The organism is Marinobacter sp., from assembly GCF_052091845.1.
Classification (GTDB): Bacteria; Pseudomonadota; Gammaproteobacteria; order Pseudomonadales; family Oleiphilaceae; genus Marinobacter.
Genome location: NZ_JBQDCO010000018.1, coordinates 1 through 56208, shown reverse-complemented (window position 1 = coordinate 56208; position 56208 = coordinate 1). Strand labels below are relative to the sequence as shown.

The window sequence follows — 56208 nt, the reverse complement described above, 5'->3', positions numbered from 1 at the left end:
ACCGTTGGCAAGCTGTATGAATACGTGAATCTGTATAGCCAGGGTTATAACCTGGGCACAAACACCTTCTTCATGTTCTATTTCTTCCTCACCTTCTTTCACTTCATGCACGTGATCCTGGGGCAGATTATTCTGGCTACGTTAGCCGTAAAAATCGGCAATGGAGACTACGACGGTTCCGATATGAATGGCATGGAGTCTGGTGCCTCTTACTGGCACATGGTGGATCTGGCGTGGCTGGTGCTGTTCCCAATAATTTACGTGCTGGCCTAGGGAGAGCTAACAATGTTGACGGTCTATTTTGCCCTGATGATTTGCACAGCCTTGCCGGTAATTGCACTAAAGGCCGGTGTAGGGCCAGAGTTTCTGGCCTGGCTGGTTTTTGGGATGGTGATTGTGAAGTCCCTATTGTTGGTGGATCACTTTATGGAAATGAAAAACGCGCCACGTGGATGGCGCTTGGCAGCTCATGCATGGGCGCCTGTGGTAATCATTGCTGTTGCCGGGTTCCATACCATCACATAATCACTATAAGTTGTATAAGCACCAGCGCAGAAGGCCTTCTGCGCTGGTTTTACGCTCAACTTATCAGGCTAGAGCCACTTGGCCGGAAAGTAAGGCATCTTCTCCGACATAGCTTGGGCCAGGGAAACCATGCCCCAAAGTACAAACCCGGTGTGCAAGGCAATGGCCCAAACCAAAGAAAATGTTCCGAAATGCCCCACGTCGCCGAAGAACATCCAGCCGATGGCAACACCCGAACTGATCAGGGTAAAACCAATCAGCGACATAAACAGGGCTGCTCGGGTATGGGCCCGCCGCAGTTCGTTAACCTCTGAACTGCGGATAAACAACCAGAGCAATACCACAAAACCAATCACCGGCGTTGCCAGCAGGTTCAACAAATACCAGATTGTTGGAACAACCGCTCCACTAGCGGGTTTCGTTCGGGCGCCCGAATACTGCATATACCACCTCCATCAATGAAATAACGGTTGCTTCGTCGTCTGAGAGCGGCTCGATCATGCCCGCATGGCAGGCGGCTGGCGCTGGCAAACCGGCACGGATCAGCAGAGCCGTGTGAATCAGTAGCCGCGTGGACGCCGCTTCTTCCAGGTCATGGTCTTTAAGGTTGCGCAGCGCTGTCGCCAGGCTTACCAGCTGCTTCGCAAGATCGCGGTCGCAGCCAGATTCCTCCACTACGATAGTTTGCTCTGCCTCTTCAGAAGGGTAATCAAATCTCAGCGACACAAATCGTTGCCGCGTGCTTGGCTTCATGCCCTTGAGCAGGCTTTGATAACCCGGGTTATAAGAGACAACCAGCATAAAGCCGGGCGCTGCAGCCAACAGTTCACCAGTGCGCTCTATCGGCAACTCCCGGCGATCGTCCGCAAGCGGGTGCAACACCACAGTTGTATCTTTGCGGGCTTCAACCACTTCATCAAGGTAGCAAATACCACCTTCGCGAACCGCGCGGGTGAGCGGGCCATCCTGCCAGTAAGTACCGTCGGGGCCGATCAGGTGTCGTCCAACAAGATCGGCGGCCGTCAAATCGTCGTGGCAGGCGACGGTATAGATGGGTCGATTCAGCTTCTCAGCCATATAACGCACAAACCGTGTTTTACCACAGCCTGTGGGGCCCTTGATCAAAACAGGCAGGCCGTTATCAGCGGCAGCCTGGAACATCTCTACTTCATTACCAACCGGCTGGTAAAACGTCATTTTCAGAAACCCTTGGTGCTTGATGCTTGATAATTTGACTTACATTCATAGCCGAGCCTGTGTAAAAGCGGCGAACGAACACTCGCCATCTCCAACATTCATAATTAATATTTCATATATTGGTTTAAACGAAACACCTTCACAACGACCCTTTAGTTGTACCCCTGACTTGGTAGACACCTGCCTCTAATGAACAAGCCTGTTAATGATTTAGATCATTTTTGGTTCGATTTTCTGTTACCATTACCCGTACATCATCTAAATTTATCATCAACGGTGCCATGACTCGCAACTATAGACCCGACGTGTCGTCCTCCCCTTGCATGCTGGGAGAAAACAACCCAGACATCACCCTGCCGGAGCCAGCGCCGCAATCCATGGCACTGCTCAACGGGCTGAGTCGTGTATTCGGTATAAGACTGAGTGATAAACAGGACACGCCAGACACCCGGTTTTTAAACGACCTGACGAAGCTGTTTCACCAACGCCGAGTAGACGTAGAAGCCCAGATGGAGAAACACGACACCCCCTGGGCCAACGTGTATCTGATTCAATATGGCATAGTGCGATTGTTTCGGGAGTCGCCCAGCGGCAAGGTTGCAGTGCATCACTTCTTTACCGAAGGGGACATGGTCTGGCCGGTGTTTGGCCGTAGCCGCACTGTGCGCAACACCCTGTGCCTCACCAGTGTTACACCCGCCACCGTGTGGGTTGCCGATTTTGCCGAATTCCGCGCCGCCATTCAGTCCCACGGTGAGGGTCTCTGGCCCAGGTTCGCAATGGCTCTGACCGAGGAGCTGGCGGAATTGGCCAGCATGCGGGAATTCCGCAAGCACACCATGTCGGCAAGAGAGCGCTATCAACTACTGCTTGAAGAGTATCCGGAATTGGTCAAGCGTGTACCAGACAACCAGCTTGCCTCTTGGCTTGGCGTGGTGCCGGCAACGTTTTCACGCCTGAAAACCGGCTCCATATCGCCGCCCGGAGCTTAAAACGCCCAAACCATCGCCATAAGCACACCCCAAGCCAATAGCGACGCCGCCATTACCGTGTAGGTGGCCGACATGGTAAGCACATCGTCAGGACTGCGATGGCACAGGGCTCTAAGGCCCTGATACACAAGAGTGCAGGAAAACACCATCGCGGCCATCACCGCTATTACGCTGACGGCCACCGCAGGTATGAGCAAGGCCAGCGACGACAACCAAAGCGGCAAAGGCGCAATTGCGGCGAGCAGATACGCGTTGTTGTAACTGATCTCCAGTTTATGGCTTTCTACCACTGCGTGGATCAGCCAGCCCATCACAAAGAACGTCAGCAACTCTGCCAGAAAAAGGATCGTGGTGATAAAGCGCCATTCCTTACCGCCAAACCCGGCAATAAACTCATCGCCGTAATGGGTTCCCGCGTAGTAAAGCAACACAGGTGGCAAAAGCGACATGGGCACCACAATACACCATGCAAGCACGGGTATAGACAAATCCCTGCGCTGAAGTTCACCCCAGCCTCCATTGCTGGAAAATGGAAGTTTAAGCAAGCTGGCGACGTTCATGGTAGTTCTCCTTGCTCTCAGGCTGGCGCATTTGCCACACATGACAGTTTTTGCAATATTGTGGCGGCTATTATCTACTATTTTTAGGCGCCTTACGCCAAACCGTCAATCAACAGGGATGATCTTGAGCAAGTTAAACACCAAGCGCGCGCCCAAGCCCCAAGCTTTCTGGCTGTTTTTTCCTGCTGCAAGCCTGCTTGCAGCCATTGCGGTTCCACTATCCGTTTGGGCTGTATGGTCCGGCACAGGCTGGCCGGCGGGCTTGCTGGACGCCGGACACGGCCATGAACTGATTTTCGGTTTTGCACTGGCCTTAGTGGCCGGTTACACGCTCGGCCCTCAACCGAAAACCCTCCTCTATCCACTTTTTGGCCTTTGGCTGGCAGCACGTTTAAGCTGGATATTCCTGCCACACAGCCTTTTGGCACAGCTTCTGGGCCCGGCCTTTGCTCTGCTGCTTGCCTGGCATGTAGTGCCTCGCTTCAACGCGGCCAAAAAATGGCGAAACCGCATGATTGCGCCATTAATTTTACTGCTGTGCCTGCTTACTCTGGCATTCTGGTTTTCTACCGCGCTAAATATACCCTATGCATTTTGGTTACCAGGGCCCTATAAACTGATGCACGCGGCTATCACAGGGCTGCTGTTACTGATGACATTCATGGGCGGAAGACTCATTGCTCCTGCAGTTGCCGGCACGCTGGAAAAGAAAGGTATTGCGTTAGAGGCGCGCGTTCAGCCACGCATTGAGGGCATGCTGATTATTGCGTTAGGAGGTGCCATTTTTCTGATGGCATTCCCGGTAGCAGACTGGATAACAGGCAGCCTGCTATTGGCCGCCTCTGGTCTTATCACCCTGCGTACCCTGCGCTGGAAACTCTGGCTATGCCCAGAACGGCCGGATTTACTGGTACTGGCCGCGGGCTACCTCTGGCTGGCCGTTGGCGCACTGGCTACCAGCCTGGCACTGCTAAGGGGCACTGCAGTGGCCCCCGCGTTGCACCTGATCACTATAGGCGCGCTGGGCACTTTATCCACTAGCGTAATGCTTCGCCTGGCCTGGCAACGAAGCCACCGCAAGTCGCCTGCTGCCGTGGAGGTTTTCCCCATTGCGGCGTTGCTTTCTGCTGCTGCCATCAGCCGGTTTATGGCAGGCGACGCACCTTTCAGCGCGCCGATACTTTTGTGGCTCTCCGCCAGCTTTTGGGCGCTGGCCTATCTGTGGCTAACCGTTAGGCTCCGCATTCTTGCCAAACACGCGAAAAACCGCAGGAAATGAATGGCTACCTCTCCTGCGCCAACCGCGACAATGATTACCCCTTTAGTAATAGCCCAAACGCATCTCTTTGAATAATAAAGCTTTAATTGCCCGCCGACCCCCTTAAAACAAGCGCTCATAATAGCTCCCTATCTGCTTAGCCTTTTCCTTGATAAATATCATGAATACACAGGGACCACACTTTGCACAATGGTAACGAGAAGCCCAGATACCCCGCCCAATGCGGCATTGGGGGCACGCAAACCTAGGGAGCATTGTTATGGCCAAGACCAACGCCGATATCGAACACTGGGATGTCGAGAATGAAGAGTTCTGGGAGCAAGAAGGTAAACACATTGCTTCCCGCAACCTTTGGATATCCATCCCCAGCTTGCTAATAGGTTTTGCCGTATGGCTAATGTGGGGAATGATCACTACCCAAATGCAAAACCTGGGTTTTTCATTCTCCATAGAGCAGTTGTTCAGTCTCTCCGCAATCGCCGGTTTGTCTGGCGCAACCTTACGAATTCCCGCTTCGTTCATGATCAAAATCGCCGGCGGCCGTAACACCATATTTTTGACTACCGCATTGTTGATGATCCCGGCGGCAGGCACCGGCATCGCGCTGATGAACCCGGATACACCATTTATCGTGTTCCAGGCTCTGGCACTTCTGTCCGGTATCGGTGGCGGCAACTTCGCATGCTCCATGAGTAACATCAGCTCTTTCTATCCCAAGAGCAAACAGGGCTATGGCCTGGGAATGAATGCTGGCCTGGGTAACTTCGGCGTAACGACCATGCAAATCCTGATTCCCCTGGTGATGACCGTAGGGGTGTTCGGCTTTCTTGCAGGCGATTCCATGCAACTGCAAAGCCCAAGCGGCACACTGATCGGTCGTATCGAAGCGGGCACTGAAACCTGGATCCAGAACGCCGGCTTTATCTGGTTGTTATTCCTGATTCCCTTGGCATTCGCCGGTTGGTTCAGGATGAACAACCTGAAAGTGGTTACCCCCAATCCGGGCAACCCGGCTTCAGCATTCGGTAAGATTCTCGGGCTTTACGGCGTGGGTATCCTGACCTCTGTGCTGGGGGTCTGGGCGCTTAGCGTTATGAACATGTGGCTGGCCCTGCCACTGACAATCATCCTGACCGTGGTTCTGTTGCGCCTGATACCCGGTGACATCAAACCCAACATCAAAAACCAGTTCGCCATCTTCAGCAACAAGCACACCTGGTCCATGACGGTGTTGTACATCCTGACTTTTGGCTCGTTCATTGGCTTTTCGGCAGCGCTGCCCCTGTCTATCAGCATCATTTTCGGCAACATGATGGAAGTAGCGGCCGACGGCACTGTTACTCGCGTGGTGAACCCGGATGCCCCCAGCGCCCTCACCTGGGCCTGGATGGGTGCCTTTGTTGGCGCACTCATACGCCCCGTAGGCGGCTGGATCTCTGACAAAATGGGCGGCTCCATCGTTACCCAGATCATTTCTGTGATCATGGTGGTGGCGTCGGTGGCCACCGGTTACGTGATGATGCTGGCCTACAACTCCACTGATCCGAACAGCTACTTCGCCCTGTTCCTGATTCTGTTCATCGTGATGTTCGCAGCCAGCGGCATCGGCAACGGCTCTACTTTCCGCAGCATTGGTTACATTTTTAACCAACAGCAAAAAGGACCAGTGCTTGGCTGGACCAGCGCCATCGCCGCCTATGGCGCTTTCATTGCGCCCAAGCTGCTGGGCCAGCAAATTCAGGCTGGTACTCCGGAAGTGGCTATGTATGGCTTCGCCGTGTTCTACGCGCTTTGCCTGGTAGTGAACTGGTGGTTCTACCTGCGCAAAGATGCCTACATCAAAAATCCTTAATCACAACACTATGACCGAACCATGCCGACCAAGAGAGCGGACATTATGAGCACACCAACCAAGTCACAACAGAACCGGGCTCTGGGCTTATCCACATTTGCCTTCACTCTGTGTTTTGCTGTGTGGACCATTTTTTCTATCATTGGCATCCGCATCGCGGAAGATCTGGGGCTTTCAGACACTCAACTTGGCTTGCTAATGGCCACGCCTATTCTGACCGGCTCCATCAGCCGGCTGTTTCTGGGCATCTGGACCGATCGCTACGGCGGGCGCTGGGTATTCGGCATACTCATGCTCACCACATCTGCCTGTGTTTACCTGCTAACCTTTGCCACTACCTACCCCATGTTGCTGGTGGGTGCTCTGGGAGTTGGCCTTGCCGGTGGTTCCTTTATTGTTGGCGTCGCCTACGCCGCTGCCTGGTTTGAGCCCGCACGCCAGGGCACAGCTTTGGGTATCTTTGGCGCAGGCAACGTTGGCTCCGCCGTAACCAACTTCGGCGCACCTTTTTTGCTGGTGGCTTTTGGCTGGGAGACTACAGCCCAGGTTTATGCCTCTGTATTAGCGGTCATGGGCGTTGTGTTTATTCTTCTGGCAAAGGAAGACCCGCTTTCTGCCGGGCGTAAAGCCGAAGAACCCCGTTCGTTCATGGAGCAGATGGAGCCACTGAAAGATTTGCGGGTCTGGCGCTTTGCTCTCTACTACTTCTTCGTATTCGGGGCGTTCGTGGCCCTGGCGCTGTGGCTGCCACACTACCTGATTGGCGTTTACGGGCTTAGCATAACGACTGCAGGCATGATCGCAGCGCTTTATACCATTCCAGCCTCCCTGTTCCGCATACTGGGCGGCTGGATGTCTGATCGCTACGGCGCTCGGCGCGTGATGTACTGGACATTTATCGCCTCAGTTATCTGCACCTTCCTTTTGAGTTACCCGCCTACAGATTATGTAGTGCACGGCATTAACGGCGACATTCGCTTCAGCATAGGCATGAGCCTGCCGGTGTTTGTGGCACTCATTTTTACTCTGGGCTTTTTCATGTCCCTCGGCAAAGCGGCTGTGTACAAACATATTCCTGTCTACTACCCCATGCACGTAGGTGCTGTTGGCGGTGTAGTCGGCATGATTGGCGGGCTGGGCGGGTTCATTCTGCCCCTGACCTTTGGCGCGCTGAACGACATTACCGGCATTTGGCAGAGTTGCTTCATGCTCATGTTCGTAATTGCCGCCGCTGCATTGGCCTGGATGCACTACGCCATTCGCAGCGCAGAGCGCGTGGAGTGGGCGGAGAACACCGAAAAGACCGATCTGCCGGAATTGGCAACGCCGCAGCTGTTCTACCCTTTGGGCCGCAAATAAGCAGTTGCAAGCCGGATAGAATGACAAGCACCCATTCGCACCACACAAAAGCGGATGGGTGTTTCTTTAAATACTGGTAAATACCCTGTTCCAGAGCCGGGCGGCGCATTAGAATCCATACTTCCGATATCACCTGGAGCAGTAAAACCATGTCCCCGGAAGTGTCCCCCTTTCCCGGCTTCAACCAGTTGCGCCGTATTGAATCCAGCACCCTCTTTCAGGGCGTGGTGATCAGCATTATCGTTCTCTCGGCACTGACCATCGGGGCCAAGACCTACGATTTGCCGCCCCTGGTTGAACAGTCCCTGAGCCTGATGGATGCAGCCATCACCCTGTTCTTTCTGGTCGAGATCCTGTTTCGCTTCGCCGCCAGCCCGGTAAAACGCCGCTTCCTGCTGGACGGCTGGAACCTGTTCGACACCCTGGTAGTCATCGGCAGCCTGATCCCCCTGGACAATTCCGAAGCCGTGCTGCTTGGTCGCCTGCTGCGGGTATTCCGGGTGCTGCGCCTGGTCTCCGTGGTGCCGGAACTGCGCTTTTTGATCAACTCCCTGCTCAAAGCCATTCCCCGCATGGGCTACATTGCGCTGCTGATGTTCATTATTTTCTACATTTACGCCGCCATGGGCTCCATGTTCTTCGCCAGCGTGGACAACGAGCTCTGGGGCGATGTCGCCATCTCCATGCTCACCCTGTTCCGAGTAGCCACTTTCGAGGACTGGACCGACGTAATGTACGCCACCATGGAGCAATACCCCCTTAGCTGGATCTACTACCTGACCTTTATCTTCCTGACGGCCTTCGTGTTTCTGAACATGATGATTGGTGCCATTCTGGAAGTGATGAGCGAGGAGCAGAATGCCAGGCAGGCCCAGCAGGCGCATGATGAGCGTGATGAGATCAACCGCCAGCTACGCGAAGTGCAGAGCCAACTGGCAGAGCTGCTCAGCCACGCCAAGACAAAACAGCACGGGCCTCCACAACAGGGAGAGTGACCCCGTCAGTGTAAATCTATTACCTCTAAGTGAAAGACTTAGATACATGTTTCAGCGAGTCGTCGAGATTGCGAGCGCAACGATAGGAAACAGCACCAACCCGGTCGCACAACTTGCCGTTATGTGGTGCCAATCATGCTAAAATTACGGGTTTTGAGCCATGCTCAATCACGGGTAGCCAGGACGCTACACATTACAGAAAGGAACTCTCATCATGAGCAATCTGATTGCCGCCTGCGTTGGCGACATGCACGTTTGCCCGATCAAAGGGCACGGCTCCTCCCCCATCATGCCAAACGGCTCCAGCATCCTTGTTGAAGGCAAGCCCATTGCCCGGGTAGGCGATGTCACCGGCTGTGGTGCGGTTATTACCCAAGGCTACCCGCTGGCGCTGGCCGATGGTATGCCCGTTGCCTACCTTGGTAGCCCAACCAGTCACGGTGGTTCCATTGTCACCGGTAATCAGCGAGTCATACTGGGTGTTGCCACCACCACAGCACCTATCGTCGATTTTGCAATGGCTGGCGCATTGGATGACAAAGGCCAGCTTACCCCTGCCGCGAAAGAGTTGCTGGACAAAGATCCGCAGGAATTTGTTCGCAAAGCGGCACAGAGAGGCGCATTGATTGACGAAGGCGTTTCTGACGAGTCACCGGAGGGCTCGCCCGAAGAAGAGAACCGCCCCAAAGTCCGGGTAGAGGCTGGCATCTTTTTCGACGGCACTGGCAATAACCGCGACAATACCCAGATGTATCAGCGGCAAATAGATGAATGCCTCACAGCCAATGCGGCTGGGGCCATCTCAGAAGAAGAGTGCAGCAACGAACTGTCTCAGATCATGGAAGGCAGTTACCTTAATGCGGAAACCAATGTTTCCAAGCTGGAGCGAATGTATCAGAAGGGCCAATTCCAGAGTGATGAATGGGGCCAAGCACGCAGGACTTCCATTTATATTGCAGGTGTGGGCACCAAGTCAGGACAGCCAGACGACGGACCCAGTATGGGTCTGGGCCTTGGAGAGCAAGGCATACTAAAGAAAGTCGATCAAGGTTGCGACGATCTGGCGAATGAAATCATCCGGCTCGTCAGTGATCCCATCGACGAGCTAATACTAGACGTTTTCGGCTTCAGCCGTGGCGCGGCCACAGCTCGGCATTTTGTCAGCCGAGAGGTGCGGGACACAACGAGCTCCTTATACGGTGAATACAAAGGGGCTTTGGTCAGAGCATTCGAGCGGCAGGGCATCCCATGGCCCAAGAAAGTTACCGTTCGCTTTGTCGGCCTGTTCGATACCGTTGCGGCGATTGTGGATCTTGGCAACCTGGATTTTTCTGCCCATGATGCCGAAACTGGGCGCATCAACATCAACCTGCGGCCGGAGGATGCCGAACGGGTCGTTCAGTTTGCCGCACGGGATGAGCGCCGGCACAACTTCTCACTCAACAGCCTCCGGGGTGAGTCCGGCAACTTGCCGGACCACTTCAGCGAATGGGTGCTTCCGGGTGTTCACTCCGATATTGGCGGCGGTTACCCGGATCACTTTCGAGAACGGGTTGAAGTTCGTCCGTCCTTGGTTGTCAAAGGAAAGGATCGCCGTAATCCCGAAGCCAGTTTTGAATTCTCCCGCATGTTGCAGGAACGTGCACTGATTAAAAATGAGGGTTGGATAGGGCCACTGAACCCACTCGCAACATTGGATATCGAGCAGGAACGCCCACCCGATTTGCCGGGCGGCGAAATTACGCTCAGGCTTTGGCTGGACCGGGAGGTTCGCGGTGAATATTCCCGTATTCCGCTGTATCTGATGCACAAGTTGGCGATGGATGCTGGTGTTCCCTTCCAATCTATCAACCCAGAAGTAGAAGGCCTCTCTTTACCGCAAGAATTAATGACGGTTGCCAGAAATCTCGCGGCTCACGTCTGGCATGGCAGCCAGTTATTGATGACTCCGGAATCCAAAGCGTTACTGAAACAGCGGTATATTCACCATTCCGACCATTACTTGAAGCTTGGCCCGTTGTACCCCTTCAAACCCGGCAATTATGGCCGCCGAACCGTCCATCCGAATAAGGGGCAATGGTCAGAGGGGGAATACCATGAGTATTAAGACGCTCGCTATTAGCTTCTGTGTCCTGGTGCTGCTGGGGTGTTCTGATCACAGTCAACCAGAAGAACCAACGCATGGCCCAGATCCCTCCTATCGAAGTATCTCCGTTGTGGTGCCGCAACACTACGATGCATGGGTCGAGACTTTTATCCTCGAATCTGTGTCGGGTGAAATCGGTTGGCGGGCGCCCATCGGGAGCGTCTCCTGTTGCTGGAAAGAACCCTCTGGAGGGAATGCGGAATGGCAGGCAATGCCGGGGCTGGTGCTCATCAAGTGGTTCTCGTTTGCTGAGCAGCAATCTTACCGGGCGTTAATCAAACTGGAGAATGCTCGTGAGATTGAAGAGAGAATGAAGGAGATCGCCCCACTTGAGCGATATGGCAAAACCTTTGAAATGCCTCGTAACGACCTTACCTTTGGCTTGGCACCAGGGGGCACGGTGGTTGTCTGGATAATGAATGGGGCGGAAAATGCGATTGAGGTGGGGCGTTATAAGGCGCAACCGTTCAACAACGAGAAGTCGGACTATTCTCAATGGGTAGATGAATACATGGAGAAAGAAGGTGATTACCTCCGGGAAAATGGGATCAAACTGGATGGCTGGTAGATGCATACCCTTATAGCTTGGGTGTCAATCACCACATATCCATGCCATGCACCGGATGCCAAACCCTCCGCTTCGCTGCGGTTTTTGTCACCAGTGATGGCCGGCGTTATGTGTGGTTTTCGCCGAGCCAGACGACGCTGTCTTCACCACGCCCAAAGCCTTGCCCGGAACGAACTCTGCCGCCAGAGCAGCGCCAGCACCCATTCAAAGGCATTGTCTATGCGGCTGTATAAATCGGGGGCCACGGCGCTAAGGATGACCGAGACAATGCCCACCGCCAGGGTCACTTCGCTCAACCACAGCAGGCGGTTTCCGCTTCGGTGCCAGCGCGGATGATCCCGAAGGGCCGAGCTGATCAGAAGCAGTGCAATGTAAGTCAATGAGAAGTACAACACTACGCCAATGCGGCGGGTGAGGTTGAAGCCCTCACCTTCGTGGCCAAGGGCCAATGTGTAGGCGGCCAGGGCAACGGCGGCCACCAGCCCAAGCCATGGCACCCGGTTCGGCTGATGCTGGTACAACTGTCCCAGTAGGGTATGCACCAGGAGATGTGGCCCTCAAGAGCCGCAATGACAAACGTTGCGTGAATGGTTAACAGCGGAATCAGTCCAGCCGCCAGCGCCAACCACCACAAGGAAATAGATCGGTTGCGGTTTGCACGGTCCATCACGCCTCCTGACAGCGCGACCGCTAGTGGCCGGATCGACGCTCTTGGCTACTGCCCACTCTGCACCGGGCCGGCAGTGATCCTCGGCAGCGGTGCACTCTACCCCGCGTTGGTCAAGCACGAATGATATCTGAGCCATGCCCTCCCGTGAAACCCCGACAATGATCAGATCAACTCACAACGAAAGCGAGAACCCTGACCACACCAAACGCCGCAACGCCCCAGATAACAGGCCAGCCCAGTGATTTCGTTCTCCACCAGACCAGCAGGGTGATACACACCCCAACGGCGGTTGCTAACCAGGCATTCAGGGTTGCGGTTGCCGGTACCAGTGAGGTGCCCAGCATTGCGGCGATCATCACCGGGCCAAGAACACCCAGCCATCCAGGCATGGCCGCTGTACTCCCCTGGCTGTCCTCCCGGCCCAGGCGTCTCTGCATCCACACCAGCGGCAACAAGCGCATCAGCAAGGTGCCCACTGCCGCAACCATCACGGCCACCCAAAGCTCACTTGCCATTGTATTGCACCTCCGCCCTCGTATTGGCTTGCATCATAAAGAACACCGCAGCACCCAGAAGCGCGGAAACCGGTATCGCCACATTGGGCAGACCATTGGCCGCGAACAGCAGGGCCACCACAATGGAGCAGCCCAATGCCGCGGCCCATAACGAGGAGGTGAACCTCGGGGCCAGCAGCACCAGGAACAGCGCCGGCAGCGCGAAGGGCATGATGTCGTTCAGCAATGGCCAGCGCTCGGTCAGCTCCTGCCCTGCAATGGCGCCCAGGGCCGTACCGCCGACCCAGCTGAACCAGGCCAGAAGCATGGCCCCCGTGAACCACCCCAGGCGTTGCGAGGGCGGCATAGCCGGCAGGCGGGTATGGGCCAGGGCAAAGATCTGGTCCGTCAGCCCGTGCATCAGCCAGAGCCACCGCCGACTGCCGGTTAACCAGGGCGCGAGATTGGGCGCGTAAACCAGATGCCGGGCATTGATCAACAGCGTCATCAGTACCACAAGCCACAAAGGTGCGCCTGAGGCAACCATTCCCACAAACAGGAACTGGGATGCTCCGGCATAAATGACCAGCGAGATAATGATCGCCTCCCAACTGCTGAAGCCGGCCTGATTGGCAATGAGGCCAAACGAGGTTGCTACCGGTATGTACCCGCCCAGCAACGGAATCGCATCCCGCATCCCCTTTACCCAGGCGTGCCGGTGCACACTTGTCGCATGATCGCTCATGGCTTCTCACCGTCCTTCTGGTACACGATGGTCACCAGCAGCGTTGCCCAGGCATCCTGGGTGCGATAGATGTGGGGATTTTCCGCGTTGAATGAATGGCTCTGGCCGGCCTGCAGGTGCCTGGCGTGCTCCGTAACACCAACTTCCAACTGACCACTGATAACGGTGACGGATTCCACGGTCCCCGGCGTATGGCCCTCAGCTACCCGCGTGGTATTGGGGGCACAGGACATCCAGTAGGCATCCACCCGGGGATCGTCGCCTCCTTGGTCCACAAGCCGTACCTGCACACCTTCATCACCAACCGGTACACCAATGGGCGCAACCAGGGTGCCGAATGGCACGTTGAGCTGGCCGGCCAGCCGCCAGATGGTATCCAGGGTCGGATTGCCGTTGCCCTGTTCCAGGCGGGACAAATTCGATTTGGCAACACCGGCTGCTGCGGCAAGCCGGGAAAGCGACCATCCGCGAGCCATGCGCAGGGACTGGAGCTGTCGCCCGAGGGTTTGGAGAGAGAGTTGATCCACTTGAACTGCTTCCTGACTGTTCCATTTATAGAACGTTCTACAAAAGGAACGGGGCAATGTCAATGAATATCAGGCCTGACATTGGCCAGCAGCAGGTCTTTGTGAGTGTTTCAGGTGAGCTCGATCAAAGCAGCCTCCCACCATTTTCAACCGCAAAATCCGGGGTTACCAAGGCCACGCCACCCGCCTCCGTGTGCACCCCGGTCACCAGGCATTCAGACACGAAAGGGCCGATCTGTTTGGGAGGGAAATTGGTAACGGCCAGCACCTGCTTGCCTTTAAGCGTTTCCTTGTCATAGAGCTCAGTGATCTGGGCACTGGATTTACGAACGCCGATCTCAGGACCGAAGTCCACTTTCAACTTGTAGGCGGGTTTTCGTGCTTCAGGAAAATCCTCCACCTCGATGATCGTGCCGATCCTTAGCTCTACCTTTTCAAAGTCATCCCAACGAATCATCTTCAACTCCTCCGTAACAAAGATTGATCAATAAATCGTGTCAGGCTCGGGCTGCCGGTTATAGTTTTCAGAAGGGCGAAGTTTATAACCCCACCGGACAAGCAGTCTTTAGCATTACAGCAGACTTATTTCGACTTTCGGCGGAAATGACTGGGTGATTTGCCGAAGTGGCGGGAAAAGCGATCACTGAACGCCGAAAGTGAGCGGTAGCCCACACAATCGGCTATACGCTGAATATCAAGGTCTGACTGCGCCAGTAAACGCCAGGATTCCTGCATTCGCACTTCGGTCAGGTAATGGTGCGGTGTCATGCCAATCTGTACACGAAACAACTCATTAAGCTGTCGAATGCTCAGGTGGGCCACAGACGCGAGTTCGGCAGCGGTAATTTTCCTGTGGAAGTTATCGTCAATGAATTGCTTTGCCGCAGATACTCGCCGGTCCAGGTTCAGTTTGTCGCCGTGCCGTTCCTGTAGAAGCTGAATTAATAGCAGCAACATCTGGTGCTCTGTGTGGGATGACCCCGCACCGTTTACCAATTGCGAGTGCAGAAACTGGACGTAGTGGAGCAAGGCCGGATCCAGGTCAACAAAGAAGGGAAGCCGATCCAGTGCCGGAGCCAGGGCCTCTGGCAAATCAGCCACCAGAAACTGATTTACCTCCGTTGCACAATACCCGTGATCACGTCCGGACGGGATAACAGCGGCCCGGTTACGCGCGACAGCACCCTCGGTTTTGTCGACAGACAGCGAGAGCTTACCCAGCAGGGGCAACACCAGTTGGTGGTGACCGTGAGTGTGTTGTTTGCCCTCGTTATCATAACTTCGCAGGTGAAGGTTTACGCCGGATGCTGCCATACACGGAGTATATTCGAATGTCTGTGCGTGTGGCAGCAACCTGCCAAACGCCAGCAACCATGAACCTGGCAATCGAGGGGCTGGATTTTATTGGCGAACACTGCCTTGGTGAATAACCCTGCTTGTTGGAGGCCGCCAGAACATGATCACGTTTCCCAGGATAGTTAAAGTCGCTCCAATCATCGCCAGTGGTGTCCAGCTGTAGCCTTCGAACACCGTTGAGATGGCCAGAGCGACGATCGGAAACAGCACGGTGGCATAACCCGCCCGGGCGGAGCCAATTCGGGCCGCTAATACAAGATAGGCGGTAAAACCAGCAACGGACCCAATAACCGCAAGATAAACCAGCGCTAACCAGTAGGTCGGGGTGGTTGATAGCACCAGAGGCTGGCCACTCACAAGAATTATAATCAACAACACAAACGCGCCAATACCCATGCCCCAAGCGTTGGCGCTGACCGGCGTAATCCCGAGGCCACTGTTTTTTCGGGATGCCATGTTCCCCAGGGAGAACATCAGCGTTCCAAACACAGCCCAGCCAACAGGATCAGGCCGGCCAGAGAGAAACGAAAAAAATGGACACCTGAACCATTGGGTATCAGCATGCCTGCCGTGACCTCAATTTTGTTCAATACCCAAACCAACACTCAGGCCAGACTCTGCGGACAAACCAAGCGGAGCGCAGCACCCATGAACCTTTCGATGATTTTGCCTATGTCGGCCTTTGCCCTGGCGGCCTCCATATCCCCGGGGCCGGTCAACCTGGTGTGCCTGAGCAGTGGCACTCGCTACCCGGCCTCTCAGGGCCTGATGTTTGTGACCGGTGCTACCCTGGGTTTTGTCGCGCTGTTTATGGCTATCGGATTGGGGCTTTACTCGCTGCTGATCATGCTGCCGGTCGTCGAGGTGTTGCTGCGATGGGGTGGCATTGCCTTTCTGCTCTACCTGAGCATAAAACTGGCGATGGACAGCGGCCACTTACCGGAAAAGGGTTCTGACAAAGCACCCGGATTTGGCACGGGCGCCGTGATGCAGTGGCTCAACCCCAAGGCCTGGCTGGCTTCAGCGTCTGGCATTGGCGCCTACACCAGCGCCAATGACCTGCAACAGATTACGTTGTTTGCGTTGCTGTATCTGCCCATCTGCTGGTTGTCGCTGGCTTGCTGGGTCTACGCCGGGGCTTTTCTGCGCCGCTTTGTTCAGCAGCCGGTGGTACTGGTTACCATCAACCGGACACTGGCCTTGCTACTGGCTGTCAGTTGCCTGTATCTCGTTATTGGGTGAAATACACCGATATTGCTTGGGCGTTGCTGCCATCAGCCGCTTGAACGTGCGCTGGAAATGCGGCTGGTCGGCAAAGCCGGCATTGAGAGCGGCATCAGCAATAGGCGTTCCGTTTGCCAACTCACGACGGCCAAGCTGCACGCGGCGGTTCACCAGATAGGCGTGGGGCGTCAGGCCAAAATATTGCCTGAACGCACGAATCAGGTGGCCGGCGCTGTAACCTGAAATCTCGCAGAGTGTATCCAGCGAGAGGTCTTCTGCTGCGTGTTCATCCAGGTAACTGGCCAGCGCTTCCAGCGCCGGTGGCACATTCGGCTGCTGAACCCAGGGTTGCCCTGCCAACTCGTGCATCAGGTCTGACAGAAACTCAACCACCTCAGTCTGTTTTTCCAGCAGATCGCGATGGGAACTGAGAAGACAGTTCGCCATGCGGCAATAGCGCCGATACCAGAGCGGCGCCGACAGAGTTGCGGTAGCAATGTCCTGCCAGCGGGGCTCCGGCAACAGACCAGCACCGTAACGCAAATCCGTAAGCCAGGCGGTATCTACATACAACATCAGATAAGCCCAGGGCTGGTTGCTGACGGGATTGCAGGTGTGAACCCACTCCGGGTTGATCAACACCAGATCGCCGGCGCGCACCCGATAGTGAGCGTGGCGATACTGGAAGGTGCTTTCGCCGCTGGTAATAGCGCCTATCGACCACTGGGTATGGCTATGGGGCGCATAACATACTTGGCGCCCATCGCCGACCTGACGCAGTTCAACATGAGGCAGGCGATCGTCTCGCCAGAACAGCGGTTTGTGTTGATTGCTCATATTGAACCTGCCATCGAATGTTTATTTAAAACAGAACCGGTTTGGTCATCGCAAGATGAAAGATAGCCGATACCTGAACCAGCGCCAGCACTGCGGCCACAACCCGAACCGGGCGTGACACGGTCACCTTCAGGGCGAAGAGCCCGGCGGCGATGTAGCCCAGCAGCAGCAGGATTTTGGCCAGCAGCCAGCCCTGGGTCAGCGGGTTCCAGCCACCCACAAACAGCAGGCTGATGGCGGCCACCAGCAAGACCGTGTCGTTGGCGTGGGGAATCCAGCGCAGCGGCGTTTGCCGCCAGCCGGGCCGGCCCACGGCTTCGAGCAGCAGGCGCAGTGCAAACAGGGTGACGGTAAGGTAGGCTGCGGTCATGTGGGTATGTTTCAGGATCACGTACAGGCTCATAAATCATTCCATTGTGAATCAAAGTGATGGCGGCATTGTACGCAAAGATACTACCAACCGGGTATGTTATTTCAGCCCACAGATAGCTAACATGCAAACAACATATATGTATTAGCAGGAACCAGCATGCAAGCAATCCCGACAACCTCGAAAACCGATTCTGCCAGCATCAGCCAATTGTTTGGCTACCCATTCCGAATATTTTTTCTATCCATGACCTTGCTGGCACTTCTGGTCATCCCGCTTTGGGTGTTGCAGGTAACCGGTACCATCAACATGCCGCTGGCTATGCCGGGGCTGTTTTGGCACCAGCACGAGATGCTGTTCGGTTTTTTGTCGGCTGCCATTGCCGGGTTCTTGCTAACCGCTGTGTGCGTGTGGACCCAAACCGAGCGCACCCACGGCTTCAGGCTGGCATTGCTATGGGGTGTCTGGATGGCCGGGCGACTGCTGCTGGCTTTTGGTGCAGATTTACCAGACTGGCTGGTGCAGGGCGTAAACCTGGCGTTCCTGCCCCTGGTAATGCTCGATACCGGATGGCGGGTTTGGCACGCCAAGCAAAAGCGTCAGCTTATGATTCTGGTGGTTCTCGGCCTTCTGTGGCTGATGCAGATCGGGTTTGTTACCCGCCTGGATATGGCCTTCAGCCATGGCGCACTGATTGTAGCCATGGCACTGATCAGTATTGTTGGTGGCCGTATTACACCGGCATTCACAACTGGCTGGCTGCGACAGCGCGGGTTGGACCCCAGCGCCGTGAAGACGATTCCTGCACTGGACATGGCCACCCTGTTTTCCATGATTCTGCTAACCGCTTCTCTGGTTACTGGCTGGCAGGCGCTTACCGGCATTCTGGCAATTGTTGCCGGCACCCTTGCCCTGATTCGCCTGGCTAACTGGAAAGGCTGGCTGGCACGCAAGGAACCTTTGCTGTGGGTTCTGCATCTTTCGATTCTTTGGGTGCCGGTTTCCCTGTACCTGCTGGCGGGTACGCTGTTTGCGGGCTGGCCGTCCAATGCCTGGAGCCATGCCGCAGGCACTGGCGCCATCAGCTGCCTGATTCTGGGCGTCATAGCCCGGGTTACGCTGGGCCACACCGGCCGGCCATTGGTACTGCCCAAAGGCATGGTTATCGCGTTTATAGCCATTCATCTTGCAGCTGTCATTCGCGTACTTACGGCATTCAACGTCATTCCCTGGAACCCGGGAATTGGCAGCAGTAGCCTGCTCTGGATGTTTGCCTTCGGCATGTTCCTGGTGCGCTATACAAAAATACTTGCCAGCCCACGGCCTGATGGTCGCGTTGGCTAAAAAACATCAAATATCCACTAATGGTCAATAGCGACTCGGGAAATAACAGCTAAAGTAACGGTAAATTATTCTGCAATAGAGACAACGGCACTATGAACCCGGATCATTTTGACAAAGAAGACCTGATCAAATGCGGTCATGGCAAACTTTTCCAGGGCGCTACGCGGCTGCCCATAGATGAGATGTTGATGGTCGACCGTGTTACCCACGTGGGCACGAACGACGGCCTTTACGGCAAGGGCAGCCTGGTGGCTGAGCTCGACATCAACCCGGACCTTTGGTTCTTTAAAGTGCACTTTGTGGATGACCCGGTTATGCCCGGGTGCCTGGGCCTCGATGCCATGTGGCAGCTGGTAGGCTTTTATTTGGCATGGGACGGCAGCGAAGGCAAAGGCCGCGCGCTGGGAGCCGGAGAAGTGAAATTCTCCGGCCAGGTTCTGCCCACCAACAAAAAAGTGCGTTACTATCTCGACATTAAGCGGGTGATCAAGCGTAAACTGATACTGGCCATTGCCGACGGGCGCATGGAAGTGGATGGCAGGGAAATCTACACGGCCAAAGACCTGCGGGTTGGCGTATTCTCTTCCACCGATGATTTTTAGGAGCTAGCAAATGCGGCGAGTTGTTATCACCGGCATGGGGATTGTCTCCAGCCTAGGCACCAATCAAAAAGAAGTTACCCGCTCCCTGAAGGAGTCCATACCCGGCATCGGCTTCAGTGAAGAGGCTCGTGACAACGGTTTGCGCAGCCACGTGTGTGGCCAAATCAATCTGGATTTACCAGCACTGATTAATCGCAAACTTTTGCGCTTCATGTGCCCGGCAGCTGCCTACACGTATCTCGCAGCCTGCGAGGCCATTGAGCAGGCCGGGCTATCCGAAGAAGACCTCACTGCAAACAGCACGGGCGCTGTTTTCGGTACCGGCGGTGCTTCCACGGTTGAACTGATGGACGCCATCGATACCCATAGAGAAAAAGGCATTCGCCGGGTTGGTCCTTACCGGGTGCCTCGCACCATGGGCAGCTCCATCAATGCCACCATCTCCACGGCCTTTGGCATTACCGGTATCAACTATGGCATCACTTCTGCCTGTGCAACCAGTGCCCATGCAATTGGCCATGCGGCGGATCAAATCGCTCTCGGGCGCCAGGATGTCATGCTGGCCGGCGGTGGTGAAGATATCCACTGGACACTGAGCTTGATGTTCGATGCCATGGGTGCGCTCTCAACCAAATACAACGATACTCCAGAGGTGGCATCGCGCACCTACGATAAAGACCGGGACGGTTTTGTGATCTCTGGCGGCGGCGGCACGGTCGTGCTCGAAGAACTTGAGCATGCACAGGCCCGTGGCGCGAATATTATTGCAGAGCTCGTTGGCTTTGGCGCTACATCCGACGGTGCCGACATGGTGGCCCCCAGTGGCGAAGGCGCTATACGCTGCATGCAGCAGGCCATGAAAACCGTCGATGGCAAGATCAGTTACATCAACACCCATGGCACCAGCACGCCTGCCGGTGATGTAACCGAACTGAAAGCCCTGCAAACGACCTTTGGCGATAAGATTCCGCCGCTCAGCTCCACCAAGCCTCTTTGCGGCCACGCCCTGGGCGCAGCCGGTGTTCATGAAGCCATCTACAGCATGATCATGCAAAAAGAGGGCTTTATCGCCCCATCAGCCAACATCCAGAACCTGGACGAAGGCGCTGAAGGCTATCCAGTTGTGCGCGAGCGCATGGACAACCAAAACCTGGATCTCGTTATGAGTAACAGCTTCGGGTTCGGCGGCACCAACGCAACCCTGATATTTAAAAAGTTCTGATCAACATCAGGAAAACCTGACAGAACGGTATTCAGCCGGGGATGTCCCCATCCAGCGCTTAAACGCCCGGCTGAATGCGCTCAACTCTGAAAAGCAGAGTTGTTCGGCTATCTCTACCAAAGTTTTGGTTTTATCCTGCATGTAAGTCAGCGCCTGCTCACGGCGCACATCCTCCAACAGACGGGCAAAGGTTAACCCCTCCCGCTTCAATTTCTTGTGAAGCGTGTACCGGCTCATGTGCAACTGTGAGGCGACCACTTCAACGCCCACCTTCCCCCGGGCAAGCTGAATGCTGATCTGGGAACTCACCTTGTTACTCAATGAAACCCGCACCACCTCTGGGTTCAGAGGCTCTGATGCCATTCTTGTGTCTCCTCACTTATACTCACTGACTATTCCGTTTCGGTGCACAGCGTACACATGTTAGCTGAAAATAATCAATAAGACGTTTGAGCAGGATCAAGGGAAAGTGAATGAGCTTGCGGCAAAATAGCCCACCACTGACCTACCCGGAGCTCCCATGAATATCCCGGAACTGCTAGCACCTGCCGGTACTCCCGAGCATCTCGAAACCGCATTCGCCTATGGTGCAGACGCTGTGTATGCTGGCCAGCCACGCTACTCCCTGCGTGTTCGCAACAACAGTTTCAAAGACACAAGCGCTTTGGGCGCTGGCATAGAGCGGGCCCACACCTTGGGCAAACAGTTTTATCTGGTTTCCAACATCGCCCCCCATAACGACAAAGTGCGCTCCTACCTGAGAGACCTGGAGCCAGTACTGGAACACAAGCCTGACGCACTGATTATGTCTGATCCTGGCTTGATTATGCTGGTGCGGGAAAAATGGCCAGACCAACCCATTCATCTATCGGTACAAGCCAACGCGGTAAACTGGGCAACAGTCGAATTCTGGCGCCGCCAGGGGATCAACCGGGTTATTCTGTCCCGCGAGCTTGCACTGGGAGAGATTCGCGATATCCGCGAACGGGTTCCAGACATGGAACTGGAAGTATTTGTTCATGGCGCATTGTGCATGGCCTACTCCGGCCGCTGCCTGCTTTCCGGCTATATGAACCACCGGGACGCCAACCAGGGTGCCTGCACAAATGCTTGTCGCTGGAACTATAAAAAAGTACAGCACGCCCACGATCATACGGGTGATCTGATTGCTTCATCGACCCAAAGCAGCGTGCAAAGCTACGAGCCAAAGGAAGTTCTACTGGAAGAGCCTAACCGGCCCGGCAGTTTTATTCCCGCTTATGAAGATGAGCATGGCACTTATATCATGAACTCCCGGGATTTACGGGCGGTGCAACATGTGGCCGAGCTGGCTGCCATGGGCGTACACTCCCTGAAAATCGAGGGGCGAACTAAAAGCACCTATTATGTAGCGCGCACTACCCAGATTTACCGCCGGGCCATTGAGCAGGCTGCACGGGGCGAAACCTTCGACATGAGTTTGATGAACGAACTGGAAGCACTGTCGAATCGTGGCTACACCGAAGGCTTTTTGCGCCGGCACATGCCTCAGGAGTACCAGACATATGAGCGCGGCTCATCCTACCTGGGAACCCAGCAGGTTGTGGGCACAATCGACGATGACGACGGACAATGGCTCACCATTAACGTCAAGAACAAGTTTGCCCCCGGCGATCAGCTTGAACTGATTACACCCTCCGGCAACCTGCCCTTCTCGGCACCGGCTATGGAAAACCGAAGCGGCATTGCCATGGATTACGCACCGGGCAGTGGCCACATCGTTCGCATTCCCCGCCCACCCCTTGCACCTACCACCCTGGCGCACAGCTATTTAACCCGTATCTTGCCAGCAGAAACCTGAAGCTCCACCAGGTTCCGGCCTCCGTATAAACTCTTATCAAAACCGCGCTATACCCGCCAGACTTAGCCTCTGGCGGGTATATTACGCTATAATCTGTTTTGCCAACATTTAATACCTGACTAATTTACTCTGGTATTGTATAATCCTGCATCAGAAGCATTAGTTTAGATCCAGCAACCTACTCAGGTTGCCGGCAAACCAAGGGCCCTAAAGCCCACGATGAGAGAATACGGAGCGACGATCATGGCGACCACCGACCAAGAGGTGAACGAACTGATCAAACGGGATTACGAACACGGTTTTGTAACAGAAATTGAAGCTGAGACGTTCGAGCCAGGTTTGAATGAAGACGTTATCGCCCGCCTTTCTGCAATCAAGAAAGAGCCGGAATACATGCTGGAATGGCGCCTCAAAGCCTATCGTCGCTGGCTCGAGATGACTGAGCCAGACTGGGCGCATGTGGGTTATCCGAAAATCGATTACGACGCGATTTCCTACTACTCTGCCCCCAAGCGCAAAGAAGACATGCCCCAGAGCCTTGACGAGGTGGATCCCGAGCTTTTGAGAACCTATGAAAAGCTGGGCATTCCGTTGCACGAGCGTGAACAGCTTGCGGGCGTTGCAGTGGATGCGGTTTTCGACTCTGTGTCCGTAGCCACTACGTTTAAAGAGCCACTGGCAAAGGCTGGCGTTATCTTTTGTTCCATTTCAGAAGCAATACGCGACTACCCAGAACTGGTGGAAAAATACCTCGGTTCGGTTGTGCCATACAGTGACAACTACTTCGCCGGGCTGAACTCTGCTGTTTTCTCCGACGGAACCTTCGTGTACGTACCAAAGGGCGTTCGCTGCCCCATGGAACTGTCTACTTACTTCCGCATTAACGCGGCGAACACAGGCCAGTTCGAGCGCACGTTGATCATCGCCGACGAAGGCAGCCACGTTAGCTACCTTGAAGGCTGTACTGCCCCCATGCGCGACGAAAACCAGCTGCACGCTGCAGTGGTAGAACTGGTCGCGCTGGACGATGCCGAGATCAAGTACTCCACGGTGCAAAACTGGTACCCGGGTGATGAAAACGGCAAAGGTGGTATCTATAACTTCGTCACCAAGCGTGCAGCCTGCATTGGTAATAACTCCAAAGTGTCCTGGACTCAGGTTGAAACCGGCTCCGCCGTTACCTGGAAGTATCCAAGCTGTATTCTGCGCGGAGACAACAGTGTGGGTGAGTTCTACTCCGTGGCGCTTACCCACAACTACCAGCAAGCTGATACCGGCACAAAAATGATCCACCTGGGCAAAAACACGTCCAGCACAATCATATCCAAGGGCATTTCAGCCGGCCGAAGCTCCAACGTTTATCGTGGCCTGGTCAAGTTTGGCCCCCGTGCAGAAGGTGCGCGCAACTTCACCCAGTGTGATTCGCTGCTGATTGGCGACCGCTGTGGCGCGCACACTTTCCCGTATATCGAGAGCTTGAATAAATCCGCGATAGTAGAACACGAAGCGACCACCTCCAAGGTCAGTGACGAGCAGATGTTCCTGTGCCGCCAGCGTGGCATTGATCCGGAACAAGCCGTTTCCATGATTGTGAACGGTTTCTGTAAAGAGGTGTTCAAGGAACTTCCCATGGAGTTTGCGGTAGAGGCCGGCAAGCTTCTGGAAGTGAGCCTGGAAGGGTCTGTTGGCTAAGCCCGGCAACAGCCCAAAGTATCGCGAACGCAAACAGAATTCAGACGGTTAAAAATAGAGAGAAGCCTACAAATGCTGAGCATCAAAAACCTGCACGCATCCGTTGAGGGCAACGAGATCCTCAAGGGCATCAACCTGGAGATCAAGGCCGGGGAAGTACATGCCATTATGGGCCCTAACGGGTCGGGCAAAAGTACCCTGTCCCAAGTGCTCGCAGGGAACGACGCATTTGAAGTCACCTCGGGTGACGTTTCCCTGAACGGCGAAAACCTGCTTGAGAAAGCAACAGAAGACCGCGCACGGGATGGCGTGTTTCTCGCCTTTCAATACCCGGTAGAAATCCCGGGTGTGAGCAACATGCAGTTTATGCGCACAGCCGTGAACACCATGCGCCACCATAATGGCGAATCGGAAATGAACGCAGCGGAATTTATGAAGCTGGCGCGAGACGTTTCAAAGCAGGTAGACCTGGACCCTGATTTTCTCAAGCGCGGCGTAAACGAAGGCTTCTCCGGCGGCGAGAAAAAACGTAACGAAATCATGCAAGCTTTGTTGCTGCAACCGAAGCTGGCCATACTGGATGAAACCGACTCAGGGCTGGATATCGACGCGCTGAAAGTCGTTTCAGACGGCGTTAACGCCCTGCGCTCCAAAGACCGATCCATTCTGATGGTTACACACTATCAGCGTCTGCTTGATCACATTGTGCCGGATTACGTGCATGTTCTGTCAGACGGAAAGATTGTAAAGTCGGGCGGACCCGAGCTTGCCCTGGAGCTGGAAGAGCGCGGTTATGCCTGGCTTGGTATCAAGGATGAAGCAACTGCAGCCAGTTCAGCCAATTAAGGAGACCGCGGAATGAAACCAGCACCGACTCTTTCCACCGCGTTTCTGCACCCGGCTGGCCAGGCGCTGCCCGAGCCGCTGCTCGCCCTGCGTAAGCAGCGCGGCGCCGCCTTGGTGGACATGCCGCTCCCCACGCGTAAAACAGAAAACTGGAAGTACTCCAGCAAGTACCTGAAGTTAACCGATGAAATGGCCACTTCTTTGCCGACTGCCGGTAAAACCGGCAGTGCGTTGGCTGTTCCCGGCTACAAGGTAGTTTTCATCAATGGCGTAATGATGCCAGAGGCCAGCGAATATCCGGATCTGGACGACATACTGATTCAACGTTTTGGCGACCTCTCAAATGCAGAAGCCGGTGACCTGGCAGAACGCCTGGATAGCACTCTGGATAGCAAAGCGGTACAACTGGCCCGCCTGAACTCGGCCCGCTTTGAAGACGGCCTGGTGATTCGTCTGAAGCCGGGTGCAGTGCTTGATCAGCCACTGTTTATCATCCATGAGGTAACAGCCGACGCCAGTGGCTCAGCCTTCCCCCGGATTTTTGTGGATGCAGGCCGCAACAGCCAGATCACCTTGGTTGAAGAGTATATTTCCAGCGGTCAAGAACCCGTGATGGTGAACACAGTCACCGAGTTCACCCTTGCTGAAGGCGCGAACGTTACCAATATCCGCTTGAGCATGGGAGGTGAAAACGTTCAGCACGTAGGTGCTACCGGCGTGGTGCAGCAGCGCAGCTCACGCTTTGAAAGCCACTGCGTAGGGTTTGGCGGCCCGCTTCGCCGCCACGATCTGCAAGTGCGGCTGGAAGGCGAAGGCGCTGAATGCAAACTTAATGGCGTAGTGGTTACCCAAGGCAAGCAGCATTACGACAACCACACCACCATTGAACATATTGCGGCCCATTGCGACAGTGAAGAAACCTATCGCAACATTGCGGCAGATAAATCCCACGCAGTGTTCAACGGCCGGATTCATATTCACCAGGACGCGCAAAAGTCCAACGCGAATATGAACAACAAGAACCTGCTGCTCTCTACCGGCGCAGAAATCGACACCAAGCCTGAATTAGAGATTTACGCCGACGACGTCAAATGTGCCCACGGCGCAACCATCGGCCAGCTTGATGAAGAGTCAATTTTTTACCTGGTCTCACGGGGCATTGGCCGCAGAGAAGCCAACGTACTGCTGACCATGGCGTTCATCAATGAGCTGGTGGTACAGATTCCGGTGGAAGCCGTAAGAGAGACGGTGCAGGCCCGCCTGAGCCAGTTCTTTGAGCAAGCATTTCAAGAGGTCTGATCAGTATGAGTGATATGTCCGTGGCAAACACCGCAACCCGTAAAGCGTTTGATGCACAAGCCATTCGCCGGGACTTTCCCATCCTGTCGCAACAGGTAAACGGGAAATCGCTGGTGTATCTGGATAACGGCGCATCGGCCCAAAAGCCATCTGCCGTTCTGGATGCCATGGATCGCTATTACCGGGAAATGCACTCCAACGTGCACCGGGGCGCTCACACTCTGGGCGACCGGGCAACAACAGCCTTTGAAGGCGCCAGAGAAACCGTTCGCAGCTTTTTGAATGCCGCCAACACCCAGGAAATCATCTGGACCCGCGGCACCACCGAGGCCATCAACCTGGTCGCGAATGGCCTGGCGCCACGCCTTAAAGCGGGTGACGAGATATTGGTGAGCCACATGGAACATCACGCCAACATCGTGCCCTGGCAAATGGTAGCCGAGCGCACCGGCGCGAAAGTGGTACCGATTCAAGTCACGCCAGAAGGCGAGTTGGATATGGCGTCGTTCAACAGTTTACTGAACGATCGCACTCGTGTGTTGGCCATCACCCACGTTTCTAATGTGCTCGGCACGGTTAACCCGGTTGCCGAAATGGTCAGCCAGGCAAAAGCCCGTGGCATCATCACTCTACTCGACGGTGCTCAGGCCGTGCCCCACTTCCAGCCGGATGTGCTGGCACTGGATTGCGACTTTTACGTTTTCTCATCCCACAAGCTGTTCGGCCCAACCGGCATTGGCGTGTTATACGGCAAAGCTGCACTTCTGCACGAAATGCCTCCATATCAGGGCGGCGGCGAGATGATTGAGAGGGTCTCGTTCGATCGCACAACCTGGAACACTCTGCCCTACAAATTTGAGGCTGGCACGCCGCCTATTGCTGAGGCCGTTGGCCTGGGTGCCGCCATCGACTACCTGAACAGCCTGGACAGAGTAGCGATGGAAGCCGCAGAAAAAGCCTTGCTGGACCGCGCCAACCAACTGGTTGAGACGGTTCCGGGCATGAGCATTATCGGGACCGCAAAGCACAAAGTGCCTGTGATGTCCTTTAAAATTGGGGAATTGCATCCCAGCGATATAGGAACCTTACTGGATCAACAGGGTATTGCTATTCGCACTGGCCATCATTGCGCCATGCCGCTGATGGATTTCTACGGAGTTCCCGGTACAGCGCGGGCCTCCTTTGCGTTCTACAATACATTAGACGAGGTGGAACAACTGTTCACCGCCTTGCAAAAAGTTCAGCGCTTATTTGCCTGATGGAGGAGACACCATGACAGCTGAAGTCTTCACACCGACTGCCGGCGTTACCATGACGCCAAACGCCGTCAAGCACGTGCGCAAACAGCTCGATAAAGCATCGAACGCCAAAGGCATTCGGTTGGCTATCAAAAAGAGCGGATGCTCTGGCTTCAAATATGAAACCCAGTGGGTTGACGAAGCCTCAGCTGACGACAAAGTATTTCACATTGATGGCGTTGACGTGTTTGTGAAAGAGGAACATCTGGCCATGGTGAACGGCATCGAGATTGATTTTGTTACCGAAGGCGTGAACTCCATGTTCCAGTTCCGCAACCCGAACGCCACTGCTGAGTGTGGGTGTGGTGAAAGCTTTACCGTAACCTGAGACTGCCCCTCTCCCGCAAGGGGAGAGGGGTTAAAAGCTAAAAGCCCTGGAGCATGAGGCATGTGGTCTTCTAACTCCCTCTCCCCTCGCGGGAGAGGGCTGGGGAGAGGGGGAAAGCAAGGCACAATATGAGGTTTAACCAGACATGCAAGAACGTGAAGTTGTCCTGACCAAACGCGAGGTGGAAGCCCGCCTTGTTCCTGTGGGAACCGAAGTGATGATTCCGGCAGATAGCTTTGTAACCATCACACAGTCACTTGGCGGTACATTCACCGTTGCAGTCAACGGCAACCTCGCCCGCATCGAAGGTCACAACGCCGATGCGCTGGGCAAGAAGCCACTGGAAAGCAGCTTTGAGACGCCAGCCGACGGCACCATCAACGAAAACCAGGTATGGGAAGCCATCCGCAACTGCTACGATCCGGAGATTCCGGTCAACGTGGTAGATCTCGGCCTGATTTACGAGTGCCGAATTGAAAATGGCACCCCGGAGGGCAATCATATCTTTATTCTGATGACCCTCACCGCTGCAGGTTGTGGCATGGGACCTGTTATTACCGAAGATGTGAAGATCAAGCTAGAGCACGTGCCCAACGTAGACAAGGTAACCGTAGAGCTAACCTTTGATCCGCCCTGGAACAACGACATGCTCACCGACGAAGCCAAGCTAGAATTGGGAATGTTTTAAATGCCAGCTACGGAACAGGATTTTCTGGACAACCCGCTAGGAACAAACCCGACCCTGGAAGACGTACTGGACGGCTTTGAGTTTCTTGACGACTGGGAAGACAGATACGCGTTTATTATTGATCTGGGCAAGCAGTTACCTGCTTTTCCCGATGATGCAAGAATCGAAGAGAACTACGTTCACGGTTGCCAAAGCCAGGTGTGGGTAATTTCCCACTTTGATGAGGCCAGCGGCAAACTTTATCTGTTGATTGACTCCGACGCTATGATCGTGCGCGGCCTTGCAGCCATCATTACCATCGCGTTTAACGGCAAAACTCCAAGAGAGTTACTGGCAACAGATATTGATGAGCTGTTTGAAAGGCTGGACCTGTTCCGCCACATCTCCCCTACCCGCGGCAACGGCTTGCGCTCCATGGTTGGGAAGATACGGGACATTGCAGCAGCGGAAATAGCGGCCTGAGCCTGGGATTTAGTCTACGCTGTGTTAGTGAATAACGGCGTAGTCGCCTTTCTGGATATTAATCTGCGAGCCGAGCTTCGGCATCCAGGCCCTTGCCGAATCCAGCGACAGGCTGTGAATATGCAGCTCTACATCCGTATCCCAGAGTTGGGCCGGTTCGTCTGGCCTGGCCAGCGAACCTTCAGCCCGAACCAACTTCATTTTTGCGCCTGGCAGCAAACCTGAAGGTGTTCCTGCATCCAGTAACAGATCCTTCCCTGTCACCTCAATAATCGGGACAATCATGGGCTGGCAATCAAGCTGGGTAATCACATCAGACGTCATTTCACTTAACACCTTTTCGACAGCCTTGCCGTATGCCGTCTCAAAAAACCGGGGAGAGCCAAACGTTACCTCGCTGTGCCGAGACACATTCCAGCGGCCAGAACCTGAATACCGCTTTTCCATAATCACTCTTCCGGTATAGCCATCGTGCACAACCATATCCAGCTCAAAGTTCCGGCTGTTGTCCGATCCGAATAAGGCGCCCTTAATTTTCGAACTGTAATCCGTATCCCAGGCACTCGGGTCATTTATGCCAACCTCCCGGATGACTCCGGACACCACAAACTGGGCTCCCATCTCACGACTGACCGCAGAGTACTTACCAAGCCTGTTGCCAGAGCCCACCCTCATCGTGGGCGCTGTGATGCGACTGGCGTACATCTGCCACCGCGGCACAGAGAACGTCTGCACCTGCTCTGACTGCTCAAACCTCTGGTAGAGTGACGTGGAAACCGTTTTACCCACATCCTTCAAGTCACCAAACACCGATTGCTCCGGATGCTCAAGGGGAAAACCGGCAACAGCCAGCTTTTTCCGATATTTCGGCGCGTCAGCACTTGGGCACAGTGTTTCAGGCTCAAATTCCTCTATTCCGCGCTCCTCACGGATCGCCTTTGCATAAGCATCGAGCACACCCTGAGTCCGCCCGACCTCTTTGGTCACCACCAGATTAACCGGTTCACGCTCATTCTTAACCGGCTCTGGCTTATCTGCAGGCATTTGCCCATGAGCTGAGACCTGACCTGAAAACAACAGGAAACCCAGGCCAAAAATGAGAGCCAGGCGTTGGGGTACAAAGCAGGTAACAGACCCGTTTTTCAACATGAGCAATTCTCCACCGGCAAGAACCCGGACAAAATTCGCAAAATCTATCGCACACCCAAAAAGCATGAAAATTTCATGCCAGGTTTAACCCTCCGCCTTTTAAAGCCCAGCCTGCGTGCTTGTATCTTGATACACCCTTACAGGTGGCAACTTTATGCCGGTCAGTTGCTCACCTTCCGCCATGCCGAAAGCTCGGTGCTCCGCTTACATATCAAAAACAAACCGTTACCGCATACGGCATGTTCAGGCACCGATATTGTTCTAACATTTCACTTTCTTAATAACTTAACAACACTCTCTTTTTGCACAGGTACCCAAATGCATCAATACCGCTTGTCCAGACTGTTCATTGCCGTAGGATTATCCGTTGCCGCCACCTCTGCGTTGGCCAGCCCTCAGGCGTTTATGTCTTCACGCTCGTTTGCTATGGGGGGAACCGGGGTGGCGGTTGCTCACCCTTCAAACGCTACCTCAGCTAACCCGGCTATGATGGCTGCGGATCACCACTCATGGTCAGATGATTTCAGCCTTACCTTGCCGTCTGTCAATGCACGGGTTGCAGATGAGGAAGAAACGATTGATCAGGTTGATGATATTCAGGACGTTATCGACGACTTTGATCAACTTGTGAGCAGCATTAAAACCAGTCCTTCGCAACAAAGTACAAATGAACTGGCCAGGTCGTCTGCAGATTTGAGAGATCGTCTAGTCGGCTTTGACAAAGATACAGTCCGCGCCAATATTGGGTTGGGCCTTGCGCTTGCAGTTCCAAGTAAAGCCTTGTCAGTCGGTTTTTTCACCAATGCAAACCTCACTGCGACGGTACGTGGGGAGCTTTCAAGTGACGACCGAATATTCCTGGACAACGTTGTTAACACTGCACAAACCGGAACACCCACAGACGTGCAGAATGTCGTTAACTCCGCCGCTGTTGATCAGGATGGAAATATTATTTTCGATTCACGAGGGCGCATTCTGGCTTCTGCCGTGGGCGAGTTCGGGATCTCCCTTGCGCATGCACTGGAACTGAATAATGGCAGCGCCATTCAATTGGGCATTTCTCCAAAGTATGTCCAGCTACAAACTTTTCAGTACACAGAGAGCGTTTCAGGTTTCGAGGATGACGAGTTTGATGGCGATGAATATCAAACTGAAAAGAGCGGCTTCAACCTGGACATAGGTGCAGCTTACGCCTTTGGCGACGAGAAGCAGTGGAACGCTGGCATTGCCATCAAAAACCTGATTCCCATGGAGTTGGACTCAGCGGCAAGCCGTTCTGACCTTGACGAAAAGGTTCGCACCCTCGAACTGAACCCCATGGCCACCGTGGGCATTGCCCACAAGAGCAACTACCACGTGGTAACCGCCGAAGTAGACCTGACCAAAAAAGAAGCCTTCGGGTTTGAAGACGACACCCAATGGGTTGCTTTAGGTGCAGAGTTTGATGCCTGGCGCTACGCCCAGCTGCGTGTAGGTGCTCGCTATAACCTGGCCAGCAACGACGACAACGATGGCATTGCCGAAGAAACCCAGTTTACCGCAGGTATTGGCCTGAATGTATTTGGCGCGCGGCTTGATCTTGGTGCGTTGATTAGCGATGCGGATATGGGTGCAGCCCTGGAACTTGGCGCAGCTTTCTGATTCTGCTTCAAGCGTAGCTATTGGGGATCAGGTGAACACCTCAGAGTAACGAAGTTTGCCTGATCCCACCGGGAAACGGATAATTCCCGGACACTTCTCAGAAAGGAACCCTATCCTTCATGCAAACCTATCTGGTTGGCGGCGCCGTTCGCGATAAGTTACTGGGCCTGAGAGTCAAAGACCGGGACTGGGTGGTGGTTGGCGCCACCCCAAAGCAAATGCTTGCCAAGGGCTTTACCCAGGTAGGTTCAGACTTCCCCGTATTCCTGCACCCGAAAACCCACGAGGAATACGCCCTGGCCCGCACCGAACGCAAGCAGGGCCACGGCTACCACGGTTTCAGCGTTTACAGCGCGCCGGATGTCACCCTTGAGGAAGACCTGCTGCGCCGGGATCTCACCATTAACGCCATGGCGCGCTCAGAAGAAGGTGAACTAACCGATCCCTTTAACGGCAGAAAGGACCTTGAAGCGCGAGAGCTGCGCCACGTATCGGAGGCCTTCAAAGAGGACCCCCTGCGCATTCTGAGAACCGCCCGGTTCGCAGCCCGCTTCCAACCTTTAGGTTTTAGTGTGTGCACAGACACCATGATCTTGATGCGCACCATGGTGGCCGAGGGCGAAGTAGAACACCTTGTAGCCGAGCGGGTTTGGCAAGAGACTCAGCGGGCGATCCATGAACAGTCGCCTTGCACGTTTTTTCAGGTGCTACGGGACTGCAATGCTCTCGCGGTGCTGGTCCCCGAGCTTAATCCCGATACTGAATTCAACGCGGCCATGAAGGCCCTTCAACGTATTCACGCACTGAAAGGCTCAACAGCTGAACGCTTTGCCGCACTGCTGTGCACACTCGATGAACCCGCCTGCATGGCAAGAGCCAAAGCTCTGAAAGCACCGAATGATTGCCAGCAACTTGCGCGATTGATTGCGGCATCTATTCCGGTCATCCGACAGCTCGACCCCTCGCAACCGGATGCAAGCGCGCTGCTTCAGTTGCTGGAAAAAGTCGATGTGTGGCGGCGGCCCGAACGCTTCGCACAGTTGGTCAATGTACTGGAATGCACGCTTTCCAATAGTGACCAGGCACTGCTGACCCCACTCAAAAATGCCGCTGATGCGGCCTCGGGTGTTGACCCTCAAGCACTGATCTCACAAGGCTTTGCCGGCAAAGAGCTGGGTAGTGCAATACGTGCGGAACGCCTGGCGCGTATATCTCAAGCAGTGTGCCGTTAACTCAGGGTTCGCTCTGTGCTTTTGCCGGCTCGGCCTTTGGGGCTACAATGCGCGCAGCTTTTAATTCTGTGGGGCTAGAGACCTGGCTTTTCTACCCGACACAGTACAACTATTAATGGGAGAGTTTCCATGCGTGATGTCGTTATTGTTGCCGCCAAACGCACTGCCATAGGTACGTTTGGCGGAGGCCTGTCCAGCCTTCGTGCGGATCAGCTTGGCACTGCCGTGATCAAAGACCTGTTAAAAGAGACCGGTGTTGCTGGCGACCAAATCAATGAAGTGGTGCTGGGCCAGGTACTAACCGCAGGCTCGGGCCAGAACCCTGCACGCCAATCGGCCATCAATGCTGGCATTCCAGCTTCCGTGCCCGCAATGACCATTAACAAGGTGTGTGGTTCCGGTCTTAAAGCTGTTCATATGGCAACTCAGGCGATTCGCTGTGGCGATGCCGACATGATTATCGCCGGCGGTCAGGAAAGCATGAGCCTGGCGCCCCACGTTCTACCCAATAGCCGCAACGGCCAGCGCATGGGCAACTGGACCATGATCGACACCATGGTTACCGACGGCCTGTGGGACGTTTTCAACGATTACCACATGGGGGTAACCGCCGAGAATATTGTCGAGAAGTACGGCATTAGCCGTGAAGAGCAGGATGAGTTCGCAGCAGCCTCCCAGCAAAAGGCGGTTGCCGCCCGCGAGGCTGGCCGTTTTGATGGTGAAATCGTGCCTGTGTCTATCCCCCAGCGTAAGGGCGACCCGATAGTAGTAAGCAAAGACGAAGGCCCCCGCGATGGCGTAACCGGCGAAGGCCTTGCCAAGCTACGCCCGGCGTTCAAGAAAGATGGCACGGTAACCGCCGCCAATGCGTCCTCCCTGAACGATGGTGCGGCGGCCGTTATGGTGTGCAGCGCCGAGAAAGCCAAAGAACTGGGGCTTACACCGCTAGCCACCATCAGGGCCCACGCCAATGCCGGCGTAGAGCCGACCATTATGGGCACAGGCCCGATACCTGCCACTCAGCGCTGCCTGAAACTGGCCGACTGGGATGTGGACGATCTGGATTTGATTGAGGCTAACGAGGCGTTCGCCGCTCAGGCTATCTCCGTAAACCGCGATCTGGGCTGGGACACTAATAAGGTAAACGTAAACGGCGGTGCCATTGCTCTGGGCCACCCAATCGGCGCTTCTGGCTGCCGCATTCTGGTGTCGCTACTGCACGAAATGGTTCGCCGTGATGCTAACAAGGGCCTCGCAACCCTTTGCATTGGTGGCGGCATGGGCGTTGCCCTGGCTGTGGAACGCTAAATCGCAATGCTGAACGTGGTGCTGTACGAGCCTGAGATACCTCCCAATACGGGGAACATCATCCGGCTGTGCGCCAATACCGGTTGCCGGCTGCATCTGATTGAGCCTCTGGGCTTTACCCTGGAAGACAAACAGATGCGCCGGGCCGGGCTGGATTACAGCGAATATGCCAGGGTAAAGGTTCACAAAAGCTATCAGGCGTTTCTTGAGAGTGAGCAGCCTGAGCGGCTCTTTGGCTTAACCACCAAGGGCTCCCGTTACTACCACCAGGTTACGTATCAGGATGGTGACTATTTGATGTTTGGTCCGGAAACCCGGGGCCTGCCGGTAAAGGTACGCGAAGGCTTACCAACCGAACATTGCTTGAAAGTTCCCATGTGCCCGAATAGCCGCAGCCTGAATCTGTCCAACACCACCGCGCTGGTAGTTTACGAAGCCTGGCGACAGCTCGGGTTTACGGGCGCAACCGTCGAAAATGAAGGTCCTGCGTAAGCCGATACCGGCTCATCATCCCGGGGAATCACCAGTGGGTAGCCTTCTTCCAGCTCCAGAATCCTTGCCGACAAACCGTAAACCTCTGCCAGCACAGACTCTGTTAGCACGTCTGATGGCTGTCCGGCGATATGGCATTGGCCCTGATGAAGTAACAGCAACCGGTCTGCAAATCTGGCTGCCAGATTGAGATCGTGGGCGACAGCCAGCACGGCAAAACCTCGTCGCTTTGCCAGCTGCCGGAGCAGTGAAAACACCTGCTGTTGATGTGCCGGGTCCAACGCCGAGGTGCATTCATCCAGCAACAGCAACACCGGCTCTTGGGTGTCCCATATTTGCGCCAACACCCGGGCCAGCTGAACCCGCTGTTGCTCGCCGCCGGACAAGCCTGGCGCAAGGCGGTGTCGTAAATGGGTTATATCCAGCAGCGCCATGAGCTCTTCGAGAATGCCCGCGCTTTTCGACAGGGGCTCAGCCGGACGGCCCAAGCGCACGATTTCTTCTACCGTTAACGGGAAGTTCACTTCCACCCGTTGCGGCATAACCGCCCGTTGCTGGGCCAGCTTTTTGTTTGACCAGTTTTTCAGTGGTTGCCCGGCAAATGTTACCTGCCCGGCACCCATCTTGTGTTCGCCCGCCAGCCCTTTAAGCAGGGTAGATTTGCCGGCACCGTTGGGGCCAAGTACCACAAGTAGCTCACCCGCATCCAGCTGAAAGCCGAGATCACGAACAATTGGCTTGCCAGAAAGAGACACACCCAAGCCGTCGACCTGCAAAAGCATCACACCACCCTCGTTCGCATTAGTAACAACAGAAAAAACGGCCCGCCGATCAGCGCCATCATCAACCCGATAGGCAACTCAGCCGGCGCCACCACCACCCGGGCCAGGCAGTCTGCTCCCACCAGCAGGGTGCCACCGGCCAGGGCACTGGCAGGAATCACAACGCGGTGTCCTGCCCCCAGGGTATGCCGCACCAGATGCGGCACCACCAGGCCAACAAAGCCAATCAGGCCACTGACTGCAACTGCTGCGCCCACTCCCAGGCCAGCAATCAGAATGGCGGCGCGCTTGGTCCAGTCGGTGTTGTAACCCAGGTGGCCAACCACCTGCTCGCCCAGCAAAAAGGCGTCCAGTGGCCGCGCCAGAAACGGCGCCGCACACAGCGCCAGCAACAACCAGGGCGCGGCCATGGCGACATCATCCCAGGCTGCATGGCCCAGGCTGCCCATGGTCCAGAAGGTGAGCGAGCGTAATTCTTCATCGGAGGAATAGAAGGTCAGCAAGCCAGTGCCGGCACCGGCAATGGCGTTAATGGCAATACCCGCCAGCAGCAAGGTCGCCACCGAGGTTTGCCCGGCCCTGCGGGCAATGCGCCAGGCCAGAAACACAGTGCCACTGCCGCCGATAAACGCGGCGATGGGCAAGGCCCAGGCGCCGGCCAGGTCTACCCAGCCACCCAGCCAGGTGCCGCCCAGTACAATCACCGCAATGGCCGCCAGCGAGGCGCCGGCAGAAACGCCAATCAACCCGGGGTCGGCCAGGGGGTTGCGAAACAACCCTTGCAGCAACGCCCCCGAAACCGCCAGCACGGCACCCACCAGAAAGCCCAGCACCAGCCGTGGCAGGCGCACATCCATAAGCACCATGGTGGCAACCTCATCTTCAAGACTGCCCACCAGCACACCCAGGATATCACCGGTGGAAAGCGGGTAGGCGCCGCTGGTTACGGACACCAGCGAAACTGCCAGTGCCGCCGCCAATATCAGCAGCAGGGCCGGCCCCCGGGCGAGCCGGCCAGAGGCATCAGTGACCATTGCTGGCAACCTGCTCCACCTCTGTCAGCAAGTTGGCCACGGCTTCCATGGCCTGGGACAGCCTGGGGCCGAAGCCCAGCAGCAGCATGCTGTCGCCAACATAGTGCCGGCCCTGTTTCCAGGCATCCAGCGCCGCCAGCTGGGGCCATTGGTCAATACGGAACTGCCCGGGGCGGGATTCGGCCACCACAATGGCATCCGGCTGCGAGGCCAGAAGCGCTTCACGGTTGGCGGGCTTGTAGCCGCGCACATCGGCCATGGCATTGCGGGCACCTACAGATTCCAGCAACGCCTGGCCGGCGGTTCCCTGGCCGGCAATCATTACCCCATGGTCGCCCGCCGCCATCAGGAACAGCACCCGGGCCGGCGTGCCACTTTGCGCCGCTTCTACCGCAGCCACCCGCTTCTGAATGCTGGCTGCCATGGCCTTGGCCCGGGCTTCCTTGCCCACGACCCGGCCCACTTCACGAATGCGGGCCAGGGTGTCGGCCGGTGATCTGGCCACCGGAAGCTGGACAACCTCTACACCTGCCTTTGCCAGCCGCTCCAGGGTTTTGGCAGGCTCTGCCTCATCCGTGGTCAAGAGCACATCCGGCTTCAGTGCCAGCACGCCTTCAAACGGCAGCGCCCGCAGGTAGCCTACCTTGGGCAGTTCATTCACGGCCCTGGGGTAGTTGCTGGTGGTGTCTACCCCTACCAGAGCGTCTTCCGCGCCCAGCGCGTATACCGTTTCGGTCAGGCTGCCATCGGCACTGACTATTCGTGGCTCTGACCTCACCTCCGGCTCGCCCGCTTGTGCCGCCGATGCCGCCAGCGTAATTGCCGCGAAGGATACACAGGCTGCCCAACGGGCAGCCACAGCCATCAGGCGCATAGCGCTTTCTCCAGGGCCGCCACTTCCCGCTGCCAGTGTTCGGATTCCGGGATACCCGGCTTGCGGTCACCAAACAGCGTAACCACAATCTCGCCCCGGGCGTTGTAGCCCTCCAGTGAGGTGATGATGCCGTCGCTGGAGGGCCGGCGCACCACAAACCAGTCGCTGATGCCATCGGTGTTGGCGTGCAGGTTGAAGCCTTTGTCGAGCACGTTCATCCAGGGGCCGCTGCGTTTGACGTTGTCCACGGTGCCGGCAAAAATCTGCACAATGCCCGGGTTGCCCACAAACACCATGATGGCGCACTGACTGGATTTGGCTTGTTCCAGAATCTGGTCCAGCGGCGAAAGCACCTGGTCGGTTGAGGTTTTCAACCGGGTTACCCATTCGGAACCCACCAGCTCTACAGCTGTTTGCCGGTCTACCTTGTTGCGTTTGAGCATGGCGTGGAAGTGGTGCACGTCTTTGAGTTTCGACCAGTCTTCCTGCAAGGCGTCTACATCCACCTCGCTGGGGTCGGTGCGCTCGGCCGGGGCCGGTGCAGCCGTCAGCACCGGCGCTTCAGCGGAGGGGTTTAAATACTCGCCCACCAGGGCATCCCAGGCGGCTGCGTTCGTGGCGTCGGTTTTGTAGATCTTGTGCAGCGCCATGCCGTGGGCATTGAAGAACTGCAGGCTTTCCCGGGTGATCTTGCCGGTGTTTTCGGTAACCAGATAACCGTGCGCCCAGCTGTTGAAGAACACGCGCACATCAATGTCGCCTACCGCCAGGCCCATGGCGCCTTTGCCGGTCACGGTGAACTTGTTGAAGGAGGCTGTGATCTCGTGCACGGCCTGATCGTTGCGGGTAAGGATCATCACATCCCCCACCGGATCCATGGCCTTCATCAACTCGCCGAACTCGGGTTTGAGTGGCTGCACGCCCTCGCTGCGGCAAAGCAGCAGTTCCAGTTCGCTTACCCCCAGTTCATTGGCAGCGTTGCGGATGCGCAGTTTCGGCTGTTCCGCCAGCAATGCCTGCCAGCGGCTGTTGAGGGTGGATTCTTGCTGTTGCTGTGGGGCTTCCATTGTTGCGGTCATTTCAGTTTTCTCCTTGTTTGAATGAAGCATCGGTCCAGTGAACGATAGGCTGGCCACTTTCGGCATCTTCGCCGTAGTAACCGGCAATCTGAACGGAGTAAATCGGTGAGGATGGGTCACTGGCGTCTGTGTCTATGGCGTAGACGCGATAGTTGGGGCGAAGCACGTGCTTACTGGGGTCATAGGCATACCAGCTCTTCACATTGAACACACCGCTGGCGTCCAGGGCGTAAAGATTTACGAGGGATTTACCGCTAACGGGTTCTTCTGTGGCCTTGCCATAATCCAGGAGATCGTCCCAAGGAAACTCGCCCAGAGCTCCGCCGTCACCGTCTCCAGAAGCGCCGCTGTTTGTGCGCAACTCAAGGCTACGAGCGTTCACATCAAACACCAACTTGATGTCCCAAAGGTTAGAGCCTGCGCAATCTACGGTACTCCCTGCATCGGTCCCTGCACCCCCAGTAATGCCCGCATCGAAATCAAAGCAGGTTTCCAGTTGGGCCAAGGGGCCTTCAAACAGGATATTGCTGTTGGTGAACTGTTCGACCCCCTCAGGCTGGACATCGAATCTGATGCGGAAACTGTTATCCGTGGCGCTTGGCTTAGGATCAAACTTGAGCTGTTCAACCCGCATACGGGCGTAACTGTTGCCCTCAGCCGAGCGCACCAGCCAACCTACGCTGCTGTCTTCTACAACTGAGTGAGTCGTGCGGTCGTAGGTGTACCATTTATCACCAAAGCGATTGGTCACCTCGCCGCCATACCAGGTATCAGGCTCAGCGTAATCAGCATGCACAGCGGCTTCTTCAGACTTGTTGTCTGCCGCTTGTTTCAAAAGGGTAATTTTGGGCTCACCATTGGCGTCATAAAACTGATCCTGAGGGTTAAGAACCGCACCCTTAACGTTGCCGCCACCAATCGCACCACTGTTCACCTGAATGCTGTCGCGCTTGAACGCGAGATGCCAGGCATTGGAGGTTTTGGCTTGCTCTTCGGTTAGCTCCACGAACTTGCCGGTATCCAGATTCAGATACGTGGTTTTATCGTATGACTTGGCATCAACTACCTTCCGCTCGAACTGTTCGTTCTGATCGTTCTGATCGTTCTGATCGTTCTGATCGTTCTGATCGCCCCCATCATTCGGCCCCAGGTTGTTATCACTGCCCCCGCAACCGGCCAATAAAGTGGCGGATATCGCCAGCCCCAGAAAAACCCGCGTGTTATTCATGCATCATCTCCTTGTTGATTTACTGTTATTTGCTGAAGCCAAGCGTTGCGCCCAGATAGACAAAACGACCAGCCACCGGGCCGAAATCGTCGCTGTCATCAAAATCCCGCTGCTTGTCAGTGACGTTGTCGATGCCGGCGAACAGGCGCAGGTTGTCGCCCAGTGCCTGGTTGAGCTTGAGATCCACGGTGGTGTAGCCGGGTGATTTCATCGCCTCGTTGGTGTCGACAAATTCCGAGCTCTGGTTGCGCAGGCGCACCGACCAGCTCAGACCGGGAATGCCTGCCTGGCCGTCCAGCCCCAGCCGGGCCTGGTGCCGTGGGCGTTTGGGCAGGGCCTTGCCGGTGGCCCGGTCTTCGGCATCCGTGTAGGTGTAGCCGGCGGTGAGTTCCCAGCCGGGGGCGAACTGCCAGCCAGCGGTGGTTTCCACGCCGCGGGTGCGGGCATTGTCGACGTTGGCGTACCTGTGTACATCCACGCCGTCGCCGCGAATGGCGGTGGCCACCGGGTCAAACTGGGTCTGGATCAGGTCTTCGATGAGGTTCTGGTAGGCATTGATTTCAAACCAGCCGGCGCTCAGGTAGTTCACCCCCCAGCCCAGCTGCAGGTTCTGTGACACTTCCGGGCGCAGGTCGGGGTTGCCCTGTACGACATAGCCAAGCTGGCTGTGATCAAACCGGAAGTAGCGTTCTTTCAGGTTGGGCACCCGGTAGCCACCACTCCAGCTGGCCCGCAGATACTGGCTGGCGGCCCAGCCGGGGGTGAGTTCATAGCGGGTGCTAAGCTTGGGGGCGTAATGATTGCCAAAATCGGAATCGCGCTGGCCACGCAGGCCGGCTACCCATTCCCAGCGCTCGGTGGGCATCCAGGTATCCTGAAGCCAAAGCTCCTTGCTGTTGCGGGAGCGCTCGCCGCCCACCAGTTCGCTGGCACCGTCTACCGACTGCTCCAGGGTCTCGTGGTGCAAATCGGCCCCCACCATCAGCAGGTGGTCATCGCCAACCGTGACTTCCGTGTGCACCGAGGCCTGCGACAGCTCCTGGCTGGCCTGGCGTTGATCAAAAGTGCCGAACGCCGAGTATTTGTAGGTATCGTCCTGCAGATCCTCCCGCAGCAGGTTCCAGGTCAGGGTTTGCTGTTCTGTGAGGCTGTGTTTGCCGCCCAGCACCGCCCGCTGGCGCTCAACCGACTCTTCCTTGCCCTGCTTCAGGGTGGTGCCGGCCTTGGCGGTGAGAAAGCGCGAGCCGGAAGCCTCATCAAAATAGCCCAGTTCGGCAAACAGCCGCTGGCCATCACTGGGCCGCCATTCAAGGCGGGAGCTGAACTGGTTGCGGTCATATTCGTCGCCGGGGCGGGCCCAGGTGGCGGGCTCCGGGTCCAGGCCGTCGGTGTGCTGATGGGAGCCACTCAGGCGCAGGCGCAGTTGTTCGCTGGCCATGTCGACACTGGCGCGGGCACCGTAGCGCGCCAGATCCGGGTTTTCCGCGCTCGGGTTCTGGTCGCCGTAGCTGCCGCCATCCAGGGTCAGCTCACCACTGACGCCCGGCTTGATATCCCGGGTAATCACGTTGATAACGCCACCAATGGCGGCACTGCCGTACTGTGCCGAGCCGGCGCCCTTCACCACCTCAATACGCTTCACATCCAGCAGTGCCAGCTGGCTCACATCCACGGCAGAGCCGGTGGTGGCGGTCATGGGCAGGCCGTCTACCAGAATCAGCACCCGGTCGGCGCTAATGCCCTGCATCCACACTTCCTGCCCGGCTTTGCCGTGAATCGCACGAAGCTGCAAACCCGGTACGTTTTCCAGGGCTTCGGCCACGTTTCTGGCGTGGGTTTTCTCCAGCTCCTTGCGGGTGACCACTTCCGTGCGCACGGGGGTATCGCCTATCGTACGATTAGAGCGAGTCCCCGTTACCACAATCTCATCAAGGTAAGAGGTTGTTGTGGCTCCCGTGTCTGCAGCTACCCGCCCACAAGCACCCAGGGCAAAAGTGGCCATGAAAAACCATGACGGTAAAGACCAACCTTTTTTACACGCACCACTCACAAAGTTTCGCTCCCTGAAAATTATTGAAAATACTAATGCGAACAAGAACGCGAAACATTCTTGTTTAGATAATGACGCATGTCAATAAAAAAGTAAGAGCAAGTACTTAGTCAGCTTGGGCGTAACCGCAAGGCATTACCGTGAATCAGGCAAACAGAGGAGATTGTGTGGAGGCTTAAAAAAACAAAACCGCCCTCAAGGTGTGCATCGGGCGATGCGCTTGAGGGCGGTTTTAAAAAACGGCAGGGTTAGTGTGTCTGCTCGCCCTTGGGCGTCTCTTCCTGCCCTTCTTCCTGCTTGCGCTGCAGCGCCTGAGCATAGATAGCGTCAAAGTTAACTGGCGCCAGCATCAGTGCCGGGAAGCTGCCTTTGTTAACTACGCCGTCAATTGCTTCACGGGCATAGGGGAACAAAATGGTCGGGCAATACGCGCCCAGCATCTGACCAAGCTGCGGCCCTTCAATGCCAGCTACCAGAAAGACGCCCGCCTGCTGAATCTCAACAATGTAAGCGACTTTTTCATCAATTTTGGTCGTAACCGTCAGAGAAAGCACAACCTCATACTGGTTATCGCTCACCTTGGTGTGCGCGGTGTTCAAGTCCAGGTTCACCTGCGGCTTCCATTGCTCTTGAAACACCACTGGCGAGTTCGGAGATTCAAAAGACAGGTCCTTCACGTAAATACGCTGAAGGGCAAACTGGGCCTTGTTTTCGTTGTCACTGCCTGCAGCGGCTTGCTGATTCTCAGCCATGTTCAGTCCTTTCCGTTATGTAAAGAGTCGTCGATTGGGCTCAAAGGCCCATTGTTATGGTTACATCTGCCTGAACAGTCTACTGTTCAGCGGTGCCTGATTATGTGAAACAGTGCGGCAGATCGGCGCACAGATCAAGTTATGCCGGCGCTTTTACTTCTTCACCAGCGGCAGGTTACTGGCTTTCCAGTCGCCCACACCACCGTTGAGACGCACGACGTTAGCATACCCCTCGGCGTTCAGCTGCTTAACCGCCATGGCGGAATGCTGGCCCATTTTATCCGCCACGATAATCTGCTTGTCCTTGTGCTTATTCAGTTCGCCAGCACGGCTTTTAAGAGCATTCAGCGGGATATTGACAGAGCCGGTAATGCGGCCCTCTGCAAATTCTTTACGATCGCGAATATCAACCACTATGGCTTCGTTGCGATTGAGCAGGCTAACCGCACCTTGAGCAGAAATTTTAGCGCCACCACGCCGGGACTCCAAAACCAGGATCGCGACCAGAAAAGCCACAAACAGCGAGGCGAGAACATAGTGATTAACGACAAATTCAAACAACCGATCCATGAGGCGACCCTAAAAATAAGTTTGGGCGGATTATACACAGCCTGCACGCCGGACAGAAGGCGGCCACACAGGTAACGACTGTGGCCTCAGGGTGCAAAAATGGATAAGCTTCGTAACTACTTTTGAAAACTAACTGCAACTCTACCTCCGGACTGAATAATGACAGCATTACGCAAGCCGACAGCACTGATAATTCTGGACGGCTGGGGCCATCGCGATCCCGCCGAAGATAACGCCATCAGCAACGCCAACACGCCCTTCTGGGATAAGCTCTGGGAATCCAACCCCAAAACACTCATTAACACGTCAGGCATGTTTGTGGGCTTGCCTCAGGGACAAATGGGCAACTCGGAAGTTGGTCATATGAATCTTGGCGCGGGCCGGGTGGTTTATCAGAGCCTTACGCGCATAGACAAAGAGCTGGAAGACAGAACCTTTAACAACAACAAAGCCCTTTGTTCCGCCATCGACAAGGCTATAAGCAATGGCGGAGCCGTTCATCTGATGGGGTTACTGTCGCCCGGTGGTGTTCACTGCCATGAAGACCACGTGCTTGCAGCTGCAGAGCTTGCCGCTTCACGGGGAGCGAAGGAAGTGTACATTCACGCATTTCTTGATGGCAGGGACATGCCACCACGCAGCGCCCGCCCTTCTCTTGAGAAGGCCGCCGCAAAACTCAAAAGCCTTGGTGTAGGCCGCGTGGCGTCCATTGTTGGCCGCTACTTCGCCATGGACAGGGATAACCGATGGGATAGAGTGGAAGCCGCCTACAACCTGATGACACTGGGCGAATCAGAGTTCACGGCAGCCGATCCTGTTTCAGGCCTGGAACAAGCTTACGAACGTGGTGAAAACGACGAATTTGTAAAGCCGACACGCATTCAGAACGCTGATGATACTGCGGGCACCATCAACGATGGGGATGCGGTTGTGTTCATGAACTTCCGGGCCGACCGCGCCCGTGAAATGACACGCACGTTTGTTGGTGAAGACTTTGATGGCTTCGAGCGTCAAAAGCAGCCAAAACTCGCCGATTTTGTAATGCTTACCGAGTATGCGGCCGACATCAAGACATCCTGCGCCTACCCTCCAGCGCAACTGGTTAACGGCCTGGGCGAGTATATGGCAGACCTTGGCAAAACCCAGCTCCGCATCTCCGAAACCGAAAAATATGCCCACGTAACCTTCTTTTTTAATGGCGGGCAGGAAGCACCTTTTGCTGGCGAAGACAGAATACTGGTGCCCTCCCCCAACGTGGCAACCTACGATTTGCAGCCAGAGATGAGCGCTCCGGAAGTTACAGACAAACTGGTAGAAGCCATCAAAAGTGGTAAATATGACCTGGTGGTATGCAACTATGCCAACGGTGACATGGTTGGCCATACTGGCAAACTGGACGCAGCTGTTAAGGCCGCCGAGTGCATTGACCACTGCGTACAGCGGGTGGTCGATGCCCTGAACGAAGTAGACGGTGAAGCATTGATCACCGCCGACCACGGCAACTGCGAGCAAATGACAGACCCCAGTTCCGGTCAGGTTCACACAGCCCACACCGTTGGACCGGTTCCCCTTATTTACACAGGCAACCGCGCGGCAAAAGTAAACCTGCAGGACAACGGCAACCTGAGCGATGTGGCTCCTACCCTGCTGGCGCTGATGGGGCTTAAGCAGCCAAAGGAAATGACCGGGCACAGCCTGGTTAACATCGGTTGACCCGGAAACAGGCTTTACCATTGCGATTCACTGCTGCACTGGCGCTGGCACTCACTTTTACACTGGGTGCCGCGACCGTAACGTTCGGAAAAGAGGTTACGCCAGCCCAGATTGAAGCCCTCAAGGACCGCATTGAGGCTATCGATGACTGGCTGGCTGATGCCGATAAAGACCGTTCCGCGCTGGAGCGGGAGCTTGCCCAAGCTGAACGCACGATCAGCCGACTTACCCGCGAGCGCCGGTCTCTGAGGGGACAGGTAAAGCAGCAGCAGCAGCGCCTTGGCGACCTCCAAAACGAGGAAAGGAAGCTGGCACAAACCCTGGATCGCCAGCGGGAGAGTTTAAAAAAACAGATTCGCACCGCCTGGATGGAGGGTGACACCCCCGCTGTAAAAGTATTGCTCAATGAAATCAATCCGGACAACATTGCCCGGACGATGACCTATTACGAATACCTCAGTCGTGACGCTGTCGGGCGCCTGGAAACGTTCCATAAAAATCTTGAGGAACTCAAAGCGACGCAAGCCGCCGTTCAGGACACTCGGGCAGAGCTTGCCGCTGCCGAGGAAGGCATTGTTAAACGCCAGGAAGATTTAAAAGCATCCCGAAAAAAGCGCGAAAAGACCCTCACTGCGCTTAATCAGGACATCCGCTCCCGTCGCAGCGAGAAAAGTGAACTGGAATCTGATCGCAAGCGGCTGGAGAAGTTGCTGTCCGAGGTTCAGCAAGCCATTGCCAACATCCCATCCCCCAACGAATCCGAGCCTTTTCCATCGCTGAAAAACAAGTTGCCATGGCCAGCGCAGGGTAAGGTGATCAGCCGGTTTGGCGATAAATATGCAGATGGCAAGTTGCGCCGAAATGGTTTGATCATACAGACCGGCGAAGAGGCCAACGTGAAAGCGATTCATTATGGCAGGGTTGTGTTTGCTAACTGGCTTCGAGGCTTTGGCCTGATAACAATTATTGATCACGGTGATGGCTACATGACACTCTATGGTCATAGCAGTAGCCTATTCACCAGCCCCGGCGACTGGGTTGCCGCCGGGGAAGCCATTGCACAGGCAGGTCGCACTGGCGGAACCGATGCGCCGGCGCTCTATTTCGAGATTCGCCACAACGGCAAACCGGATAATCCCGGGCGCTGGCTGGCGAACTGAACACAGGCGGCGGGGCTGACAAACGCGCCCGCTGACGCCATACTGTCGAAAACAGGGAATGTCGCTTAACTTTTTGCTCAGCTCTCAACTTAATTCTCAGCTTAACTACCGGAATAACCACGGGATATGTGAATGAATCGGGTCCGAAGTACACTCAAAGCCTCACCTTTGCGCGCAGCCATTCTTGCAGCCTGTTTCACTACCCTTCCCGGACTGGCCTTCGCCGAAGATAACCCTTCAGGCAATACGCAACTACTGGAAGGTATTCAGGATGGCGAACGCGTTGAGGTTTCCCTGCCAGACCCGGAAAAACAACTTCCCCTGGATGATTTGCGAAAATTCACCGAGGTTTTTAGCCGTATCAAGGCCGCCTACGTTGAAGAAGTAGATGATCGCGAGCTACTGGAAAGCGCCATTAAAGGCATGCTTTCCGATCTTGATCCGCACTCCACCTACCTGGCCCCAAAAGATTATGAAGAGCTGGAGGAAAGCACCTCCGGTGAGTTCGGTGGCCTGGGCATAGAAGTGGGCATGGAGAATGGTTTTATAAAGGTAATCGCACCCATTGACGACACACCCGCCCAGCAGGCCGGCGTTCAGTCCGGCGACTTGATTATTAAACTCGATGAGAAACCGGTAAAAGGCATGAGCCTTGAAGAAGGCGTTCAACTCATGCGCGGCAAGCCCGGCACCATACTGACGCTGACCATTATGCGTGAAGGCGAAACCGGCCCGGTAGAAATTGATGTTGAGCGGGATATTATCAAGGTAACCAGCGTTAAGAGCCGCATGATTGAAGACGGTTATGGCTATGTGCGCCTGACTCAATTCCAGGCAGAAACAGGCGGACAGTTTACAAAAGCTCTCAACAAACTGAAGAAGGATCACGGCGGCGATCTGGATGGGCTGGTCATTGATCTGCGCAATAACCCCGGCGGCGTACTACAGGCTGCCGTAGCAACGGCAGATGCGCTGCTGGATGAGGGGTTGATTGTTTATACAGAGGGCAGAATCCAAAGTTCTCGCCTGCGCTTCAGCGCCAAAGATGGCGATGTTATGGCCGGCACCCCCATTGTTGTTCTGATCAACGGCGGCTCTGCCTCCGCTTCGGAAATTCTTGCAGGTGCGCTGCAGGATCATGAACGGGCCGTCGTTATGGGCACTCAATCCTTTGGCAAAGGCAGCGTTCAGACTGTTATACCACTGGATGAAACCCACGCTATCAAAATGACAACAGCGCGCTACTACACGCCCGATGGGCGCTCTATACAGGCCACCGGCATCAAACCGGATATTGAAGTAAAGCCCGCGGAGCTGAAGGAGCTGGATGGCCGGCCATTCTTCACTGAAGCCGACCTGAGCGGTCATCTGGTGGGTCAGGACGAAAAAACCGAAAGTGGCGACAAGCAAACAAAACCTGAAAATCAGTCTGGCTTGATTTCCGATCGTGACTACCAACTGCGCTCTGCACTGAATTTGCTGAAAGGGCTGCAAATCCTTAATCACAAGGGAGCTGATGCAGAGCAGTGAAGGTTCTCTTTAATCTAACCCTGGCACTGGCGGCCCTGGCCAGCCTGGCCGCCAGTGCTGTAGCCGCAGAACCGGCCAACCGCGAAGTGCCGCCAACCATTGCCATCATTATTGATGACATGGGCCACAACCTGCACGAAGGCGAGCGCCTGGCCAACCTGGATCAGCCACTGACTCTGGCATTCCTGCCCTATCGCCGGCACACAGATACTCTGGCCCGCCTGGCACACAACCGCAGCAAAGAGATTATGCTGCACGCGCCCATGGCTAACACACGGAATTTCAGCCTGGGACCAGGCGGGTTGACGTCTGACATGGACCAGCAGCATTTAACAACTACTTTGCGCCGCGCCCTGCAGTCTATCCCCCATGTGCAGGGTGTTAACAACCACATGGGCAGTCTGCTGACGCAACAACTGAAACCCATGGACTGGGTGATGAAAGAGCTCTACCGCTACCCGGTTTATTTTGTCGACAGCAGAACCATTGCTTCGTCAGTGGCAGGCAATGTGGCTGAGGCTTACCAGATTCCTACCCTTTCACGGGATGTGTTTCTGGATCATGAGCAAACGGAAGCGTTTGTCGACAAACAATTCAAGGAGCTGATCCGGCGGGCGAAAGAAAACGGCAGCGCGGTTGGTATCGGCCATCCCCACACAGTAACCGTGGATTATCTCGAGAAGCATCTTCCGCAACTGGATGAACAAGGCATTGCCATAGCGACTGTAAGCGGGCTTTGGGCAATACGTAACAATAACCGAAAGATGTTTGCAGAGGGCGAAAAGCAGGCCATCCGGCCTACTTTCGCCAAAAAGCATTAATCCCGAACTTCGATGCCCTGGGCTTTCATAAAAGCCTTGGCTTCGGGAATGGTGTGTTCACCAAAGTGGAAAATAGACGCCGCCAGAACCGCATCAGCGCCACCTTTGGTTACACCATCTGCCAGGTGTTGCAGCTCACCCACACCCCCTGAGGCAATCACCGGCACTGATACCGCATCGCTAACCGCGCGGGTAAGCCCAAGATCAAAACCGATTTTGGTGCCGTCTCTGTCCATGCTTGTAAGCAGCAACTCCCCAGCCCCCATATCAACCATCTTGCGGGCCCACTCTACGGCATCCAGCCCGGTTGGCTTGCGCCCGCCATGGGTAAAGATTTCCCAGCGCGGCGCCTCACTCTCGCTGCTAACCTGCTTGGCATCAATGGCAACAACAATACACTGGCTGCCGAACCTCTCTGCAGCCTCGCGCACAAGCTCCGGGTTGAATATGGCCGCCGTGTTTATGGCAACCTTATCAGCACCCGCGTTCAGCAATTTGCGGATATCGTCCACGGCGCGAACACCACCGCCAACGGTTAACGGAATAAAAACCTCCGCCGCCATGCGCTCTACGGTTTCGTAGGTTGTGTCACGGCTTTCGCTGCTTGCGGTAATATCCAGGAATGTAACTTCATCAGCGCCCTGCTCGTTATAACGGCGGGCCACTTCCACGGGATCACCTGCATCACGGATATCTACAAAGTTAACGCCTTTTACAACACGCCCCTTGTCTACATCCAGGCAGGGAATAATTCGTTTTGCCAGTGCCATACAGTAACTTCCTCAACCTTTCAGTGTGTGCCGAAAAAACGTTGTAAAGGGTGCCTCAAAGGGAGTCGCAATATGCCTGAGCTTCTGCAACGTCCAGCGTACCTTCATAAATCGCCCGCCCCGTAATCGCACCGATAACACCCTTGTGTGCAACGGGTGCCAGTCGCTTGAGGTCATCCATGTTGGTCACTCCACCAGAAGCGATAACCGGAATACCACCTTCTTCCGCCAATGCCGCAGTAGCTTCTACGTTCACGCCCTGCATCATGCCGTCACGGTTAATGTCGGTGTACACAATTGCTTCAACGCCATCGTTCGCAAAACGTTTGGCCAGGTCGGTGGCCATCACTTCAGATACTTCAGCCCAGCCATCTGTGGCTACGCGGCCATCTTTGGCATCCAGACCAACAATAATGTGGCCCGGGAAGCGCTTGCACATCTCGGTAACAAACTCAGGTTCTTTAACGGCTTTGGTGCCGATAATTACCCACTGCACACCCGCCTTTAAATAGGCCTCAATGGTTTCGGCAGAACGAATACCACCGCCAATCTGGATCGGCAAATCCGGGTACTTACGGGCGATGGCCTGAACAATTTCGCCGTTTACCGGCTCACCCGCAAAGGCACCGTTCAAATCCACAAGGTGTAAGCGGCGGGCCCCGGCATCTACCCAACGAGTGGCCATATCAACCGGATCGCCACCAAAAACGGTGGAATCTTCCATTCGGCCCTGGCGCAACCGCACGCATCTGCCGTCTTTCAAATCAATGGCGGGAATAATCAGCATGTTCCATTCCAGTCAGTAAAGTTCTTGAGGAGCTGCAGCCCTGCCCCGGCGCTTTTTTCCGGGTGAAACTGCACAGCAAAAATATTGTTGCGGGCCACCGCGGCCGCAAGATCGACCCCATAATGGGTGCGCCCGACGATATCCCCGTTGCCCTGGGCTTCTGCGTAATAGCTGTGCACAAAATAGAAGCGATCGCCGTTTGGGATGCCTTGCCAAAGCGGGTGCGAGCCTGCCTGAAACACTTGGTTCCAGCCCATATGAGGCACCTTTAAACGCTCGCCGTTCTCTACCAGGTTGTTGCCAAAAAAGCGCACTTGAGAAGAGAACAGATTAATAGCGTCGATACCGCCATTTTCTTCACTGCGAGACATAAGTGCCTGCATGCCCACGCAAACACCAAGGAACGGACGATCACGGGACACTTCCCGCACCAGCTTGTCCACGCCCAACCGCCGCATCTCAGCCATGCAGTCACGCATGGCGCCAACACCGGGGAGAATCACCCGGTCTGCCTCGCGAATCTGGTCTGGGTTGCCGGTTACCAGAACTCTGGTATCCGGAGCCACGTGCTCTACCGCCTTGCGGGCAGAGTGAAGATTACCCATGCCGTAGTCGATGATGGCAACGGTTTTCATGGTTAGTGCAGTGTCCTTGTGGTGACTAAAGAGCAACGAAGGCCGGCTACGAAAGGTTATTTACAGCGAGCCTTTGGTGGATGGGGTAATACCCGCCATGCGCTCATCCATTTCAACGGCCATGCGCAGCGCGCGACCGAATGCCTTGAACACAGTCTCGATCTGGTGGTGGGTATTCTTGCCCCGCAGGTTGTCGATATGCACAGTCACCATGGCATGATTGATAAAGCCACGGAAAAACTCTTCAAACAAATCCACATCAAAACCACCCACAACAGCGCGGGTAAAGGGCACATTCATTATCAGGCCAGGGCGGCCCGACAGATCAATCGCCACGCGCGAGAGGGCTTCATCCATAGGCACATACGCATGGCCATAGCGAACGATGCCTTTTTTGTCTCCCACCGCCTGCCTGAAAGCCTGGCCCAGGGTAATGCCGATGTCTTCCACGGTGTGGTGATCATCAATGTGCAGATCGCCTCTGGAAACAACATCCAGATCAAAAAGTCCATGGCGGGCAATCTGCTCAACCATGTGCTCCAGAAAGGGCACGCCGGTATCAAAACTGGATTTACCGGCTCCGTCGAGGTTGAGGTCAACGGTGATCTGGGTTTCAAGGGTATTTCGCTCTACCCGAGCCTTACGTTCGGCCATGGGGACTCCGTAGCAATATAAGCGGCACAACGCCGGGAAAGTTCAATTTACGAATTATACATTTTATGCTTGCAGGAGTCCCACAATCGCGTTAATCAGCGTGCAAGCTGGTCTGATCATAAATCTTTAAAAGGCAGCCTTAAGATTGCTCATGTAGGTATCTACCAGCCCATTGAACTCGTGCTTGACAACCGGACTGATTGCCAGCTTCAACATGCCGGGCAGAGGCAGCGTTAACTCGGCACTGGTATGGAATTTCAAGGCTGTAGCCCTATCTCCGTTTGCCTTCACCGTCCAGTACCCGCTAACCAGCCCATTACCTTCTCCTTTCACTGGCTCCCAGGTAATTTTACCGGCATCTTTGTCGGCAAAATACTTACTTGCATATACAGATTGAATCGCATGCTTATCAACGCCCACTTTTTCCATTTCCCAGCGATAAACATTGTCGCCCAAATCTTTCAGTTTATGGACCTTTGGGAAATAGCTTACAGAGCGTGGTACATCGGCAAGCAGGTCGAACACTTCATCGTAGCTGGCAGGAATTTCAAGCTCTCGGTTCAAATCAATAGAGACGGTAATAGCCACAGCAGACTCCTTCTTATGGTTATACATGTTATTTTTTATGTTTAAACGTTGCGATGCAGTCAGAAAACAGTGCAGGCATTTTGGCCCAACACTACGGCATTGTCATACTCTTGCCCTGTTAATTTGTTAACCCTGCGTTATCCTTTAACTAATTCGCCCCGGGTTCGGCATGAATCCTGAACGCTCCCGAAACAAGAAAGGAAGCCTTTACCATGAAAGCCATACGTTATGTGCTGATCGCCATCGTTGCACTTATTGTTCTCGCCGCTGCCGCGATAGCTATTGCCATGGCCGTTATAAACCCGAACGACTACAAGCCGCAAATCGAGAAGGTTGTTGAGGAAAATACCAACCTCGACCTCATTCTGGAAGGCGATATCGGCTGGTCTTTTATTCCTCTCGGGCTTGAGCTGAATGATGTGGAAGCGACCCTTGATGATGAACGCCTGGTTGCACTGAAGCAATTGGTCGCACAGGTTAATCTTTGGTCTTTGATCTCCATGTCACCGCAGGTGGACACCTTTGTGCTGGACGGCCTGGACACCCATCTGAGCATCAACAAACAGGGGGAAGGCAACTGGACCCGGATCATGCCGGAGCCCGAAGACGGCGGCACAAAGAAGGACAAACAGGACGTTGCCAGCACGCCAGAACCAGCAGCTGAGACAGAAGATGAACAGGGCGGCGAAGCGCTGAATTTCAACATCGAAAATGTACAAATTATTAACGCACAAGTGCAGTACAGTGATCAGCGCGACGGGCAAACCGTAACCCTGGAGAATTTCACCGTAAACGCCAGCAACATTACTCTCGGCTCTGAGTTTCCACTGGAAATTGGCTTTCGCGTAGAGACAGCCAAGCCACAGTTTGAGATAGACGGCGACATAGCCGTTCGTCTGGCAGCAAACGAAGCGCTAAACGATTTTGCGGTTTCTGGTCTGGAAGCCGTATTCAAAATGAACGGTGAACCATTCAACGGAAAATCTGTAACCGCCAAGCTGGGCGGCTCTGCGAAAGCCAACCTGGAAAATGAAACAGCAACCCTGAGCGACTTCACAGCCAGTCTCGCAAACCTGACCCTGAACACCAACCTTGATATTAAAGGCTTCGGCGACAAGCCAGCCTTACAAGGCAAGGTGGCTATCAGCGAGTTCTCCCTCAAGGAACTGCTCGAAAACATGGGGCAGCCTGCCATCGAGACCTCCGACGAAGCAGTCCTCAAAGCCATTGCATTCTCTACCAGTATCGGAGGGCCTGCGGGCAAGCCAGCGTTGTCTGACCTGGTGATCAAACTGGATGACACCACATTCGAAGGCTCCGGCAGCTACAACCTGGGCAACGGCGGCATTGTGTTCGACCTTCAAGGCGACAAACTTAACGCCGACCGTTACCTGCCACCCAAAGTCGAAAGCGAAAATGCCAGCGCTGAAGAAGCCGAAAGCAATGCCCCCGCACAAACCTCAGGCTCCGGCCCCGAAAGCGACCTTCTGCCGCTGGATACTCTGCGCAGCTTGCTATTTGATATCGACTTCGGCCTGGGTGAGCTGATTGTGAGCAACCTCACCATTAACGAAATCAAAGCCAGCACCACCGCCAGCAAAGGCCTGGTGAAAGTAGACGAGTTCAGCGGCAAGCTGTATGAAGGCAGCTTTGGCGCCAACGTAGAGATTGATGCCCGCACAGACACACCCAAGTGGACGGTAAACTCCGACGTTACCAACGTACAAACCCTTCCATTGCTGGCCGATCTGGCAGAGGTCACCATGCTGGCCGGCGGTGCCAACCTTAAAGTAAACGCCACCACATCCGGCAACCGCATATCATTGCTGACTGAAAACGCAGATGGCCAGATCCGCTTTAATCTTGCCAAAGGCGAGTTCCGCAAAATGAACCTGACCCACATGGCCTGTCAGGGCATAGCGCTGGTTAACCAGGACAAACTGACAACGGATAACTGGGGCGACGCCACCCCATTTGACGACATGCATGGCGTTGTCGATATCAACGGCAACATTCTCGACAACACAGATCTTACCGCCTCCATGGCCGGCATGAAGCTTGAAGGCAATGGCACTGTGGACATGATACAGACACTGGTGGACTACGAACTTGGCCTGCGCATTGTCGGCAACATTCACCGCGATAACGCGTGCCGGGTAACCGAATACGTTGAAGATGTTGTGATACCGGTAGAATGCCGTGGCGATTTCGCAGCAGACGCAGCCGGTTTGTGCTCCTTCGACGGTTCCAGATTCCGCGACACACTGAAAACCATTGCATCAAACGCAGCGAAGAAAAAGGCCAAAAAAGAAGTCGATAAAGCGAAAAGCAAAGCCGAAGAGAAAGTACGCAAAAAACTGGAAGAAAAACTGGGCAAAGACGGTGGTGACAAGGTTAAAGATGCTCTCAAAGGCCTGTTCCAGTGACAGCAGGCCACTTTGCTGAAAACCTTTTAGCCTGGTACGACCAACACGGCAGGCACAATCTGCCGTGGCACCACAACCGGACCGCCTATCGGGTGTGGGTTTCTGAAATTATGCTTCAGCAAACCCAGGTTGCCACTGTTATCCCTTACTACCAGGCCTTCATGGAGCGCTTCCCCAATGTGCGCTCGCTGGCCGAAGCACCGGTTGACGATGTACTCAGTCATTGGTCCGGGCTTGGCTATTACGCCCGCGCACGCAACCTGCAAAAAGCCGCCAAATCCGTTATGGAGGATTTTGGCGGGGAGTTCCCGAACACCCAGCAAGAGCTGGAAACATTAATAGGCATTGGCCGCTCTACAGCGGCGGCCATTATCGCTCAAACATTCAATAAACGCGCTGCCATTCTTGATGGTAATGTGAAACGCGTGCTGGCCCGCTACCACGCCGTTCCCGGCTGGCCCGGGCATACCTCAGTGCTGAAGCAACTCTGGCAACATGCAGAAGCGCACACACCGAACGAGCGCGTGCGCGACTACACCCAAGGCATCATGGATCTGGGCGCAACCGTCTGCACCCGCAGCCGGCCCGCCTGTAATAATTGCCCGTTACAGCAGGGCTGCGCAGCTTACGCAAATGACGAGGCCAACCTCTACCCCGGCTCCAAGCCCAAAAAAGCGAAACCTGAAAAAACCACCTGGATGGTTATTCTGGAAGACAACGAAGGTCGTATCCTGTTGGAACGGCGCCCGCCCAGTGGCATATGGGGCGGCCTCTGGAGCCTGCCGGAACTAGACCCGGCCTATGGCGCAGATGAACTGCAAGAAGCCTGTAAACACAGCCTTGGGTTCGATTGCGGAGAGCCGAAGCTTATCAGCGGTTTCCGCCACACATTCTCCCACTATCACCTGCACATCCAGCCAGCACGACTGGGTGTAACCGGGCAAAACACCATTAATGACAGTGATCAACACAAGTGGCTATTTCCGCCCGAGGCACTGGAACTCGGCTTGCCGGCACCTATTCGCAGCCTTCTTACAAACCCGGAGCAGGCCACTCTGCTCTGATACCGGAGCCTTCGCACGCTTAACCGTCACTATCTGGTATCATCCGGCCATTCACACAGACCTCATCAAAACAGGAGCGATCATGAGCCGCACCGTTTTCTGCCGCAAACACCAGAAAGAACTGGATGGCCTGGACTTCCCGCCCATGCCCGGCGCAAAGGGCCAGGACATTTTCGAGAACATATCCAAACAGGCCTGGGAAGAATGGCAACACGAGCAAACCATGCTGATCAACGAAAAACACCTGAGCCTGATGGACCCCAACACCCGAAAATACCTGCAGGCGCAGATGGAACACTACTTCAACAACGAGCCTTTCGACAAAGCAGAAGGCTACGTACCACCGGAAAAATAACACGGGTTTGATCAAACCTTGAGCAGGCCGGAAAAGATTCGGTAATTTTTCCGGCCTGGCCTTGACTCACCACCCCTAAACCGGTTTAATAGCGCCCCGTTGCACAGCAGTACAGCAACTTGCCCGGATAGCTCAGTCGGTAGAGCAGAGGATTGAAAATCCTCGTGTCGGTGGTTCGATTCCGCCTCCGGGCACCA

Annotated in this window: 59 protein-coding genes and 1 tRNA gene (1 of these 60 only partly in view); 33 read left to right on the top strand and 27 right to left on the bottom strand. The window is 55.2% G+C overall.

The features are described 5' to 3' along the window. Both ACTHYN_RS07960 and ACTHYN_RS07955 read left to right on the top strand, forming a co-directional pair. Positions 1 to 273, top strand: partial view of a cytochrome c oxidase subunit 3 gene (locus tag ACTHYN_RS07960; RefSeq protein ID WP_441811921.1) — the 3' end only. 318 nt of this gene lie to the left of the window's left edge; the window shows 273 of its 591 coding nt (coding positions 319–591); its start codon lies beyond the left edge, outside the window; its stop codon occupies positions 271 to 273. 12 nt (positions 274 to 285) lie between these two features. After that, entirely contained in the window at positions 286 to 525 is a 240-nt protein-coding gene (locus ACTHYN_RS07955; RefSeq protein WP_441811920.1) for a cytochrome C oxidase subunit IV family protein, read from the top strand. Between the two features lie 68 nt (positions 526 to 593). Here ACTHYN_RS07955 and ACTHYN_RS07950 read toward each other — a convergent pair whose 3' ends face one another. Together ACTHYN_RS07950 and ACTHYN_RS07945 are read right to left on the bottom strand one after the other, a co-directional pair. Beyond that, a complete protein-coding gene (locus ACTHYN_RS07950; protein WP_441811919.1) occupies positions 594 to 968 on the bottom strand; it encodes a hypothetical protein in 375 nt (124 codons plus the stop codon). Beyond that, a complete protein-coding gene (locus tag ACTHYN_RS07945) occupies positions 934 to 1722 on the bottom strand; it encodes a CbbQ/NirQ/NorQ/GpvN family protein (protein ID WP_441811918.1) in 789 nt (262 codons plus the stop codon). Before ACTHYN_RS07945 ends, ACTHYN_RS07950 begins: the two co-directional genes overlap by 35 nt. 281 nt (positions 1723 to 2003) lie before the next feature. Here ACTHYN_RS07945 and ACTHYN_RS07940 point away from each other — a divergent pair, with 281 nt between their 5' ends. Further along, on the top strand, positions 2004 to 2714 hold the full coding sequence (locus ACTHYN_RS07940) for a Crp/Fnr family transcriptional regulator (RefSeq protein ID WP_441811917.1): 711 nt from the start codon (positions 2004 to 2006) through the stop codon (positions 2712 to 2714). On the opposite strand, the gene ACTHYN_RS07935 is transcribed toward ACTHYN_RS07940, so the two are convergent. After that, positions 2711 to 3274 (bottom strand): Yip1 family protein, encoded by a 564-nt coding sequence (locus ACTHYN_RS07935; protein ID WP_441811916.1) that lies wholly within the window; start codon positions 3272 to 3274, stop codon positions 2711 to 2713. The two genes, ACTHYN_RS07940 and ACTHYN_RS07935, sit on opposite strands and share 4 nt — an antisense overlap. Positions 3275 to 3398: 124 nt before the next feature. Here ACTHYN_RS07935 and ACTHYN_RS07930 point away from each other — a divergent pair, with 124 nt between their 5' ends. From ACTHYN_RS07930 to ACTHYN_RS07905, 6 genes are all read left to right on the top strand, one after another. Then, the gene (locus ACTHYN_RS07930; RefSeq protein ID WP_441811915.1) at positions 3399 to 4553 is read left to right on the top strand and encodes an NnrS family protein; all 1155 of its coding nucleotides are present in this window, start codon (positions 3399 to 3401) and stop codon (positions 4551 to 4553) included. A gap of 259 nt (positions 4554 to 4812) precedes the next feature. Then, a complete protein-coding gene (locus ACTHYN_RS07925) occupies positions 4813 to 6405 on the top strand; it encodes an antiporter (RefSeq protein WP_441809530.1) in 1593 nt (530 codons plus the stop codon). Positions 6406 to 6450: 45 nt separating this feature from the next. Then, a complete protein-coding gene (locus tag ACTHYN_RS07920; protein WP_441811914.1) occupies positions 6451 to 7764 on the top strand; it encodes an MFS transporter in 1314 nt (437 codons plus the stop codon). 149 nt (positions 7765 to 7913) lie between these two features. Beyond that, positions 7914 to 8759, top strand: a complete 846-nt coding sequence (locus ACTHYN_RS07915) for an ion transporter (RefSeq protein WP_441811913.1) — start codon at positions 7914 to 7916, stop codon at positions 8757 to 8759. A gap of 214 nt (positions 8760 to 8973) precedes the next feature. Further along, complete coding sequence (locus tag ACTHYN_RS07910; RefSeq protein ID WP_441811912.1) at positions 8974 to 10866, top strand: phospholipase effector Tle1 domain-containing protein; 1893 nt, start codon at positions 8974 to 8976, stop codon at positions 10864 to 10866. Then, complete coding sequence (locus ACTHYN_RS07905; RefSeq protein WP_441811911.1) at positions 10856 to 11473, top strand: DUF2931 family protein; 618 nt, start codon at positions 10856 to 10858, stop codon at positions 11471 to 11473. The genes ACTHYN_RS07910 and ACTHYN_RS07905 overlap by 11 nt, the downstream gene beginning before the upstream one ends. A gap of 143 nt (positions 11474 to 11616) precedes the next feature. Here the strand turns inward: ACTHYN_RS07905 and ACTHYN_RS07900 are convergent, their stop codons facing one another. The 7 genes from ACTHYN_RS07900 to ACTHYN_RS07870 all read right to left on the bottom strand — a co-directional run bounded on the left by ACTHYN_RS07900 (position 11617) and on the right by ACTHYN_RS07870 (position 15754). Continuing rightward, entirely contained in the window at positions 11617 to 12015 is a 399-nt protein-coding gene (locus ACTHYN_RS07900) for a hypothetical protein (protein WP_441811910.1), read from the bottom strand. A gap of 295 nt (positions 12016 to 12310) precedes the next feature. Beyond that, the gene (locus ACTHYN_RS07895) at positions 12311 to 12658 is read right to left on the bottom strand and encodes an AzlD domain-containing protein (RefSeq protein ID WP_441809016.1); all 348 of its coding nucleotides are present in this window, start codon (positions 12656 to 12658) and stop codon (positions 12311 to 12313) included. Beyond that, positions 12648 to 13382, bottom strand: a complete 735-nt coding sequence (locus ACTHYN_RS07890) for an AzlC family ABC transporter permease (RefSeq protein WP_441811909.1) — start codon at positions 13380 to 13382, stop codon at positions 12648 to 12650. Before ACTHYN_RS07890 ends, ACTHYN_RS07895 begins: the two co-directional genes overlap by 11 nt. Next, positions 13379 to 13909: a helix-turn-helix domain-containing protein gene (locus tag ACTHYN_RS07885; RefSeq protein WP_441811908.1), complete on the bottom strand. Its 531-nt coding sequence runs from the start codon at positions 13907 to 13909 to the stop codon at positions 13379 to 13381. Before ACTHYN_RS07885 ends, ACTHYN_RS07890 begins: the two co-directional genes overlap by 4 nt. A gap of 124 nt (positions 13910 to 14033) precedes the next feature. Further along, positions 14034 to 14372 carry a tRNA-binding protein gene (locus ACTHYN_RS07880; protein ID WP_441811907.1) on the bottom strand — a complete coding sequence of 113 codons (339 nt, stop codon included), beginning with the start codon at positions 14370 to 14372 and terminating at the stop codon, positions 14034 to 14036. A 119-nt stretch (positions 14373 to 14491) separates the two neighbouring features. Beyond that, a complete protein-coding gene (locus ACTHYN_RS07875; protein WP_441811906.1) occupies positions 14492 to 15223 on the bottom strand; it encodes a helix-turn-helix domain-containing protein in 732 nt (243 codons plus the stop codon). Between the two features lie 87 nt (positions 15224 to 15310). Beyond that, positions 15311 to 15754, bottom strand: coding sequence for an EamA family transporter (locus ACTHYN_RS07870; RefSeq protein ID WP_441811905.1), 444 nt, complete (start codon positions 15752 to 15754; stop codon positions 15311 to 15313). A 159-nt stretch (positions 15755 to 15913) separates the two neighbouring features. On the opposite strand from ACTHYN_RS07870, the gene ACTHYN_RS07865 reads away from it, so the two are divergent. Continuing rightward, a complete protein-coding gene (locus ACTHYN_RS07865; RefSeq protein WP_441811904.1) occupies positions 15914 to 16507 on the top strand; it encodes a LysE family translocator in 594 nt (197 codons plus the stop codon). Here the strand turns inward: ACTHYN_RS07865 and ACTHYN_RS07860 are convergent. Beyond that, positions 16469 to 17326, bottom strand: coding sequence for an AraC family ligand binding domain-containing protein (locus ACTHYN_RS07860; protein WP_441811903.1), 858 nt, complete (start codon positions 17324 to 17326; stop codon positions 16469 to 16471). The genes ACTHYN_RS07865 and ACTHYN_RS07860 overlap by 39 nt on opposite strands. Positions 17327 to 17351: 25 nt before the next feature. Then, positions 17352 to 17729 (bottom strand): SirB2 family protein, encoded by a 378-nt coding sequence (locus tag ACTHYN_RS07855; protein ID WP_441811902.1) that lies wholly within the window; start codon positions 17727 to 17729, stop codon positions 17352 to 17354. Positions 17730 to 17855: 126 nt separating this feature from the next. Between ACTHYN_RS07855 and ACTHYN_RS07850 the strand changes: the two genes are divergently transcribed. The 3 genes from ACTHYN_RS07850 to fabB all read left to right on the top strand — a co-directional run bounded on the left by ACTHYN_RS07850 (position 17856) and on the right by fabB (position 20864). Beyond that, entirely contained in the window at positions 17856 to 19040 is a 1185-nt protein-coding gene (locus ACTHYN_RS07850; RefSeq protein WP_441811901.1) for an NnrS family protein, read from the top strand. Between the two features lie 92 nt (positions 19041 to 19132). After that, positions 19133 to 19642 carry a bifunctional 3-hydroxydecanoyl-ACP dehydratase/trans-2-decenoyl-ACP isomerase gene (gene fabA / locus ACTHYN_RS07845; protein WP_441811900.1) on the top strand — a complete coding sequence of 170 codons (510 nt, stop codon included), beginning with the start codon at positions 19133 to 19135 and terminating at the stop codon, positions 19640 to 19642. 10 nt (positions 19643 to 19652) lie between these two features. Continuing rightward, positions 19653 to 20864, top strand: coding sequence for a beta-ketoacyl-ACP synthase I (gene fabB, locus ACTHYN_RS07840; protein WP_441811899.1), 1212 nt, complete (start codon positions 19653 to 19655; stop codon positions 20862 to 20864). Positions 20865 to 20870: 6 nt separating this feature from the next. Here the strand turns inward: fabB and ACTHYN_RS07835 are convergent, their stop codons facing one another. Beyond that, complete coding sequence (locus ACTHYN_RS07835; protein WP_441811898.1) at positions 20871 to 21227, bottom strand: helix-turn-helix transcriptional regulator; 357 nt, start codon at positions 21225 to 21227, stop codon at positions 20871 to 20873. A 157-nt stretch (positions 21228 to 21384) separates the two neighbouring features. Here ACTHYN_RS07835 and trhP point away from each other — a divergent pair, with 157 nt between their 5' ends. The 8 genes from trhP (at position 21385) to ACTHYN_RS07795 (ending at position 29317) form a co-directional block, all read left to right on the top strand. Continuing rightward, the gene (gene trhP, locus ACTHYN_RS07830; protein WP_441811897.1) at positions 21385 to 22704 is read left to right on the top strand and encodes a prephenate-dependent tRNA uridine(34) hydroxylase TrhP; all 1320 of its coding nucleotides are present in this window, start codon (positions 21385 to 21387) and stop codon (positions 22702 to 22704) included. Positions 22705 to 22947: 243 nt separating this feature from the next. After that, positions 22948 to 24396 carry a Fe-S cluster assembly protein SufB gene (sufB, locus tag ACTHYN_RS07825; RefSeq protein WP_441811896.1) on the top strand — a complete coding sequence of 483 codons (1449 nt, stop codon included), beginning with the start codon at positions 22948 to 22950 and terminating at the stop codon, positions 24394 to 24396. Between the two features lie 72 nt (positions 24397 to 24468). Beyond that, on the top strand, positions 24469 to 25242 hold the full coding sequence (gene sufC / locus ACTHYN_RS07820; RefSeq protein WP_441811895.1) for a Fe-S cluster assembly ATPase SufC: 774 nt from the start codon (positions 24469 to 24471) through the stop codon (positions 25240 to 25242). Positions 25243 to 25254: 12 nt separating this feature from the next. Beyond that, positions 25255 to 26541 carry a Fe-S cluster assembly protein SufD gene (sufD, locus tag ACTHYN_RS07815; protein WP_441811894.1) on the top strand — a complete coding sequence of 429 codons (1287 nt, stop codon included), beginning with the start codon at positions 25255 to 25257 and terminating at the stop codon, positions 26539 to 26541. Positions 26542 to 26546: 5 nt separating this feature from the next. Continuing rightward, a complete protein-coding gene (locus ACTHYN_RS07810; RefSeq protein WP_441811893.1) occupies positions 26547 to 27800 on the top strand; it encodes an aminotransferase class V-fold PLP-dependent enzyme in 1254 nt (417 codons plus the stop codon). Between the two features lie 13 nt (positions 27801 to 27813). After that, a complete protein-coding gene (locus ACTHYN_RS07805; protein ID WP_441811892.1) occupies positions 27814 to 28167 on the top strand; it encodes a HesB/IscA family protein in 354 nt (117 codons plus the stop codon). A 145-nt stretch (positions 28168 to 28312) separates the two neighbouring features. After that, positions 28313 to 28855 carry a putative Fe-S cluster assembly protein SufT gene (gene sufT, locus ACTHYN_RS07800; protein ID WP_441811891.1) on the top strand — a complete coding sequence of 181 codons (543 nt, stop codon included), beginning with the start codon at positions 28313 to 28315 and terminating at the stop codon, positions 28853 to 28855. Next, positions 28856 to 29317 (top strand): SufE family protein, encoded by a 462-nt coding sequence (locus tag ACTHYN_RS07795; RefSeq protein ID WP_441811890.1) that lies wholly within the window; start codon positions 28856 to 28858, stop codon positions 29315 to 29317. It begins immediately after the preceding gene. Positions 29318 to 29341: 24 nt separating this feature from the next. On the opposite strand, the gene ACTHYN_RS07790 is transcribed toward ACTHYN_RS07795, so the two are convergent. Beyond that, the gene (locus ACTHYN_RS07790; RefSeq protein ID WP_441811889.1) at positions 29342 to 30466 is read right to left on the bottom strand and encodes a flagella assembly protein FlgT middle domain-containing protein; all 1125 of its coding nucleotides are present in this window, start codon (positions 30464 to 30466) and stop codon (positions 29342 to 29344) included. A gap of 318 nt (positions 30467 to 30784) precedes the next feature. On the opposite strand from ACTHYN_RS07790, the gene traF reads away from it, so the two are divergent. The 4 genes from traF to trmL all read left to right on the top strand — a co-directional run bounded on the left by traF (position 30785) and on the right by trmL (position 35139). Further along, positions 30785 to 32107, top strand: a complete 1323-nt coding sequence (traF, locus tag ACTHYN_RS07785) for a conjugal transfer protein TraF (RefSeq protein ID WP_441811888.1) — start codon at positions 30785 to 30787, stop codon at positions 32105 to 32107. 119 nt (positions 32108 to 32226) lie between these two features. After that, positions 32227 to 33339 (top strand): multifunctional CCA tRNA nucleotidyl transferase/2'3'-cyclic phosphodiesterase/2'nucleotidase/phosphatase, encoded by a 1113-nt coding sequence (locus ACTHYN_RS07780; RefSeq protein WP_441811887.1) that lies wholly within the window; start codon positions 32227 to 32229, stop codon positions 33337 to 33339. Between the two features lie 129 nt (positions 33340 to 33468). Further along, positions 33469 to 34647 carry an acetyl-CoA C-acetyltransferase gene (locus tag ACTHYN_RS07775; RefSeq protein WP_441811886.1) on the top strand — a complete coding sequence of 393 codons (1179 nt, stop codon included), beginning with the start codon at positions 33469 to 33471 and terminating at the stop codon, positions 34645 to 34647. A 6-nt stretch (positions 34648 to 34653) separates the two neighbouring features. Further along, complete coding sequence (trmL, locus tag ACTHYN_RS07770; protein ID WP_441811885.1) at positions 34654 to 35139, top strand: tRNA (uridine(34)/cytosine(34)/5-carboxymethylaminomethyluridine(34)-2'-O)-methyltransferase TrmL; 486 nt, start codon at positions 34654 to 34656, stop codon at positions 35137 to 35139. Here trmL and ACTHYN_RS07765 read toward each other — a convergent pair. The 8 genes from ACTHYN_RS07765 to ACTHYN_RS07730 all read right to left on the bottom strand — a co-directional run bounded on the left by ACTHYN_RS07765 (position 35076) and on the right by ACTHYN_RS07730 (position 43508). Next, positions 35076 to 35921 (bottom strand): heme ABC transporter ATP-binding protein, encoded by an 846-nt coding sequence (locus ACTHYN_RS07765; RefSeq protein ID WP_441811924.1) that lies wholly within the window; start codon positions 35919 to 35921, stop codon positions 35076 to 35078. The two genes, trmL and ACTHYN_RS07765, sit on opposite strands and share 64 nt — an antisense overlap. Continuing rightward, positions 35921 to 36955 carry a FecCD family ABC transporter permease gene (locus ACTHYN_RS07760; protein ID WP_441811884.1) on the bottom strand — a complete coding sequence of 345 codons (1035 nt, stop codon included), beginning with the start codon at positions 36953 to 36955 and terminating at the stop codon, positions 35921 to 35923. The genes ACTHYN_RS07765 and ACTHYN_RS07760 overlap by 1 nt, the downstream gene beginning before the upstream one ends. Then, positions 36945 to 37829, bottom strand: a complete 885-nt coding sequence (locus ACTHYN_RS07755) for a heme/hemin ABC transporter substrate-binding protein (protein ID WP_441811883.1) — start codon at positions 37827 to 37829, stop codon at positions 36945 to 36947. Before ACTHYN_RS07755 ends, ACTHYN_RS07760 begins: the two co-directional genes overlap by 11 nt. Beyond that, complete coding sequence (locus ACTHYN_RS07750; protein ID WP_441811882.1) at positions 37820 to 38908, bottom strand: hemin-degrading factor; 1089 nt, start codon at positions 38906 to 38908, stop codon at positions 37820 to 37822. The genes ACTHYN_RS07755 and ACTHYN_RS07750 overlap by 10 nt, the downstream gene beginning before the upstream one ends. 1 nt (position 38909) lies before the next feature. Further along, positions 38910 to 40136, bottom strand: a complete 1227-nt coding sequence (locus tag ACTHYN_RS07745) for an HmuY family protein (RefSeq protein WP_441811881.1) — start codon at positions 40134 to 40136, stop codon at positions 38910 to 38912. Between the two features lie 25 nt (positions 40137 to 40161). After that, positions 40162 to 42138: a TonB-dependent receptor plug domain-containing protein gene (locus ACTHYN_RS07740; RefSeq protein WP_441811880.1), complete on the bottom strand. Its 1977-nt coding sequence runs from the start codon at positions 42136 to 42138 to the stop codon at positions 40162 to 40164. A 296-nt stretch (positions 42139 to 42434) separates the two neighbouring features. After that, a complete protein-coding gene (gene secB, locus ACTHYN_RS07735; protein WP_441811879.1) occupies positions 42435 to 42938 on the bottom strand; it encodes a protein-export chaperone SecB in 504 nt (167 codons plus the stop codon). Positions 42939 to 43091: 153 nt separating this feature from the next. Next, entirely contained in the window at positions 43092 to 43508 is a 417-nt protein-coding gene (locus ACTHYN_RS07730) for a rhodanese-like domain-containing protein (protein WP_441811878.1), read from the bottom strand. Positions 43509 to 43667: 159 nt separating this feature from the next. On the opposite strand from ACTHYN_RS07730, the gene gpmI reads away from it, so the two are divergent. The 4 genes from gpmI to ACTHYN_RS07710 all read left to right on the top strand — a co-directional run bounded on the left by gpmI (position 43668) and on the right by ACTHYN_RS07710 (position 48732). Next, positions 43668 to 45221, top strand: a complete 1554-nt coding sequence (gene gpmI, locus ACTHYN_RS07725; protein WP_441811877.1) for a 2,3-bisphosphoglycerate-independent phosphoglycerate mutase — start codon at positions 43668 to 43670, stop codon at positions 45219 to 45221. Positions 45222 to 45241: 20 nt separating this feature from the next. Further along, a complete protein-coding gene (locus ACTHYN_RS07720) occupies positions 45242 to 46381 on the top strand; it encodes a murein hydrolase activator EnvC family protein (protein ID WP_441811876.1) in 1140 nt (379 codons plus the stop codon). Between the two features lie 132 nt (positions 46382 to 46513). Continuing rightward, positions 46514 to 47911: a S41 family peptidase gene (locus ACTHYN_RS07715; RefSeq protein WP_441811875.1), complete on the top strand. Its 1398-nt coding sequence runs from the start codon at positions 46514 to 46516 to the stop codon at positions 47909 to 47911. Then, a complete protein-coding gene (locus tag ACTHYN_RS07710; RefSeq protein WP_441811874.1) occupies positions 47908 to 48732 on the top strand; it encodes a divergent polysaccharide deacetylase family protein in 825 nt (274 codons plus the stop codon). The genes ACTHYN_RS07715 and ACTHYN_RS07710 overlap by 4 nt, the downstream gene beginning before the upstream one ends. Here ACTHYN_RS07710 and hisF read toward each other — a convergent pair. The 5 genes from hisF to ACTHYN_RS07685 all read right to left on the bottom strand — a co-directional run bounded on the left by hisF (position 48729) and on the right by ACTHYN_RS07685 (position 52166). Then, a complete protein-coding gene (gene hisF, locus ACTHYN_RS07705; protein ID WP_441811873.1) occupies positions 48729 to 49502 on the bottom strand; it encodes an imidazole glycerol phosphate synthase subunit HisF in 774 nt (257 codons plus the stop codon). The genes ACTHYN_RS07710 and hisF overlap by 4 nt on opposite strands. Positions 49503 to 49557: 55 nt before the next feature. Beyond that, positions 49558 to 50289 (bottom strand): 1-(5-phosphoribosyl)-5-[(5-phosphoribosylamino)methylideneamino]imidazole-4-carboxamide isomerase, encoded by a 732-nt coding sequence (gene hisA, locus ACTHYN_RS07700; protein WP_441811872.1) that lies wholly within the window; start codon positions 50287 to 50289, stop codon positions 49558 to 49560. Further along, the gene (gene hisH / locus ACTHYN_RS07695) at positions 50283 to 50924 is read right to left on the bottom strand and encodes an imidazole glycerol phosphate synthase subunit HisH (protein ID WP_441811871.1); all 642 of its coding nucleotides are present in this window, start codon (positions 50922 to 50924) and stop codon (positions 50283 to 50285) included. Before hisH ends, hisA begins: the two co-directional genes overlap by 7 nt. 60 nt (positions 50925 to 50984) lie before the next feature. Further along, positions 50985 to 51578 carry an imidazoleglycerol-phosphate dehydratase HisB gene (hisB, locus tag ACTHYN_RS07690; RefSeq protein WP_441811870.1) on the bottom strand — a complete coding sequence of 198 codons (594 nt, stop codon included), beginning with the start codon at positions 51576 to 51578 and terminating at the stop codon, positions 50985 to 50987. A gap of 126 nt (positions 51579 to 51704) precedes the next feature. After that, positions 51705 to 52166, bottom strand: coding sequence for an SRPBCC family protein (locus tag ACTHYN_RS07685; RefSeq protein ID WP_441811869.1), 462 nt, complete (start codon positions 52164 to 52166; stop codon positions 51705 to 51707). A 212-nt stretch (positions 52167 to 52378) separates the two neighbouring features. On the opposite strand from ACTHYN_RS07685, the gene ACTHYN_RS07680 reads away from it, so the two are divergent. From ACTHYN_RS07680 to ACTHYN_RS07665, 4 genes are all read left to right on the top strand, one after another. Next, entirely contained in the window at positions 52379 to 54592 is a 2214-nt protein-coding gene (locus ACTHYN_RS07680; protein ID WP_441811868.1) for an AsmA family protein, read from the top strand. Continuing rightward, positions 54589 to 55656 (top strand): A/G-specific adenine glycosylase, encoded by a 1068-nt coding sequence (mutY, locus tag ACTHYN_RS07675; RefSeq protein WP_441811867.1) that lies wholly within the window; start codon positions 54589 to 54591, stop codon positions 55654 to 55656. The genes ACTHYN_RS07680 and mutY overlap by 4 nt, the downstream gene beginning before the upstream one ends. Positions 55657 to 55738: 82 nt before the next feature. After that, positions 55739 to 56011 (top strand): oxidative damage protection protein, encoded by a 273-nt coding sequence (locus ACTHYN_RS07670; protein ID WP_441811866.1) that lies wholly within the window; start codon positions 55739 to 55741, stop codon positions 56009 to 56011. Between the two features lie 121 nt (positions 56012 to 56132). Continuing rightward, positions 56133 to 56208: transfer RNA gene (locus ACTHYN_RS07665), tRNA-Phe, on the top strand.

Bases quoted from the DNA above. Each gene is read 5' to 3' on its own strand.
- ACTHYN_RS07955 (WP_441811920.1), top strand. From the start codon at position 286: ATGTTGACGGTCTATTTTGCCCTGATGATTTGCACAGCCTTGCCGGTA.
- ACTHYN_RS07950 (WP_441811919.1), bottom strand. From the start codon at position 968: ATGCAGTATTCGGGCGCCCGAACGAAACCCGCTAGTGGAGCGGTTGTT.
- ACTHYN_RS07945 (WP_441811918.1), bottom strand. From the start codon at position 1,722: ATGACGTTTTACCAGCCGGTTGGTAATGAAGTAGAGATGTTCCAGGCT.
- ACTHYN_RS07940 (WP_441811917.1), top strand. From the start codon at position 2,004: ATGACTCGCAACTATAGACCCGACGTGTCGTCCTCCCCTTGCATGCTG.
- ACTHYN_RS07935 (WP_441811916.1), bottom strand. From the start codon at position 3,274: ATGAACGTCGCCAGCTTGCTTAAACTTCCATTTTCCAGCAATGGAGGC.
- ACTHYN_RS07925 (WP_441809530.1), top strand. From the start codon at position 4,813: ATGGCCAAGACCAACGCCGATATCGAACACTGGGATGTCGAGAATGAA.
- ACTHYN_RS07920 (WP_441811914.1), top strand. From the start codon at position 6,451: ATGAGCACACCAACCAAGTCACAACAGAACCGGGCTCTGGGCTTATCC.
- ACTHYN_RS07915 (WP_441811913.1), top strand. From the start codon at position 7,914: ATGTCCCCGGAAGTGTCCCCCTTTCCCGGCTTCAACCAGTTGCGCCGT.
- ACTHYN_RS07910 (WP_441811912.1), top strand. From the start codon at position 8,974: ATGAGCAATCTGATTGCCGCCTGCGTTGGCGACATGCACGTTTGCCCG.
- ACTHYN_RS07905 (WP_441811911.1), top strand. From the start codon at position 10,856: ATGAGTATTAAGACGCTCGCTATTAGCTTCTGTGTCCTGGTGCTGCTG.
- ACTHYN_RS07895 (WP_441809016.1), bottom strand. From the start codon at position 12,658: ATGGCAAGTGAGCTTTGGGTGGCCGTGATGGTTGCGGCAGTGGGCACC.
- ACTHYN_RS07890 (WP_441811909.1), bottom strand. From the start codon at position 13,382: ATGAGCGATCATGCGACAAGTGTGCACCGGCACGCCTGGGTAAAGGGG.
- ACTHYN_RS07875 (WP_441811906.1), bottom strand. From the start codon at position 15,223: ATGGCAGCATCCGGCGTAAACCTTCACCTGCGAAGTTATGATAACGAG.
- ACTHYN_RS07865 (WP_441811904.1), top strand. From the start codon at position 15,914: ATGAACCTTTCGATGATTTTGCCTATGTCGGCCTTTGCCCTGGCGGCC.
- ACTHYN_RS07860 (WP_441811903.1), bottom strand. From the start codon at position 17,326: ATGAGCAATCAACACAAACCGCTGTTCTGGCGAGACGATCGCCTGCCT.
- ACTHYN_RS07855 (WP_441811902.1), bottom strand. From the start codon at position 17,729: ATGAGCCTGTACGTGATCCTGAAACATACCCACATGACCGCAGCCTAC.
- ACTHYN_RS07850 (WP_441811901.1), top strand. From the start codon at position 17,856: ATGCAAGCAATCCCGACAACCTCGAAAACCGATTCTGCCAGCATCAGC.
- fabA (WP_441811900.1), top strand. From the start codon at position 19,133: ATGAACCCGGATCATTTTGACAAAGAAGACCTGATCAAATGCGGTCAT.
- fabB (WP_441811899.1), top strand. From the start codon at position 19,653: ATGCGGCGAGTTGTTATCACCGGCATGGGGATTGTCTCCAGCCTAGGC.
- ACTHYN_RS07835 (WP_441811898.1), bottom strand. From the start codon at position 21,227: ATGGCATCAGAGCCTCTGAACCCAGAGGTGGTGCGGGTTTCATTGAGT.
- trhP (WP_441811897.1), top strand. From the start codon at position 21,385: ATGAATATCCCGGAACTGCTAGCACCTGCCGGTACTCCCGAGCATCTC.
- sufB (WP_441811896.1), top strand. From the start codon at position 22,948: ATGGCGACCACCGACCAAGAGGTGAACGAACTGATCAAACGGGATTAC.
- sufC (WP_441811895.1), top strand. From the start codon at position 24,469: ATGCTGAGCATCAAAAACCTGCACGCATCCGTTGAGGGCAACGAGATC.
- sufD (WP_441811894.1), top strand. From the start codon at position 25,255: ATGAAACCAGCACCGACTCTTTCCACCGCGTTTCTGCACCCGGCTGGC.
- ACTHYN_RS07810 (WP_441811893.1), top strand. From the start codon at position 26,547: ATGAGTGATATGTCCGTGGCAAACACCGCAACCCGTAAAGCGTTTGAT.
- ACTHYN_RS07805 (WP_441811892.1), top strand. From the start codon at position 27,814: ATGACAGCTGAAGTCTTCACACCGACTGCCGGCGTTACCATGACGCCA.
- sufT (WP_441811891.1), top strand. From the start codon at position 28,313: ATGCAAGAACGTGAAGTTGTCCTGACCAAACGCGAGGTGGAAGCCCGC.
- ACTHYN_RS07795 (WP_441811890.1), top strand. From the start codon at position 28,856: ATGCCAGCTACGGAACAGGATTTTCTGGACAACCCGCTAGGAACAAAC.
- ACTHYN_RS07790 (WP_441811889.1), bottom strand. From the start codon at position 30,466: ATGTTGAAAAACGGGTCTGTTACCTGCTTTGTACCCCAACGCCTGGCT.
- traF (WP_441811888.1), top strand. From the start codon at position 30,785: ATGCATCAATACCGCTTGTCCAGACTGTTCATTGCCGTAGGATTATCC.
- ACTHYN_RS07780 (WP_441811887.1), top strand. From the start codon at position 32,227: ATGCAAACCTATCTGGTTGGCGGCGCCGTTCGCGATAAGTTACTGGGC.
- ACTHYN_RS07775 (WP_441811886.1), top strand. From the start codon at position 33,469: ATGCGTGATGTCGTTATTGTTGCCGCCAAACGCACTGCCATAGGTACG.
- trmL (WP_441811885.1), top strand. From the start codon at position 34,654: ATGCTGAACGTGGTGCTGTACGAGCCTGAGATACCTCCCAATACGGGG.
- ACTHYN_RS07765 (WP_441811924.1), bottom strand. From the start codon at position 35,921: ATGCTTTTGCAGGTCGACGGCTTGGGTGTGTCTCTTTCTGGCAAGCCA.
- ACTHYN_RS07760 (WP_441811884.1), bottom strand. From the start codon at position 36,955: ATGGTCACTGATGCCTCTGGCCGGCTCGCCCGGGGGCCGGCCCTGCTG.
- ACTHYN_RS07755 (WP_441811883.1), bottom strand. From the start codon at position 37,829: ATGCGCCTGATGGCTGTGGCTGCCCGTTGGGCAGCCTGTGTATCCTTC.
- ACTHYN_RS07750 (WP_441811882.1), bottom strand. From the start codon at position 38,908: ATGACCGCAACAATGGAAGCCCCACAGCAACAGCAAGAATCCACCCTC.
- ACTHYN_RS07745 (WP_441811881.1), bottom strand. From the start codon at position 40,136: ATGAATAACACGCGGGTTTTTCTGGGGCTGGCGATATCCGCCACTTTA.
- ACTHYN_RS07740 (WP_441811880.1), bottom strand. From the start codon at position 42,138: ATGGCCACTTTTGCCCTGGGTGCTTGTGGGCGGGTAGCTGCAGACACG.
- secB (WP_441811879.1), bottom strand. From the start codon at position 42,938: ATGGCTGAGAATCAGCAAGCCGCTGCAGGCAGTGACAACGAAAACAAG.
- ACTHYN_RS07730 (WP_441811878.1), bottom strand. From the start codon at position 43,508: ATGGATCGGTTGTTTGAATTTGTCGTTAATCACTATGTTCTCGCCTCG.
- gpmI (WP_441811877.1), top strand. From the start codon at position 43,668: ATGACAGCATTACGCAAGCCGACAGCACTGATAATTCTGGACGGCTGG.
- ACTHYN_RS07715 (WP_441811875.1), top strand. From the start codon at position 46,514: ATGAATCGGGTCCGAAGTACACTCAAAGCCTCACCTTTGCGCGCAGCC.
- hisF (WP_441811873.1), bottom strand. From the start codon at position 49,502: ATGGCACTGGCAAAACGAATTATTCCCTGCCTGGATGTAGACAAGGGG.
- hisA (WP_441811872.1), bottom strand. From the start codon at position 50,289: ATGCTGATTATTCCCGCCATTGATTTGAAAGACGGCAGATGCGTGCGG.
- hisH (WP_441811871.1), bottom strand. From the start codon at position 50,924: ATGAAAACCGTTGCCATCATCGACTACGGCATGGGTAATCTTCACTCT.
- hisB (WP_441811870.1), bottom strand. From the start codon at position 51,578: ATGGCCGAACGTAAGGCTCGGGTAGAGCGAAATACCCTTGAAACCCAG.
- ACTHYN_RS07680 (WP_441811868.1), top strand. From the start codon at position 52,379: ATGAAAGCCATACGTTATGTGCTGATCGCCATCGTTGCACTTATTGTT.
- ACTHYN_RS07670 (WP_441811866.1), top strand. From the start codon at position 55,739: ATGAGCCGCACCGTTTTCTGCCGCAAACACCAGAAAGAACTGGATGGC.